Source organism: Nocardiopsis coralliicola, from assembly GCF_054779695.1.
Genome location: NZ_BAAGXT010000050.1, coordinates 1 through 42651, shown reverse-complemented (window position 1 = coordinate 42651; position 42651 = coordinate 1). Strand labels below are relative to the sequence as shown.

Below are 42651 nucleotides of genomic sequence, written 5' to 3'. Positions count from 1 at the left end.
CGGCGGATCGCGGTGCGCGCCGCCGGGCCGGCCGAGGGCGCCCCGCGGGTGCGCTGACCCGGCGCCGCGCCCGCCCCGAAGCCGCGGGGGACGGGGCGGGCGCGCACCGGGTCAGCGGCGCACCGGGGCGGCCCCGGAGCGGTCGGCGAGGAAAGCCTCGGTGGCTCCGGCCGCGAGCTGGGACTGCCAGCTGCCCCAGGCCCAGTCGAAGCCGTGGTCCGCCCAGGGCACCAGCACGGTCGTGTGTTCGGCCCCGGCCTCCTCCAGTTCGCGGGAGAGGAGGCCGGCCTGGTGGGCGGGGACGACGTGGTCGCGGGTGCCCTGGACGATGAGGGTGGGCGGTACGTCGCCGTCGACCTGCGCGGCGGGCGACGTCGCCGCGTACCGCTCGGGCGCGGCGGAGGGCAGCGCGCCGTAGTGCATCGGCGCGATCGCGCGGCCCATCTCCGGCACGCCGCCGCTGCGCACCATGTCGGCGGTATCGGTGGGGCCGTAGAAGGAGACGGCGCTGCGCACCGGCTGCTCGGAGACGTCGCAGGTCGGCGGGTACTCACCGTCGCCGATGGTGTACCCGGCCAGCAGAGCGAGGTTGCCGCCGGCCGAGGCGCCGCCGACCGAGACCGCGGCCGGGTCGACACCGAAATCGGCCGCCTTCTCCCGGACCTTGCCCAGCGCACACTTGACGTCGCCGGCCTGCTTGTCCCAGCTGGGCGGCGGAGAGAGCCGGTAGTCGACGTCGAAGACGGTGTAGCCCCGCTCGGTGAGGTACCGGTGCAGCGGCGCGTTCTCGCCGCGCTGCCCGCCGACCCAGCCGCCGCCGTGGGCCCAGACCACCGCGGCGCCGTTGCCCTCGCCGTCCGCCGGGCGCCACACGTCGGCCTTCAGCGGGGTACCGCCGACGTCGGCGTAAGTGAAGCTGTCGTCCGGAGGCCCGGGGTCGGGACGGATCTGCAGGTGTGCGGAGGGCGAGAGATCGACGCCGTGCTCGGCGGCGGCGCGCTCGGCCGCGGCCCACGGCAGTACGGCGGCGGCGAGCGCGGCGGCCGCGGTCGCACCGGACACCAGCGCGGCCCAGCGGAGCCTGCGGCGCAGCGCGAGGGCGAGCAACGCCCCCGCAGCGAGCGCGGGCACCGCCATCAGCGGCGACAGCCCGGTCACCATCATCGACACGGTCAGCCCCCAGCGGGGCAGGACCGGTGCGACGACGGCGGCGAGCAGCGCGGCGACCGCCGCCGCTGCCAGCAGTACGGCCGCGCGCAGCACCCAGTCGCCGTACCCCCGGCCCCGGGGCGCGTCTCCGGTCGGCGTCTCCACCTCGTCGGTCGTCACGCCCGCCAGGGTAGGGGCCCTGCACCGGCCCGCGGGCTTCAGGGCCGCGGCCGGCGTGTGCCGGGCCGCCTCCACCGCCTCAGTGGCCCCGGCCTGGCCCCGGCGGGGCTGCGAACCGGACGCCGGCCGCGGTTGAGGACGCGGAGCGGCCCTGACCGACCGGCCCGCGACCGCGTTGGGCACACCCGCATGGGAAGGCCGCCGCGCGCGGACAGGCGCACGCCGGGGCGACCGGCGCGAAGGGCCGCGGTGTCTGCAGCGGCCGGGGGCGGGGCCGCGCCCGCCCGGCGGTCGACGACGCCGTCTCGGCGGTGCCGGTCTGCGGCGGCCTGCGGCATGGGGCCGACGCGGCGGCCCGCGGCGATCGCGGCCGGCCGCCGGGGTCGGGACGTATCCGGCTGCGGGACACTCGCCCTCGGGCCGCGGCCGACCTCCCGACCGGGGCCGGGTGCTCTGCACCACCCGCTCAGCACCCGCGGCGGAGCAGCGTCCTGCGGAACCCCCGCGCCCCGCACCTGGACACCGCGGGTCCACCGGTCGCGGTGCCCCCCGCCCCCCTGCCTGCCCGGGAGCCGCGCAGCGCACCGCATCCGTTCCTCTGCCCGTGGTGCGGTGCGCCCACCGGCTCCGCCCAGGCGGCAGTCAGTCCCGCGGGCCGGGCGGCGCCGCCGGGGGCGGGCCCAGCGAACCGGCGAGGTGGACGCCGGTGGGCAGGAGGCGGCTGCGGCGGCGCGGCGCATCGGGGCCGGCGTCGACCATGGCGGTGAGTGCGGAGACGGCGTGCCGGCCCAGTTCGGCCGCTGGGGCGCGGACGGCGGCGACGGCGGGTCCGGGGAGGCCGGTGAAGGCGATGTCGTCGGCGGCTGCGACGCTGAGGTCGCGCGGGATCTGCACGCCGAGCCGGCCGAACTCGAACAGGGCGCCCAGCAGAAGAAGGCTGTTGTAGACGAGGACGGCCGTGCAGCCGGTGCGCAGGATCCCCGCGGCCGCACCGGCGCCCTCCGCGAAAGCCGGGCGGACCGGGCCCAGCACGCGCAGGCGGAGGCCGGACTCGCGCGCGTGGGCGACCAGCTCGTCCCGGCGGCGCCGGTCCATCCAGGAGCCCGGCGGGCCGGCCAGGTAGGCGACGTCGTGGTGGCCGAGCTCGACGAGGCGGTCGTAGACGGCCGCGATCCCGCCCGGCGTGTCCGCGGTGAACGAGGTCAGGCCGGGGACGCTGCGGTTGATCGCCACCACCGGCTTGCGCGCGTGCACGCGCTTGAGCTCGGCCGCGGCGCTCACCGGCGACAGCAGGGCGAATCCGTCCACCTGGCTCTCCAGCTCGGCCAGCGCGGCCGCCTCGCGCGCGGCGTCGCCGCCGGTCACGGCGATGATCACGCGGCGGCCGCTCTCCGCGGCCAGGTCCTGGGCGGCGGTCGCCGTGGCGGCGTAGAAGGGGTTGTCCAGGTCGTGCACGAGCAGGGCGAGGAAGCCGGTGCGGCCGGTGATCAGCGCCCGGGCCGCCGGATTGGCGCGGAAACCGAGCCGGTCGGCGGCCTCCCGCACCCGGGCCAGCGTGGCCCCGGCCACCATGTCGGGGCGCGAGAGCGCCCGCGACACCGTCGATGCCGACACCCCGGCCGCCTGCGCCACGTCCTGCAGGCTCGCCACTGCACACCTCATTCCGGCTGGGTCCCTGGTCACACTGGCGGGCCGGCGCTGGCCCCGCCTCCCCGGTCGAGGCTACGCTGTTGCAATCGATTGCAGTACCGTTTGCAACCGTCATGGCAGCTCGCGGGGTGGAATCTGCACCGGTTCCGCACCGCACTGCACGCGCCGCGGCCTTCCGCACGGGCACTGCACCCCGGCCGGGAGCCAGCGCACTCGCGGGCCCGACCCGCGGCACCGGCCCGGCGCGAACCGGAGCCGGCGCCGAACCGGCCCGCACTAGCGTCCGACCGCCGACCCCAGCCCGCCCGCACTGCTCCGCCCGGACGGTGCCGGACCGCGACCCCCGGGAGTGGAATGCCCCGCCCGTCCCCAACCGCACCGCCGCACCCGCCGCCGGACGCCCGCGCGGCCCGGCGCCCGCGCCGCCGCCCGCCGATGGCGCTCCTGCTGGTCCCCGGCCTGGCGGTCATCCTGCTCGCGTTCGTCGAACCGGTCGCGGCCGCCCTGGCCTGGCCGCCCGACGGCGACCCGGCGGCGGTCGCCCGGGCAACCGGCGACCTGCTCACCGACCCCTACCTGCTCCCGGTCATCGCGCGCACGGTCCGCGTCTCCGTGCTGACCACGCTGGCCTGCCTGCTGCTCGGCTTCCCGGTCGCCTACCTGATCGCGCGGGCGCCGGCCCCCTGGTCCGGCCGGCTGCTGGCGCTCGCGATCTTCCCGCTGCTGCTCAACACCGTCGTGCGCACCTACGGATGGGTGGTGGTGCTGGGCAGCGAGGGCCTGGTCGGCCAGATCGGCGCCGCCCTCGGCCTCGGCCGGGTCCAGCTGCTCTACACCGAGACCGCGATCGTGCTCGGCCTGGTCCAGCTTTTCCTTCCGCTGATGATCCTGTCCTGCTACTCCAGCCTCGCCCAGCAGGACCGCCGGCTGGAGGAGGCCGCGCGCGGCCTGGGCGCCTCGGCCGGACGCGCCTTCCGCACCGTCGTACTGCCGCTCGCGGTGCCCGGGGCGCTGGTCGGCTGCACCCTCGTCTTCGCCGGCGCCGTCACCGCCTTCACCACACCGCAACTGCTGGGCGGCCCGCGGGAGCGGCTGCTGTCGACACTGCTCTACAGCCGGGTCAACGTCACCCTCGACTGGCCCTCGGCCAGCGCCGTCGCCCTCGTCATGACGCTCCTGGTCGTGGCCGTCACAGCGCTGTCCGCCCGACTCCGCACGATCGGGAGCACCACCTGATGATCCTGCGACGACGCCCGTTCCTGTCCCTGCTCACCGCGGCGGCATTCCTGCTCATGCTGGGCCCGGTGGTGATCCTGCTGGGCGTGGCCTTCACCGCCGGGTCCACGCTGTCCTTCCCACCGGAGGGCCTGTCCCTGCGCTGGTTCTCCGCGGCCCTGTCCTACACCCCGTTCCTCGACGCCTTCGGCACCAGCCTCACCGTGGCCGCGGTCTCCACCGTGCTCGCCCTGGGCCTGGGCATCCCGGCCACGCTCGCGCTGCACCGCGGCCGGGTGCCGGGGCGCTCGGTGATCGAGAACCTGTTCTTCGCCCCCATCGTCGTGCCGGAGCTGGTGCTGGGCCTGGCCCTCTTCCAGCAGCTGATGGTGGGCATGCGGGTCACCGCGGTGGGCGCGCTCGTCGTGGGCCACACCGTGCTGCTGCTGCCCTACGCCGTGCGGGTGGTGGGCGCATCCCTTGCGCTGGCCGACCCCCGGTTGGAGGAGGCCGCCCGCGGCCTGGGCGCCGGCCCGGTCCGCGCGTTCTTCACCGTCACCCTGCCGGTGCTGCTCCCGGGCATCCTCTCGGCGACCATCCTCGCCTTCATCACCTCGCTGAACAACGTGCCGCTGTCCCTGCTGCTCACCGGGCCGGGCGTCGCCACGCTGCCGGTCGAGATGCTCAACTACGTCCAGTCGTCGTTCGACCCGGTGGTCGCCGCCGTCAGCGTGCTGCTGCTCGCGCTGAGCGTCGCGGTCGCGTTCACCACCGAGCGCGTCGCCGGCTTCACCCGCGTCTTCGGCCGCTAAGGAGAACCCATGACCCCTGTCGTTGAACTCGACCGCGTCGGGCTCCGCTACGGCGGCCGGCGCGGCGGTACCGACGCCGTCGCCGACCTGGACCTCCAGGTCGAGCGGGGCCGCTTCACCACGCTGCTGGGGCCCAGCGGCTGCGGCAAGACCACCACCCTGCGGATGATCGCCGGGTTCCTCACCCCCACCTCCGGGCGGATCCTGCTGGAGGGCGAGGACGCCACCCGCACACCGCCCGAGCAGCGCAACATCGGCATGGTCTTCCAGTCCTACGCCCTGTTCCCGCACCTCACGCTGCTGGACAACGTCGGCTACGGCCTGCGCATGCGCAGGCGGCCCGCAACGGAGGTGCGCGAGCGCGCCGGCGCGGCGCTGGAGCTCGTCGGCCTGTCCCACCTGGCCGACCGCAAGCCGGGCGCGCTCTCCGGCGGACAGCAGCAGCGGGTGGCGCTGGCCCGCGCCGTGGCCATCCGCCCCTCCGTGCTGCTGCTGGACGAGCCGCTGTCCAACCTGGACGCGCAGCTGCGCGTGCAGATGCGCCGCGAGCTGCTCGACGTGCAGCGGGAGACCGGGCTGACGGCCATCCTGGTCACCCACGACCAGCAGGAGGCACTGGAGCTCTCCGACACCATGGTCATCCTCAACGCCGGCCGGCTGGAGCAGCAGGGCGCACCGCGCGCGGTGTTCCCCGCGCCGGCCACCCGGTTCGTCGCCGACTTCCTCGGCTATGACGCCGTGCCCGCGCTGCCCGGCCGCGGGCCGGCCGCGGTGCGCCCCGAACACGTGCGGCTGCTGCCGGCGGGCGAGCGGGAGCCCGAAGCCGACACCGGCCTCGACGGAACCGTCCGCACGGTCACCTACCAGGGCGCGGGCTGCCTGGTCGAGGTCGGTGTGGACGGGGCCGCAGAGCCGGACGCTGCGGTGCGCGCACTGCACCCCGGCGACGACCTGCGGCCCGGCGACCGCGTCCGGGCCGTCCTTCCGGCGCGCCACCTCGTCGAGCTGGCCGAAGGCAGCGCCGCCGCGCCGGCCGCCCGAGCGGGCGGGGGCGCACGATGACCGGGGCCCGGGCACGCGCGGCGGCCGCCTGCACGGCCGGCGCGGCAGTCCTGCTGGCGGGGGCCTGCGCACCGGTGCGCGAGGACGACCCCGGCACGCTGGTCGTCAGCACCTTCGCCTTCGCCACTGAAGAGTTCATGGAGGTCGTGGGCGAACCCTTCGAGGAAGAGACCGGAATCGAGGTGGTGCTGGACACCGGCACCAACGCCGGACGGCTGACCAAGCTCCGCATCAACGCCGAGACCCCGGACACCGACGTGGTCCTCATCTCCGACTACTACGCGCGGATCGGCACCGACATGGGCCTGTTCGCGCAGATCGACCCGGCCGACGTGCCCGCAATGGCCGGAATCCAGCCCTGGGCCGCCGACCCCGAGGGGTACGGGCCCGCCTACACCTTCCAGCTGCTCGGCCTGATGTACCGGACCGACCTGGTGCAGCGCCCGCCGGAGTCCTGGGACGACCTGTGGGCCCGCCCCGCGGGCGGCTACGCGCTGCCGGACATCTCGGTGTCGGCCGGCCCGATGATGGTGGCCGCGGCCGGCGAGCACTTCGGCACCGGGGTGGACGACGCCGACGCGGCCTTCGACGCGCTCGCCGAGATCGGCCCCGGCGCGATGCAGCTCTACACCGGCTCCACCGAGGTGACCAGCCTGCTGGAGCGCGGCGAGGTCGCCGTAGCCGCGGGCCTGGACAACTTCGCCATGGACTCGGTGGAGGCGGGCCGTCCCGTCGCGTTCGCCGCTCCGGAGGAGGGCCGCGTCATGACCGCCAACACCGTGCAGGTGGTCCGGGGCGCGCCGAACGAGGCGGGCGCGCTGGCCTTCGCCGACTTCCTGCTCCGCCCCGAGGTGCAGGAGGGCATGGCCGCGGCGCTGTTCGACAAGCCCGTCGCGCTGGACGCCGAACCGACCCCGCTGATGGAGGACGTCTCCGGCCAGGCCGCGCACGACCCCGCGGCGGCCGGGTACCGCCAGGGCGATCTCGACCAGATCGCCCGAGAGCGCTCGGCCTGGCTGGACCGCTACACCGAGGAGGTGGCCCGGTGAGCCGGCCCGTGGTGATCGACTGCGACCCCGGAGTCGACGACGCGCTGGCGCTGCTGCTGGCACTCGCCTCGCCGGAGCTGGACGTGCACGGGGTGACCGCGGTGGCGGGCAACACCGGCCTAGAGGCCGTGACCCGCAACGCCGCACACGTGCTCGACCTGGCCGGCGCGCCCGCCGGGCTGCCGCTGCTGGCGGGGCTGGACGGCCCGATCGCCGGCGGCGCGCGCATCCCCGACGAGCCCATGCACGGCGCGGGCGGCCTCGGCGGGCTGGTGCCGGCCGCACCGCCGCGCTCCCCCGCCCCGGGCGACGCGGTCGACTGGATCGCCGAGCAGGCACTCGCCGCACCGGGCACCCTCACCCTGCTCGCCCTGGGGCCGCTGTCCAACGCGGCCGCGCTGCTCGACCGCCACCCGGCGGCGGCCCGGGCGCTGCGCGGCATCACCCTGATGGGCGGCGCCGCCTTCGCCCAGGGCAACACCACCCCCGCGGCCGAGTTCAACTTCCACGCCGACCCGGAGGCGGCGCACGCCGTCTGCACGTCCGGGCTGCCACTGCAGATCGTCGGCCTGGACGTGACCCGTGCGGCCCTCTTTCCCCGGGAGCGCGCCGCGGAGCTGGCCGGGCTCGGCGGCGCGGCCGCCGCGGCGGGCCGGCTGCTGCTCGACTACATCGCCCGCTACGAGGAGCGCTTCGGCGTCGCCGCGGCTCCGGTGCACGACGCCCTCGCCGTCGCAGCACTGGTCCGTCCGGCACTGCTGGAGTGGCACCGCGGGACGGCGCAGGTCGAATGCTCGGGCGCGCTGACGCGCGGGGCGCTCGTCGCCGACGTGCGCACCCCCGGACGCGACCGCGGCACCGCCATCGCCCGCTCCGTCGACGCCGGCGGCTTCGCCGCGCTGCTCGCCGAGCGCATCGCCCGGCACGGCGCGCCCCCGCGGGACTGACGGCCGGCGCCGCATCCGCGGCCCCCTGACGACGAAGGAAGGAAGCACCCGAATGCTCAACGCCGACCTGCTCATCCGAGGAGGCCGCGTCGTGTCCGTGCAGACCGGGGAGGTGTGGCCGGCCGACGTCGCCGTCACCGGCGAGCACATCCGCAGCCTGCTGCCGCCGGGAGCGCCGGTCGACGCCGGCCGGGTGATCGACGCCGCCGGCCTGATCGTGGCGCCCGGCTACGTGGACGCGCACATGCACGTGGAGAGCTCGCTGCTGGCGCCGGCCGAGTTCGCCCGGGTCAGCCTGGCCCGCGGCACGACCACCGTGCTGGCCGACGCGCACGAAATCGTCAACGTCGCCGGGCGCGCCGGCCAGGCGTGGATGATCGAGCAGGGCGCGCGGACCCGGCAGACCATGCGGTGGGCGGTGCCCTCCTGCGTGCCGGCGCTGGACGGCTTCGAAACGGCCGGGGCGCGGCTGGACGACTCCGACATCGCCGCCATGCTGGACTGGGACGGCGTCGACACGCTCGGCGAGGTGATGGACTACCGGGCCGTGGTCGGCGGCGACCAGCGGATGCACGCCGTCATCGCCGCGGCGCGGCGCCGCGGCGTCCGGCTGGACGGGCACTGCCCCGACCTGTCTGGCGCCGACCTCGCCACCTACATGTACGCCGGCATCGACTCCGACCACTGCAAGAACCGCCCCGAGGTCGCGGTGGAGAAGGCCCGCCTGGGCATGCTGCTGATGCTGCAGGAGAAATGCCTGACCCCCGAGGTGGTCGACGCCCTGCTGGACCTGCCGCATCTGCCGGACTTCTGCCTGGTCACCGACGACATCGCGGTGGACGCCCTGGTGCGCACCGGCCACCTGGACCGGGTGGCGTCGGTGGCGCTGGAGCGGGGGCTTCCGCCGCTGGCGGTGCTGCGCGCGCTCACCCTGCACCCGGCCCGCCGGCTGGGCCTGGACGACCGCGGACAGGTCTCCCCCGGCCGCCGCGCCGACCTGGTGCTGCTGCGCTCGCTCAGCGATCCGGCGCCGGAGCTGGTACTGGCCGGCGGCGCCGTGGCGGGGCGGGGCGGCAGCCCGGTGGAGGAGCCGGGCGCGGCGCCCGTGCACCCGTTCGGCGCGACCGTGCGCATCCCCGCGCCCGGCCCGGAAGCGGCGCAGTGGCGGGTGGACCTGCCCGACGGGGAGCACGCGTTCCGCGCGATCCGCGTCAACGGGGTCGACACCTCCACCCGCGCCGACACGGTGGTGCTGCCGGTACGCGGCGGCGCGGTGGGGTGGGTGGGCCGCACCGCGGTGGTCGCGGTGTTCGAACGGCACACCGGCGCCGGCGGCCCCGCGGCCTTCGCCCCGGTGGTCGGGCAGGAGCTGCAGCCCGGCGCCTTCGCCACCACCTACGCGCACGACAGCCACAACCTGACGGTGGTCGCCACGTCGGCCGGCGCGCTCGTGGAGGCGGCCCGGGGGGTGGTCGCGGCCGGCGGAGGCATGCGCCTGGTCCGCGACGGCGGGCCCGGCGCCGGCCTGGACCTGCCGATCGGCGGTGTGATGTCCGAGCGCCCCGCACCGGAGGTGGCCGCGGCGGCGGGGGCGGTCCGCGATGCGATCGCCGCCTGGGGGTGGACCAACCGCAACGCGTTCATGAGCCTGTCCACGCTGACCCTGGCCGTCTCTCCCGAGGTGAAGATCACCGACCGCGGTCTCGTGCGCGTCGTGGAGCGCGCGTGGGAGCCCGCGACCGTCGCCTCCGGCTGACCCCGGCCGCCGGCCGCCGGAAGGGCCGCGCCCGGCGGCGCTCTCAGTACCCGCGGTCGATCCACTCCTGCAGGTGCGGCTTCTCGTCGCCGATGGCGGTCGAGGGGCCGTGGCCGGTGAGGACGCGGGTGTCGCCGGGCAGTACCAGGAGCCGGTCCCGGATGGAGGCGATGATGGCCGGGAAGTCCGAGTAGGACCGCCCGGTCGCCCCGGGGCCGCCCTGGAACAGGGTGTCGCCGCTGAACAGCGCGGTCAGCTCGGGCGCGTGGAAGCAGACCGCGCCGGGCGAGTGGCCGGGCGTGTGCAGGACGCGCAGCGCGGTGCCGGCCGCGGGGACGGACTGGCCGTCGGCGAGGTCGCCGTCGGGCGCGCGCCCCGGGTGCTCCATGTCCCACAGCACGCGGTCGGCCGGATGCAGCAGGATCGGGGCGCCGGTGGCGTCGGCGACGTCCGGGGCCGCGCCGACGTGGTCGCTGTGCCCGTGGGTGCACAGGACCGCGGTGAGCCGCCGATCGCCCAGCGCCGCGAGGACGGCGCCGGCGTCGTGCGCGGGGTCGATGACGACGGCCTCGCGGTCGTCGCCGACGATCCAGACGTTGTTGTCGACCTCCCAGGCCCCGCCGTCCAGGCGGAAGTAGCCGGAGGTGGTGAGGTGCTCGATACGGGGCCCGTTCACAGCCGCACCACCGATCGCAGGACGTTGCCGCCCTTCATCCGCGCGAAGGCCGCCTCGACGTCGCCGATTCCGATCTCCTCGGTGACGAAGGCGTCCAGCGGCAGCCGGCCCTGCAGATAGAGGTCGACGAGCTGGGGGAAATCGCGCGAGGGCAGGCAGTCGCCGTACCAGGAGGACTTCAGTGCACCGCCGCGGCCGAAGACGTCCAGCAGCGGCAGCTCGATGCGCATGTCCGGGGTGGGCACGCCGACCAGGACGACGGTGCCGGCCAGGTCGCGCGCGTAGAACGCCTGCTCGTAGGTCTGCGGCAGGCCGACGGCCTCGATGACAACGTCGGCGCCGAACCCGCCGGTCAGCTCGCGGATCGCGGCGACCGGGTCGGTGGTGGAGGCGTCCACCGCGTGGGTGGCGCCGAGGCCGCGGGCGGTCTCCAGCTTCCGGTGGTCGGTGTCGACGGCGATGATCGTGCCGGCGGCGGCGAGGCGCGCGCCGGCCACCGCGGCGCAGCCCACTCCGCCGCAGCCGATGACGGCGACGGAGTCGCCGCGGGTGACGCCGCCGGTGTTGACGGCGGCGCCGATGCCCGCCATCACCCCGCAGCCGAGCAGCCCGGCGGCGGCCGGGTCGGCCGCCGCGGAGACCTTCGTGCACTGGCCGGCCGCGACCAGTGTCTTCTCGGCGAAGGCGCCGATGCCGAGGGCGGGGGTGAGCTCGGTGCCGTCCGCCAGGGTCATCCGCTGGGCGGCGTTGCGGGTGTCGAAGCAGTACTGCGGCCGGCCGCGGCGGCACGCCCGGCAGCGGCCGCACACCGCGCGCCAGTTGAGGACCACGAAGTCGCCCGGGGCGACCTCGTCGACGCCGGGGCCGACCGCCTCCACGGTACCGGCCGCCTCGTGGCCGAGCAGGAAGGGGAAGGCGTCCTCGATACCGCCGTCGCGGTAGTGCAGGTCGGTATGGCAGACGCCGCAGGTCTGCACCTGCACGACGGCCTCGCCCGGACCGGGGTCGGGGACGACGACGGTGGTGAGTTCGACGGGCTCGCCCTCGGCCCGCGCCACGACTCCCTGGACCCGTTGCGGCATGCACACTCCCTCGGTGGCGGCGTGTCCGGCTCTGCCGGGGCGGTGCGCCCGGCAGACAGGACCACCCTGCACGATCGGCGGCGGGCGGTCCACCACCGCGCGCGCCGACGGGCCCGCCGGCGCGGTGCCGGTCCGTCCGGCTCCGCGCCGCAGCGCCGCGCCGGTACGGCCCGGCGCGCTCGGCCGGCGCGCCCCGCCGCCTCACCCGCAGCCGCGGGACGGAACGGCATCCGGGGGGATATCGGGGCCGCAGGGTCCCGTGATAGGAACCCGTTCACCAGCACCGTTCGGCGCACTGTGCCGAGAATACGGAGGCCGCAGCCGCCCATCATCAGCGTTCCGATTGTGCAACGCCCGGTATGTCGGTATGTTCTGTCGTCGCCCGGGGGCGGCCGCAATCCGGTCAGACCTCCGGGCCCAGCGGGCCGCCCCCCGAGGGCGTGCGCAGCGGCGCACCCCTCCACTTGCACCATTGCCGACGCTGCGGAGGCCCTTCTTTGCAACCCCGTACCTCGTTCGAGGTCCCCCTGCCCGACCACGATGTGATCGAGTCGGTGCGCCAGACGTGCTCCCGCATCCCGGCCGGCTCCACGGAGCTGGCAGACCGGTTCTACGAACACCTGTTCGCGATGGCGCCGGAGCTGCGCACGATGTTCAGCGAGGACATGGCGCCCCAGCGCCAGCGCATGTCCGACGCCCTGCTCAAGGTGCTGCAGAACCTGGACCGGCCGGACCAGGTCGTGCCCTATCTGCGCAAGCTGGGCGCCTACCACGCCGGCCAGCTCAGCCTGGACGCCGAGCACTACCCGCCGGTGGGCCGCGCCCTGCTCCGCGCGGCCAGCGACGTCGCCCCCGAGTGGTCCTCCGCCGACAGCTCCTCGTGGGTGCTGGTCTACGAGTGGATCGCCGCGACCATGATCGCCGGCGCCGAAGAGCGCACCGCGAAGCGGCAGCCGCGCTCCCCCGATCCGGCGCAGCCGCCTCCCCGCGCCCACGCCCCCTCCTCCTCCCGAGAGGCCATCCGGTGAACGACGCCAGCGCGCACACGGCAGCCCCCGCCCCCGAGTCGCCCGGCATCGCGGGCTCCCGGCGGATGGGCGAGCGCCTCGCCCAGTCCCTCTACGGCACCGAGCAGCGGGCCGAGCGCTTCTACCGCGACCAGATGGGCGACCGGCTCAACGCGGCGATGCGCGAGTTCGTGGCCCGCCAGGACATGCTGTTCATCGCAACGGCGGACGCGCGCGGCGACTGCGACTCCTCGTTCCGCGCCGGCCCGCCCGGGTTCGTGCACGTCATCAACGACCGGACGCTGGCCTACCCCGAATACCGCGGCAACGGGGTCCTGGCCAGCGTCGGCAACATCACCGAGAACCCGCGCATCGGCCTGATGTTCCTCGACTTCACCGCGGACCGGATCGGCCTGCACGTCAACGGCCGCGCCCGGCTGGCCGACGACGCCGAGCTGCGCGCCGACGTCGTGGACCTGCCGGTGCCGGAGAACCCGGGGCAGCGGCCGGTGCTGTGGGTCATCGTGGCGGTGGACGAGGCCTACATCCACTGCCGCAAGCACATCCCGCGGCTGCGCCGGGTGGGCGAGGGCGACGACTGGGGCACCGACGACCCGCAGCGCAAGGGCGGCGACTTCTTCGGCGTGCGCGCCGACCGCTCCTGATCCGGCGGAGCCGGCGCACCGCTACTGCGGGATCGGGACGGTCATCATCGGATCGGTGGTGGGCTGCTCGGAACCCCCTTCGGGCTCCACACTGACGGCCACGGCCTCGGCGCCGCCGGTCCCGGTGCGCAGCGGGGCACTGGTCTGCCCCCCGGCCACGTCGAGCAGGCCCGCCGAGCGGACCGTACCCCCGGGGTCGGCCAGCCAGAGCTGGTAGTCCTCGCCGTCCAGCCGGTCCAGCCCGCCGGCGGTGAACACCAGGGAGCCGTGCGCCTCGGAGACGACGACCGTGCCGGTCGTGCCGTCCGCGCCGTCCGCGGTGGCCGTTTCGGCGTCGGGGGCCGACAGGACCGCCGCCACCGCCCGCTGCTCGTCCTGCAGCCGGTTGATCCGGTCCCACTGGGCCAGCGCGGTCGTCCCGAGCGCCAGGATGAGGGCGAGGCAGGCGGCGAGGGCCAGGCCGGAGGCGCCGCGCCACCAGCGTGCCGGGCGCACCGCGTCGGCTCCGGGCGGTGCGGGCGTGACCTGGCGGGTGCGCGCGACCTCGTCCAGGACCGCGCGGCGCAGCCGCTCCGGCGGGGTGCGTGCCGACGCCTCGCCGAGCCGCGCCGCCGTCTCGACCAGTCCGCGCACCTCCTCGGTGCAGGTGTCGCAGGTCGCGAGGTGGCGCTCGAAGCGCCGCATCTCCTCGCCGGAGAGCGCGTCCATCGCGTATGCGCCCGCCAGGGCGTGGACGTCCGGTCGCATCAGGCTCTTCACCAATCCACCCCCAGGCAGTCGCGCAGGCGGATCAGTCCGTCGCGCATGCGGGTCTTCACGGTTCCCAGGGGAGCAGACAGCAGCTTGGCCACTTCCTTGTAGGTGTACCCGCTGTAGTAGGCGAGCTGGACCGCCTGCCGCTGGAGCTCGGTGAGGGTGCCGAGACACCGGCGCACCCGCTCCCCTTCCAGCCGTGCGGTGGCCTCCTCCTCGACCTCGTCGAAAGGGCGCGACCCCATCCCGGCCGACGCGCGCTGCTCCCGGCGGGCGCCGGCCTCCTCCGAGCGCACCCGGTCCACGGCGCGGCGGTGCGCCAGGGTCATCACCCACGCCTTGGCGCTGCCGCGCTGCTGCTCGTAGCGGGAGGCGGTGCGCCAGACATCGACCAGCACCTCCTGGGCCACCTCCTCGGACTGCGCGGGGTCGCGGAGGATGCGCAGCACGAGCCCGTAGACCGACGGGCTCACCTCGTCGTAGACGCGCTCGAAGGCGCCCTCGTCGCCGCGGGCCGTCAACTGCAGCAGGCCGGCGAGGGCCTCCCCGCCGCCCCCGCCGTCCGGCTCCTCGGCGGACCGCGCCCGTTCCTGTCCGTTCATGCGTCTCGTTTCCGGTCCGTTGTCTGCTGGGGCGAGTCTCCCGCGGCCCGCCCGGGAAGCCGGGGGACGCGCTCTCCGCAGCATCCTCCTGCGCCGGCCTGCCGCGCGGGCCCGTTCGGCGCACAGCGCCCGGCGGTCCGGAACCGGACCGCCGGGCGTGCGCTCAGCGGCGCGGTGCGCTGCGCCCGGTCAGGACTGCGGCATCAGGACGCCGTCGATGATGTAGACGGTGGCGTTGGCGGTCTGCACGTTGCCGCAGACCACGCCGGCCTCGTCGTTCACCGTGAAGTCCTCGCCCGAGCCGGACGTGGTGACCTCGTCGCCCTGCAGCGAGGTGAACGTGCCGTCGGCCAGCTCGTCCGGGGCGTGCTTGCCCTCGACGACGTGGTAGGTCAGCACCTCGGTGAGCTGCTCCTTGTCCTCCAGCAGCGCGTTCAGGTCCTCCTCGGGAACCTTGTCGAACGCGGCGTTGGCCGGCGCGAAGACAGTGATGTCCTCGGCGTCGTTGAGCGTGTCGACGAGGTCGGCCTCGGTGACGGCGTCCACCAGCGTGGACAGCTCCGGGTTGTTGGAGGCGGCCGTCGCGACCGGGTCCTCCGCCATCCCGGAGAAGCTGCCGGCGCCGTCGTCGGGAACGTCGGCGCAGGCCGGGCCGAACGGCTCGTCGCCCATCGCTTCCTCGGTGGCCTCCTGGCTCTGCCCGCCCTCGGACGCGGCACCGGTCTCCTCCTCGGCGCCGCCTTCTCCTCCGCCGCCGCCCATGCCGCAGCCGGTAAGGCCGAGGGCGAGCAGTGCAGCCGCGGACAGGGTGGTGATCGCAGTGGGCTTCATGGTGCCGCTCCTTCTCATCGTGGTGCTCTGCATTGGTTCGGTCGCCGGTGCGCAGCCGCCGGGAGGCGGACGGCTCACTCGACCTGGACTTGGACTGTGTGGAGCCCGGAGGCTCCGTTGGGGATCGGTTCGGCGCGCTCGGCGGTCTGCACGGTGCCGGTGCCGTCGGTCGCGCGGACCTTGAGGGTGTGGCGGCCGGCGTCGAGGCCGACCACCGCCGACCACTGCCGCCAGGTGTCGATGCCCGGGACCTCGGCCAGGTCGGCCTCAGTCCAGTCGCCGCCGTCCACGGCGACCTCGACCGCCTGCACGCCGCGGTGCTGGGCCCAGGCGACGCCGGCGACGGTGGTCTCCCCCGCGTCGAGGCGGGCCAGCGGGCCGGGGACGTCGATCCGCGACATGGTCTTGATCGGGGCCTTCACCGCCCAGTCGCGTTCGGCCCAGTACGCCTTGCGGTCGGCGAAGCGGGTGAGCGTGATGCGCTCCAGCCACTTGGTGGAGCCGACGAAGCCGTAGATGCCGGGGGTGACCATGCGGACCGGGAACCCGTGGTCGAACGGGAGCGGCTCGCCGTCCATGGCAATCGCCAGAAGCGCGTCGCGGCCGTCGAGCACCAGCTCGGTGGGGGTGCCGCAGGTCCAGCCGTCCTGGGAGGTGCTGAGGATCTGGTCGGCCCCGGACTGCACGCCGGCCTCGCGGAGCAGGTCGCCCAGCCGGACGCCCAGCCAGCGCGTGTTGCCGGCCAGTTCGCCGCCGACCTGGTTGGAGACGCAGGTCAGCGTAATGTCGGCCTCGACCAGCGGGAGCCGCAGCAGGGCGGCGTAGTCCAGCTCGACGGGGTCGTCGACCATGCCGTCGATGGTGAGGCTCCAGTCGTCGGGGGCGATCCGCGGCACCGACAGCGCCGTGTCGATCCGGTAGAAGTCCCGGTTGGGGGTGGTGAACGGCGCGATACCGCGCACCGGCAGCTGCACGCCGCGGGGCAGCGGCGGAAGCGGGGCGTCCGCGGACGGCAGCCGCAGCGCCGACCGCGCCTGCTCGGCGCTTCCGCCGGAGCCGAGCTTCCAGCCGACGGCGCCGGCGGCCGCTCCGGCAGCGGTGACGGCCGCGCTGGTGGCCAGGAAGCGCCGCCGGTCGACGCCGTCCCGGGCGCCGCCGTCCGAAGGCGCCCCCCTCCCGGATCCGCCCGCTGAGGGCTCCGCGGCCTCCGCCCGCCGGGGAGGTCCGGGCGGGACCACACGGGTGTTGCGCGCGGTCCGGGAGAGGAGCGCCAGCACCCCCGCCGCAGCGAGCGCCGCCGCGGCGACGGGCAGCAGAGACGGCAGGTCTCCGCTGCGCCGCAGCAGGGCAGCGAGGGCACCGATGAGGGCCAGACCGCCGATGGCGGCATAGCCCGCGCGGGGGCGGCGCAGCGCCGGCCCGCCCAGCAGGAGGGCGCCGCCGATCAGCACGGCGGCCATACCGATGAAGAGCGCGGCCTTGTCGTAGACGCCGAAGACCGCGATCGCGGTCTCCTTCAGCCACGGGGGACTGAAGTCCACGACCGCGTCGCCGACGGAGATCACCGGGGAGGCCGCACCGAGGGCGGCCGCGGCGACCTCGCCCGCGCCCCACGCCGCGGCGGCGACGGCCGCCCCGGTTGCGGGGCCGGCCGCGCGGGCGGCGGCTGCACTCAGCGTCCGTGTACTCACATCAGGGATTCGGTGCGGGTCCCCCGCGGGATTGGCGGAATCTTGATCGGACTGCGGACGGCCCCCGCCCGCCCCACCGGATCCGCCTTCACTGCTCGCTCCCATGGCCGTCCTCCTCTGCGTGCCGGATGGTTCAGCCGCAGTCTCCTCCGCGGAGCGGCCCGGTAGGCCGGGGCGCACTGGGGGCGCAGCGGAGCGGGAGAGCGGGGCCTGCTCCCGGAGCGGCCGCTCCGGGAGCCGCAGCGGCAGGTCCGGGCAGCCGCGCCGAGGGCGCTATCACCCCGGGGCCGCTGGCGGAGCCGCGGCGGTGCGGCGAGCGGCGCAGGGCGGCGCGCTCGGCGCCGCGGCCTGCGGTCCGGACGGGAGCCTGCACCGCCTGCCACGCAGGCCGGACCGCGGATCCCCGACGCTCCGCCGCGCCGCGCGGAGCACGGCACGGCGTGTGGCATAGCGCACAGGCATCCGGCCGGACCGGGGGGCGCGAGCGCGTTTACCGCACTGTTAGCATTGGGGCCGTCGCAAGGTTTTCACACCTCTCCATCGGAGGGGTGGGCCGAGCAGACTCTTTCTATTACTCGCAGTTCCCATCATTTTTCACACCGCGCGCGAGCGTCCTTTCCTGGCGCCCGTCTGCCCTGCCGGGCAGCAGCCAGGAATCCGGCCGCGGACTCCGGCGTGAACATTAGTCCCATCATCGGATGACAGCGACGTCTGTGCAGTTCGCGCACTGCCATCCGACCCAGGGGCGCCCACTCTCAGCCGAATACCTCATGCGGGCCCTGCCAGCTTTTTCCCCGCGTGCGCCAGCACGGCCCGAGCCGTGCCCAAGCGCAGCGGAAAAAGGAAACGGCGCCACGGGCTCTCTTCAGCAACCCCAAAAAATGCTTCCGGGGACTCCGGGAAATGCCGCACCTCGATTTCTCGCGCCATTTTCCGGCCGGTCGCAGAAACGTTCCGCAGAAGCACGTGCCACCGGCACGTCGAGTTCTCGGGCCGCCGCAGCGGCCCCGATCCTCGTTGGAGACGCGATGTCCGTCCGCATCCTCGCCCTCACCCTGGGCAGCTTCGCCGTGAACACCGGCGCCTACCTGGCCACCGGGATGCTCTCCGATATCGCGTCCAGTACCGGCGTCTCTACAGCGGCCGCGGGGCAGCTCGTCGCGGTCTACGCGCTCACCTACGCCGCGGCGGCCCCCGTGCTGTCGGCCCTGCTGGACCACCTGGACCGCCGCGCGCTGCTGCTGGCGGCGCTGGCGCTGTGCTGCGCGGGCAACCTGCTCACCGCCGCGGCACCGGGATTCGACCTGCTGCTCGCGGCCCGGGTGGTGGCGGCGGTCGGCGCCAGCCTGTTCACGCCGATCGCGGTGGTGATGGCGGCCGACCTGGTGCCGGTGCACCGGCGCGCCAGCGCGGTCGCGGCCGTCGTCACCGGTTCGACGCTGGCCACTGTCCTGGGCGTGCCGGCCGGCGTGCTGCTGGCCGACAGCGTCGGATTCCGCGGGGCCTATCTCGCGGTCGCAGCGGCCGGCGCCGCCGCTTCACTGGCCATGCTGGCGCTGCCCCGCACGTCGCGGATGCCGCGGATGCCGCTGCGCGGCCGGTTCACCGTGCTCGCCGACCCCGCGGTGCTCGCCGTCCTCGGCGTCGCCCTGCTGGCGTCCCTCAGCGACTTCACCCCCTACACCTTCGTCGTCCCGATGCTCGGCGACCACGGCGGCCTCGACGCTGCCTCCGTGTCGGGCCTCCTGGTCGCCTACGGCCTCGCGGGGCTGGTCGGCAACACCCTGTCCGGCTGGGCCGCCGACCGCTTCGGCACCGGGCGGGCCGCCAGCGCCGCTCTGGCCGCGCTGGTCCTGGGGCTGGCGCTGATGCCGCTCGCCGGCGGGTCGCTGGCGCTGACCGCGGCCGCCGCGGTGCTCTGGGGGCTGGGCGGCTGGGGTGTCCTGCCCCCGCTCCAGGCACGCCTCATCGAACTGGCACCCGCGGCGGCCGGCGCCGTGGTCGCGCTCAACGTGTCGGTCGTCTGGTTCGGCATGGGGCTGGGCGGCGTCCTCGGCGGCACGGTGATCGACACCGCCGGCCTCGGCGGGCTCGCCCCGGCGGGCGCGGGCCTCGCTGTCGCCGCGGGCGCGGTCCTGGCGGTCTCCGCCCGCCAGCGCCGCACCGCGCGCGCCGCCTCCGTCCCGGCCGCCCGCGCCGAGGCGGCGGCTCCGGCGGAAGCGGCCCCGGCACAGGTCTGAACTGCCGCGGCGGGCGGCGGGGGCGGGGCGCTGCTGCGTCCCCCGCCCCCGCCGCTACTGCGCCGGCTGCTCGGCCGGCTCCCGCTGCGGCGGCAGCGCCCTCCCGAGGGCGGCCGCGAACGGCGCGGCGAGAATCGACACGGCGATACCGGTCAGCGCGGGTACCCCCAGGTCGAGCGCTGTCGTGGCGGCAGCGGCCGCGGTTCCGGCGAGGTAGGCGGCGGCGCCGGGGATGCGCAGCACGGGCACCGGCGCCTGCGGGTCGAGCCGCCCGCGCCAGGCCAGGTAGTACTGGCCGATCACCGCCCCGCCGATCGGCGGGATCGCCACTCCGAGGAGCACGAGGAACCCCTCCAGCGACTGGTGCAGCCCGGCGAGCGCGATGCCGGTGCCGAGCACCACGCCGCCGATCACGAACGGGCGCTTGTCGGCGACGCGGAAGAGAGCAGCGCCGGCCACGCCGAAGGAGTAGGCCGCATTGTCGTTGGTGGTCCAGAGGTTGGTGACGAGCAGCAGCACGCCCGCGGACAGCAGCCCCATCTGGAGCAGCGCCGCAGCGAAGTCCGGCTCGCCGAACGCCGCGGCCCCGATACCGCCGAAGCCCAGCATGAGCAGCTGGCACGCGAGGACGGCGACCGCGGAGGCCGCGAACGCGGCCCGGCCGGTGCGGGCGAACCGGGTCCAGTTGCCGGCCTGGGTGCCGCCGCTGACGAACGTGCCGATCATGATCGTCAGCGCGGCTCCGGCGCTGATCCCCGCTCCTCCGCCCTCCGCGGCCAGCATCGGCTGCCAGCCGCCGACTTCGCCGAGCGCGCGCGAGGCCGCCCACACGCACAGCACCAGCATCAGCGGGACCGAGACCCAGCTGAGGATCTCCAGGCCGCGGTACCCGAAATAGGCGCTGACCCCCATGAGCAGTCCGAAGACCACCGTCAGCGGCCAAGTGGAGTCGAGCCCGAGCACGCGGCCGAGCATGTCGCCGAGCACGCCGACGGTGACGCCGTACCAGCCGATCTGGGTCCCGCCGAGCACGATCGAGGCCCATGTCCCGCCGGCCCGGCCGAGGCAGTGCCGCGCCAGCAGGACGGGGGTGAGCCCGGTGCGCGCGCTGATAGTGCCGAGCACGGCGACGTAGGCGGCGAGGATCGCCGCCGACACCGCCGCCCACATCAGGAACTCCCCGTAGGCGAAGTGCACCGCAACCTGCCCGCCGGCGACCATGGTCGGCCCGAAGAACAGGAAGCTCACCAGCATGACCAGCAGCGACGGCATCCCGCGCCGCTTGTGCACCGGCACCGGGTCCAGCGGATAGTCCCGGTCCTCTGCGCCGCCGCGCACCGTCTCCGCCATCAGCGGCCCCCTCACGTTTTCGCAGGCCGCCGCAGCAGCGGCCGGACCGACCGTAGGGACCGCAGGTTTCTTGTCTGCTATGTACGCATTTCGCTCTGGTCACGGCCGTGGCAGCGCCCCTCCTTCCCCCGGGGGCGGCCGCCACCGCCGCCTCTCCCGGGTGCGGATGGGCGCAGGCGCGAGGCGGCCCCGCCCTCCTCGGACCGGCGGCGCCGGCGCCCTCAGCCGCGGGTTCCGGCGGGCTGCTCCGCCGCCGGCGGCGCCGAGAGCAGGGTTGCGGCAGCGGCGCGGGCGTGGCGGGCCGGGGACGGGTCGCCGGTGATCCCGGCCGAGACCATGGCGCCTTCGGCGAGGAGGAAGACCGGTTCGGCGACGGGCGCCCCGGTGGCGCGCACCCACTCGGCGAGCTGGTCGTGGAACGCCTGCTTGTGCGCGCGGACTTCGGCCCGCACCGCCGGGGACGAGGCACCGAGCTCACCGTGGGCGTTGATCCAGGCGCAGCCGCGGAAACCGGGCTCGCCGAACCAGTCGGCGAGCCAGTCGAAGACCGCGCAGACCCGCTCGCGGGGGTCCGGAACCCGCTCGACGCGGGCCGCGAGGCTGGATCGCCACCGCTGGTCGCGGCGCCGGAGCATTCCGACCACGAGGTCTTCCTTCGACGGGAAGTAGGCGTAGATCCGCTTCAGCGGCAGTCCCGATTCCACCCGGACCCGGTCCATCCCCACCGCCTGGATTCCGTGCCCGTAGAAGAGCCGCTCCGCCGCGTCGAGCAGAGCGTCGCGGTCGCGGTGGTTCCGCTCCTCGGTGACCGGGGCAGGCATCGGGCTCCTTGACGTTGAGAACGACCGTTCTCTACCTTAAGGGCCACCATCGGAGAACGCACGTTCCCGCCGCAAGGAGGCGCACCATGCCGGACGACCGGCCGCCGTACCCGCCGTTCACGCAGGAGACGGCGGTGCAGAAGGTCCAGGCCGCAGAGGACGCGTGGAACACCCGCGACCCCGAGCGGGTGGCCGCGGCCTACACCCCCGACTCGGTCTGGCGGAACCGCGACGCGTTCATCAGCGGCAGGGCGGAGATCGCCGCGTTCCTGGCCCGCAAGTGGGAGCGCGAGCTGGACTACGCGCTGCGCAAGAGCCTGTGGGCGTTCCACGGAGACCGCATCGCCGTCCGCTTCCAGTACGAGTGCCGCGACACCGGAGGGCAGTGGTGGCGCAGCTACGGCAACGAGCTCTGGGAGTTCGACGAGCGGGGCCTCATGCGGCGCCGCGAGGCGAGCATCAACGACGTCCCCATCGCCGAAGGCGACCGCCGCATCCGCGGCCCCCGGCCGCACAGCGAGCACGGGGCCGGCATTCCGCTGCAGTAGCGTCCGGCATGTGCCTCCGGCGAGCTCGCGGAGGAGCACCGAAGAGCCTCGACGCCACCACCCGCGGCAGTGGCCCGGCCCGCCGCCGAGCACGCCGCGGTGCACCGGACGAGCCGGCATCGGGCGGAGCCGCCCCGCCGTCCGATCCGGCACAGGGTCCGCGCCGCTCCGGCCGCACCGGCGCTGCCGCGCAGAGGCCGGCGGCAGGGCCCTGGGCCTGCACGGCGGCGCCGGGCCGCTTCCGCATGCCCCGAATCCGGCTGCCGCCGCCGCGCACCGCCGGAACGAGCGCGGCCGGAAGCGCGTCCCACCTCCGGCGGCCGCGCCGGAACCGATCAGGCCGCCGGTGGGGGCGTGATGAACGACAGCGGACCCGCTCAGGGGGCGCTGGACCGCAGGGAGCGGGCGGCGCTGCTGGCCATGCCGACCGACGGCTTCGACCTGCGCGTGCGGGTGCTGGAGCGGCTCCGCGGACGGGGGCTCGCCGAAGTGCACCCCGACGGGGACCTCTGGGTGCTCACCGCCGCGGGGCGCAGGCTCCGCCGGAGCCTGCCCGAGGCCGCCCGCCGGCCGGCCGCAGAGGCCCCGCCCCCCGCGGGCGGCGCGGAGCGCCCGGCGCTCTCCCCCGACCTCGACGGGCTCGACCGGCTCCGCATCACCGCGGCACTCCGCTCGGGCGCCCCCTCCCCCGCCCCCGTCCCGGAACCGCCCGCGGCGCGGCCGCTGCGGCCCCTGCTCAGCGCCCGCACCGCCGTCCGCCTGACCGCTCTGCTCGTACTCTCCGGGCTGCTGCTGATGGCCGCGGCGCCGCCGATCGGAGTGCTGGTCCTGGCCGGCTCGGCCGTCCCGGTCGGAGTGTCCGCCGCCGTCCGCTTCCGCCGCCTCCGGCGCGGCACCGGCGGCCGGCCGGAGCCGGGCCCGCACGGGCGGAGCGCGGACGGCTCAGCAGAGCTGCACCGCTACCGCGGCCGCATCATCGGACCCGCCGGCCTCGGACCCGCCGAGGCCGACCTCCTCCGCCGCTGCATCCACGCCGTCGACGCCGTCCTCGGATCCTCCCTGCACCGCGACGGCCTCCTGCTGGACGCCGCCCGCAACCGGGCCGTCCTCGAAGACCTGGAGTGGTCGGTTGCGCAGAGCCTGCAGCGGCACGCCCGGATCAGAGCCGAGATCGCCGCGCTCACCGACGGCGGCCGCCGGCCCGACCCCGGGGCCGACCGGGCCCGGGCCGAGCTCGAAGCCGACGCCGGACGCGTGCGCGCCCGCGTCGAGCGCATCGGCGGCTACGCCCGCGCCGTGCTCGCCGCCGAAGGCCCCGGCGCCGGGGACCACCGCACCGCCCGCCTGGACGGCCTCGCCCACGACCTCGCCGCTTCCGGCGCGGCCCACCGCCACGACCAGGAAGCCCTGAACGACCTCGCCGAGGCCCAGCGGTCCGCCCTGTCCCTCGAAGCCGACGCCGGCCCCGCACATGAGTGACCCGCCCGGACGGCAGCGCCGCCCCTCCCGCTGACCGCGTCTCGGCGGCGAGCTCCTACACCGGGCTGCGGTCAGGCCTGCGCCGTGCGGCCGACCAGGGATCGACCGGCACGGTGCCGGTCGCGCGGCCGGTGTGCGGATCGAGCAGGCGGCCGTAGATCTTGGTGCTGCGCAGCACCACGCGCCGGTCGGCGACACGGATACCGGGAAAGCCGCCGGTGACCCGGCCGCACAGCTCGTCCAGCTCTGACAGCTGGTGCAGGCTCGCGATCAGGACGATGTTGGCCGCGCCCACCACCCGCGCACACAGGCGCGTCTCCCGCCAGGCGCCGATCTCGGTGACGGCCCGTTCGGCCGCGGTGTCGCCGGCCTCCAGCAGCAGGAACACGCCGAGCGGCAGGTCGAACAGCGGCCGGGCCACGTCGCAGCGCCAGATCAGCTCGCCCGACGCGGCCAGCGCCGCGACCCGGCGGCGCGCCGTATGCTCGGGCACACCCGCCGCCCGCGCCACTTCGCGCATGGACGCCCGGCCGCGCGCGTTGAGGTGGCGGAAGAGGGCGGCGTCACCGGGGCCCAGCGGCCGCACCCGGGCGGGCGGCTGGCCGGGCGCAGGCGCGACCGCGCGCGACTCGCCGTCCGACAGGATCCCCTGCCGCCAGTGCACCCCGCCGTGCAGCGCACCGAAGACGCTGTGCCGCACCTGCAGTGCACCCGGCACCGCGGAGAGCTCGTCCGCGAGCACGTCCGTCAGCGCCGCCAGGCCGTCGGCGAGGACCACGGCGAAGAGCTGGAAGTCGCCGGTGGTCAGCCCGACGGTGATGATGTCGGGCCGCCGGGCCAGCTCCGCCGCGATACGCGCGGCGTCCCCTGGAGCGCAGCGCACCTCCAGCACCGCCCCCAGCGAGCGGTGCTGCCCGATCGCCGCGCTCACCCAGGCGAGGCCGCACTCCTCCAGCCGCCGCCACCGCCGCGCCGCCGTCACCGGCGCCACGCCGAGCGCGGCGCCCAGCTCGTCCCAGGTGGCGCGGGGGTTCACCTGGAGCGCATCCACCAGTTCGAGGTCGGCCTCATGGACCCGGTGTGTCATGAACGGGAACTATATCCCCGATACCCGTCGGAAAACTTCACCGGGTGATTCCCCGAGTCAATTCCCGTCGCATCCGGGTGTTCTGCGGCTCCGTCCCTAGGGTTACCGGCCAGGCCCTGCCGACGCCGTCCAAGGAGTGCCCCCCGTGTCCGATTCCCCGCGGACCTCCGCCGCCCCCGCCCGCCCGGGCGAAGAGGACCAGGTCTACAAGAAGGTCGGGCGGCGCCTGCTGCCGTTCCTCCTGCTCTGCTACACGTTCGCCTACCTCGACCGGGTGAACATCGGCTTCGCGAAGCTGCACATGCAGGAGGAGATCGCGCTCACCGAGGCCGCCTTCGGCCTCGGCGCCGGCCTGTTCTTCCTCGCCTACGCCGTCTTCGAAGTGCCCAGCAACCTGCTGATGGAGAAGATCGGCGCCAAGCGCACCATCACCCGCATCATGGTGCTGTGGGGCCTGGCCTCGGCGTCCATGGCCTTCGTGCAGAGCGAGGCCATGTTCTATGCGCTCCGCATCCTGCTGGGCGTCTTCGAGGCCGGCTTCGCGCCGGGCATCATCCTCTACCTCACCTACTGGTACTCCGCTCGCCGGATGGCCGCCGCCATGGGCATCTACATGCTCGCCGGGCCGATCGGCTCCATCTTCGGCTCCGGAGTGTCCGCGCTGATCATCACCGGCACCGACGGCGTCGCCGGCCTGTCCGGCTGGCAGTGGATGTTCCTCGTCGAGGGCCTGCCCTGCGTGGTGCTGGGCTACCTGTTCTGGCGGATGATGGCCGACCGCCCGCAGGACGCCCACTGGCTCTCCGCCCGGGAGAAGGAGGTCATCGCGGCCGCAGTGGCCCGCAACCGGTCGGCCGGCACGCACAGCTTCGCCGCGGCGCTGAAGAACGGCCAGATCTACATCATGTCGGCGGCCTACTTCGGCATCATGTGCGGCATCTACGCCATCAGCTTCTGGCTGCCCACCATCCTCCAGGAGAACGGCGTGGAGGGGACGCTGGCCATCGGCTTCCTCACCGCCGTGCCCTACCTCTTCGCGATCGCGGCGATGGTGGTGCTGGGCCGCACATCCGACCGCTACCAGGACCGGCGCTGGCACACCATCGTGCCGACTGCGGTGGGCTGCGCGGCCCTGCTCGCCTCATCATTGACCGGCCACGTGTTCGCCGCCTCCTTCAGCGCGATGATCGTGGCGACGGCGGCGGTATGGGCGGCCTACACCGTGTTCTGGGCGGTGCCGGCCGAGCACTTCGCCGGGACGGCGGCGGCCGGCGGGATCGCATTCATCAACACCATCGGCATCCTGGGCGGTTTCGTCAGCCCCTACCTGATCGGACTGGTCAAGGACACCACCGGCAGCACCCAGCTGGGGCTGACGGCGATGGTGGCGCTGCTGGCGCTGTCCACGGCGGCGCTCTTCCTCATCCGCCACCCCGGCCGGACCGGCGCCGGCACCTGACCGCCGCCGCTGCCGGAGCCCCCGGCGGCGGCACCGCCCGGCCGCTCCGCACTTCCACCGCACCCGCCGCGCCTTTCGGGAGGACGCTCCGCCATGGCACCGAGGATCCTGGTCGCCGGATTCCTGCACGAGACCAACACGTTCGCCCGCACCCCGGCCGACTACGCCAACTTCGTGAACGGCGAGGGCTTCCCGCGAATGCACCGCGGCGCGGAGGTGCTCGACCTGGCCGGAGTCAACGTGCCCGTCGGCGGGTTCGTCCAGGCGGCCCGGGAGCGCGGCGCGGACCTGCTGCCGGTCGTCTGGTGCGCGGCGTCGCCGTCCGCTCCGGTCACCGGCCCGGCGTTCGAGCGCATCTGCGGCGACATCGTCGGCGCCTGCCGCGAACTGCGCCCCGACGCCGTCTACCTCGACCTGCACGGCGCCATGGTGACCGCCGCACACGAGGACGGCGACGGCGAGATCCTCGCCCGGGTGCGGGCCGCGGTCGGCCCGGACGTCCCGGTCTCGGTCAGCCTCGACCTGCATGCCAACATGACCGACGCAATGTTCGCGCACGCCGACGCCATGACCGCCTACCGCACCTACCCGCACGTCGACATGGCCGAGACCGGCCGGCGCGCCGCCGACCTGCTCTTCCGGCTGCTCGGCGGGGAGCGGCTGGTGCTGCACCGGGCCCGCATCCCGTTCCTCGTGCCGATCAATTCCGGCAGCACCCTGCTGGAGCCTGCCGGGGAGGTCTACCGCCGGGTCGCCGCGGTGCCGGACAGCGAAGCCGCACTCACCTTCGCGGCCGGCTTCCCTGCCGCCGACGTACCCGGCTGCGGCCCGGAGGTGTTCGGCTACGGGCCCGGCGACTCCGCGGTCGCAGCGGCGGTGGCGGAGCTGCGGGACCTGGTCCTGGCGCGCGAGGAGGCGTTCGCGCTCGACGTGCTCGGCGCCTCCGCCGCGCTGGACGCCGCCGCGGCCGCCGCAGCGGGGCCGGTGGTCGTCGCCGACACCCAGGACAACCCGGGCGCCGGCGGCGACGCGACGACGACGGGGCTGCTGCGGCTGCTCCTCGAACGCGACCTCCCCGGGTCGGCCCTCGCCGCGATGTGGGATCCGGCGATCGCGCACCGCGCCGCCGAGGCCGGCGCCGGCGCGGTGCTGGACGTCGAGTTCCCCGGGTCGGGCGTACCCGGCGACGCCCCGCTCGCCGGCCGCTTCGAGGTCGCCGCGGTCACCGACGGCCGCGTGGTGTTCGACGGGCCGATGATGCACGGAAACGTCCTCGACGTCGGCCCGTCCTGCCTGCTGCGCTCGGGCAACGTCGCCGTGGTGGTCAACGCCCGCAAGGCGCAGATCATGGACCGCAACCAGGTCCGCGCGGCGGGCCTGGCACCGGAGGACGCGTCGGTCCTGGTGCTGAAGAGCTCGGTGCACTTCCGCGGCGACTTCCAGCCGATCGCTGCGGCCGTCCTCGTCGCCACCGCGCCCGGCCCCATGGCGGCCGACCCCGCCGCCCTGCCCTGGACCCGCCTCCCCGCCGGGCTGCGCACCTCCCCGGGCGGCCGCCCCTTCGCGGGGTAGCCGCCCGGCCCGGCCCCGCACCCGTGCCGCGGGCGCGGGGCCGGTCGGCGTCACACGAACACCGACAGCCCCAGGATGAGGGGCAGCGAGATCAGCGACGCCAGGGTCATCGGGATGGCGTGCGTCTTCACGGTGCCGCGGGTGGTGAAGCCGAGCAGCGACTGGAACATCCAGAAGAAGTTGCTGCTCACGTGCGGCAGGAACAGGGCACCCGAGCCGGCGGCCAGGGCCACCAGCACCAGCGGGACGTCGAGGGTGGCGGCGATGGGGGCGAGGATGCCGGCGGCGGTGATGCCCGCCACCGAGATCGACCCGAGGGCCACGTGCAGGACCGCCGCGACGAGCCAGACCAGCAGCAGCGGCGGGAGGAACCCCGCCGAGAACGCCCCGCCCAGGACCTCGGCCATGCCGGACTTCTCGATCACCATGCCCAGCGAGCCGCTGATGCCGCTCAGGACCAGGATGGGCCCGGCCTGGCCGAGGGCCGTGCCCACGGCGCCGCCGATCTCCTCGGTCGAGCGCACCCGGGCGGCGAGCGCGTAGGCCAGCGCCGCCCCCAGCAGGAGCGCCACGACGGGGTCGGTGAGGAACACGACCGCGGGGGCGTCCACCGACAGGTTCTCCGCGACAGCGCTGCCGGCCACCAGCACCAGGGCCAGCAGCACCGGGGAGACGGACACGGGCAGCGGCCACTCCCGCCGGGCGGCCGCCGCCGGCGCGGAGGCGTGGGCGGTCGCCGTCTGCGGGCTCCCCGAACCGGCCTCCGGCGCATCCGTCCGGCCGCCGCCGGCATCGGCGGGGTCCGCGCCGGTGCCGCGGGGCTCGCCGGCATCGGCCTCCTCCAGCTCGTCGAGCGCGGGCCGCCACTTCACCACGCGCAGCAGCGCGGCGAAGGCCAGCATCGTCAGCAGCGCGGTGGGCACCCCGACGGCGATCCCGAAGACGAACATCTGCCCCAGGGGGACCCCGAGGATGGCGGCGATCGCGACAGCGGCGACCCCGGGGACCACGAAGACCAGGCCCACCTCGATACCGGCGGTGAGCGCACCGCCCATCAGGGCGCGGCCGTCGCGGCCCAAGCGCGGGCTGAGCCGCCGCGCCAGCGGCGCGGAGAGCACCAGCGCCACGTCGGAGTAGATCGAGGTGAACAGGGTGCTGAGCGCACCGGCGAACACGTAGGGGACACTCCGCCTGCTGAACACCCGAAGGATGGCCTGCACCAGGCGCTCCATGGTGTCGGTGACGGTCAGCAGCGCGCCGAGGATGACCCCGAACGCGATGAGGATGCCGATCTCGCCCATCACGTCGGCGAACCCCGCGGCGACCGCCTCCGTGGTCCCCTCCGGCCCGGTCGCGGTGGTCAGCCCAAGGAACAGGGTGCCGAAGAGCAGTGCGAACACCGGTGGGATCTTGAGCCACGTGATGGCGAGGACGATGCCGAGGATGGCGGCGGCCGTCGTGGCGAACAGCGCGATCTGGTCAGGCACGGAACAGCTCCACGTCGTGGTCGGGGGGCACCGCGCCGCGCCGCCGGCAGCGGTGATGTGGAGCACATCCTGACGACCCGGAATGATTCCTGTCCAAGACGCATATGCAGCCGAACCGATAGCCTCCGCCTATCGGCTGCGGCGGCCGCTCCCCGCCGCCGCGCTGCGAGGGAGGGCACCAGTGGACGTCCGGCAGCTCCGCGCCTTCCTCGCCGTCGTCGACTACGGCGGCGTCCGCCGCGCCGCCGACCACCTCTTCGTCGCCCAGCCGTCGCTGACGCAGACGATCCGGCGCCTCGAAGCGGAGCTGGGCACCGAGCTCTTCATCCGCAAGGGCCGGGGCCTGGTCCTGAGCCCCTCGGGCGAGGCGCTCGTAGACCCCGCGCGCGCCGTCGTGCGCGCCCGCGACGTGGCGCGGGAGACCGTCGCCGCGGTCGACGGCCTCCGCGGCGGGCGGCTGCGCATCGTGTCCATGCCCTCGCAGGCGATCAGCCCGCTGACCGGGCTCATCGCCGCGTTCGCCGCCCGCTACCCGCTGGTCGACGTGGCGGTCGCCGCCGCGGACCGGCCCGACGACGTCCGCGATGCGCTGCACCGGGGCGTCGCCGAGATCGGCGTGCTCGCCTCGCCCCGGATGGCCCGGGACGCCGCCGGACTGCACCGGGTCCCGCTGGAATCGCAGTCGTTCGTGCTGATGGCCCGGGACGACGCTGCGCTGCCCCCGGGCGCCGGCCCGCTGGCCCTGGGCGAACTCCGCGGACTGCGCCTGATCGCCGGCCAGCCGGGCACCGGCATGCGCCGGGTGGCCGACGCGATCGTGGCGGCGGCGGAGGACTGCCGGATCGCGGTGGAGGTCGAGCACCGCGAAGGGCTGCTTCCGCTGGTCCTGAGCGGCGTCGGCGCCGCCGTGGTGGCCGACTCCTGGCGCCCGCTCGCCGACGCCGTCGGCCTGCGCGTCCGGCGGCTGTCAGTGGAGGACCGGCTCGACGTGGCACTCGTCTGGCCGCACCAGCAACTCAGCCCGGCGGCCGCCGCCTTCGCCGACAGCGCCGGCCCCGGCGGCACCGCCCCTCAGCGCGGCAGCGCCCGGTAGCGCGGACCCCGTCAGCGCTGCGCGGGCGCCGCGCCCGCACCGCCGGTCCTGTCAGCGCCACCACCCCCCTGCTCGGCGCGGAGGAAGCCGCCGCTCTGCGAAAAGGCCCGGTGCCGGCCGCAGCCGCCGTCCCCGGCGGCGCGCCGCCGCAGCGGCCCCGGCGCCGCCGGGCGGTCAGCTCCGGGGCGCCGCCAGCGAGAACCGCGGGGCGGGCGGGGCGGCGCCCTGGGCGAGGTCCGCGGTCCAGGCGCCGACGAGGGGCGCATACTTGGCGCCGTGGCCGGAGCAGGGCGAGGCGATGACGAGCGGGCCGGAGCGGTCGAGAAGGAACTCGTCGTCGGCAGTGGAGGTGTAGAGGCAGGTGGCCTCGTTGAACGGGACCGGTTCCAGGCCGGGCAGCCAGCGCCGGACGTAACCGGTGACGCGGTCGCGGGCCCGCGGGTCGACCGTGCCGGAGCGGTCCCGGGGCGTGGTCGGGCGGGCCAGCGGGTCGCGGTACTCGGCGATCTTGCGGGCGTCGCCCGGCCCGCCGTCGCGGCCGCCGGCCAGGCTGTAGACCGCCGCACCGCCGTGGTGGATCACCGAAGGGGCGTCCGCCGCCAGTCCGGAGCGCGGGAAGTGGAAGACCTGCTGCTGGGTGACGGTCAGCGCGGGCAGCGGCAGCAGTCCGCCCAGCAGTCCCGGCAGCCAGGCGCCCGCCGCGACCACGGCCCGGCGTGCCCGCACGGTACCGCGCGCCGTGTGCAGGACAGCCGCATCCGGTTCGACGGTGATGCGCTCGACGGGCGTGTGCGCGTGCACCTGGGCGCCGTGCGCACCGGCCCGGTCGGTGAAGGCCTCGACCGCCGCGCCGGCGTCGACGGTGCCGGCCTCGGCGTGGAACAGGACGCCGCCGTCGAAGCGGAATCCGGGCCAGCGCTGCTCGGCAGCCGCGGGGCTGAGCCGCTCGAAAGGCACCCCCTCGCCCTGCAGCGCTGCCGCGGTCGCCGCGAGCTCCGCCGCGCCGCCGTGGTCGATACCGCCGGTCAGGCGGAGCAGCGGCCGCCCGGCGTCGTCCTCCAGCTCGCGCCAGAGCTCCATCGCCCGGCCGGTCGCGCGCACGTGGAACGGGTCGGTGTAGGCGCGCCGCACGATGCGCGCACTGCCGTGCGAGCTCCCCTCGCGGTGCCCGGCCGCACTGCGCTCCAGCAGCAGCGGCTCCCGCCCGCGGCGGGCCAGCTCCCACGCCGCAGCGGCACCCGTCAGCCCGCCGCCGACGACCGCGGCCTCCACCTCTCCCGGCAGTTCCGCCACGGCGCTCCTCCCGCTCTCGCCCGCATCCGGCGCGCACGGCGCCGCTCCGGAGGCCATTCTCCCGACCGCCCGCCGCCGTGCGCCACGCGCCCCGGGCGCACCCGCCCGAGCTCCGCCCCTCAGAACTCCTCGTAGACCGCGGGGTCCTGGTCCTTGAGCCGCCCGTCGGCGCGCGCGAGGGAGGCGATCGCGGCCATCTGGCTGTCGTCGAGCGCGAAGTCGAACAGGTCCAGGTTCTGCCGCTGCCGCTCCGGCGAGGCCGCCTTGGGGATGGGCACCGCGCCGAGCTGGTGGTGCCAGCGCAGGACCACCTGCCCGGGCGTGCGCCCGGTCTGCTCGGCGATGCGGGTGAGCGCCGGCTCCTCCAGAACCGCGCTGCCGCGGCCCAGCGGGCTCCAGGACTGCGTGCAGATCCCGTGCTCCGCGTCCCACGCGCGCTGCTCGTCCTGCGGGAAGTAGGGGTGCAGCTCGACCTGGTTGACGACGGGCGCCACGCCGGTGGCCTCGGTGATCCGCTCCAGGTGCTCGGGCAGGAAGTTGCACACCCCGATCGAGGCGATGAGGCCGTCGCGCTGCGCGTCCACCAGCGCCTGCCACGCCTCGGTGTACAGGCCCTGCGCAGGGTTGGGCCAGTGGATGAGGTACAGGTCGATGAAGTCCAGGCCGGCGCGGAAGACGGACTCCTCCACGGTGCGGCGCGCCTTGTCGTAGGACTGGAAGCGCCCGGGGAGCTTGGAGGTGACCCGCACGTCGGCGCGCGGCACCCCGGAGCGGCGCAGGCCCTCCCCCACGGCGCCCTCGTTGCCGTAGTTGAACGCCGAGTCCAGCAGCCGGTAGCCGGTGCGCAGCGCCGACGCGATCGCGTCGGCGCCGGAGGCTCCGTTCAGCCGGTAGGTGCCGAAGCCGACGGCGGGCAGCGGCGTGCCGTCGGCGAGCGTGGTGGTCGGGATGGTGGCGGGCATGGCGCTCGGCCTCCGGTCGTCGGTGCGGCATCGGTGTCGCGGCGGGGGTGCATCCGCCCGCCGCAGGCGCTGCGCGGCCGGGTGCATCCGGTGACCGACCCTAGTCCGGCGCCCGGGCGCGGCAAAGGACGCGGCGGGGGCGCGCGGCGGCCCGCGCCGCCGACCAGCGGGAGCGCTCCCAGCGCCGCAACTGCGGGCCCACTGCTGCGCCGCCTGAGCGCCGCGCCATGATGAGGGCACTGCCAGCTCCGCAGCGCCGCCCGGCGGGCCGCGGGACAGCGCCGGCCGGGGGGACTTCCGGCCCGCATCGGGCGATCCTTCGCCTCTAACCGCAGTTCGCGCGGGCGGGTGTGGTGGAGGCGGGGGGAGACCGGGCAGCGGAGGGGAGCGGACTGCGGAGGATGGACGTCGACCAGGTGGCCGATGAGCAGCTCAGCGGCGCGTGGCGCGCGGCCGAGGACGCCGCGCGGCGCGCCCCGTCGGTATGCGGCACACGGCCGTGGACGGTTGCGGTGCGCGGGTCCCGCATGCGGGTGGGTACCGACGACGCCCGGCGTCTGGCCGGCGCCGCCCCCGGCGGCCGCGAACTGGTACTGAGCTGCGGCGCCGCGGTGTTCAACGCCCGTCTGGCGCTCCGGGCGAGCGGCGTGGTCCACCGCGTCGCGCTACTCCCGGACCCGTCCAGCCCGGGCCTGCTGGCCGAGATCGCCGCCGGCCCCCCGGAGCGCGGCACCGCCGGTGCAGCGCCCGGCGACGGCGACCTGCGCCTGTTCCGCGCACTGCCGCTGCGGCGCACCCACCGCGGCCCGTTCCTGACCGACATCGACGACGTGGCAGCCGTGCGCGCACTCATCGCGGCGGCCGCCGGCGAAGGCGCCCGCCTGGAGCCGGTGACCGGTCCGGGCCGGATCCGCGCTCTGGCCGGCCTGGTGTCGGCGGCCGAGCTGCTGCAGCGCGAAGACGATCAGCGCTGCGCTGAGCTGGCATCCTGGGTGCGCGGCCCCAGCGACCTGCGTCCGGACGGGGTGAACGCGGCCGACTTCCCGGCCGAGGGCGGCGCCGGCGCCGCCGCGGCGGGCTTCCCGGGGCGCGACTACGGCGCCTCCGGGCGCACCGGGATCCTGCCGGTGCGCGGCGACGCAACCGGGACGGTCGCCCTGCTGAGCACGCCCGGCGACGACCGCGCCGACTGGCTGGCAGCCGGCCACGCACTGCAGCGCGTCCTGCTCACCGCCGCGGCCGAAGGGATCGCCGCGGCCTTCCACACCCAGCCGCTCGAGGAACCGCACCTCCGCCGCTTCATCGCGGAGGGCTTCTGCGACGGGGCCCACCCCCAGATGCTCCTGCGCCTGGGCCGCCTGCTCCCCTACGGCACCCAGCCCGCCGCACCCTAGACCGTGCCGGCGGCCTGCCGCCCGGCCGCCGGCACGCCGAGCAAGCGGAATCTCCCCCGCGGCGCCGTGCCGCCCGGCGAGGTGCCCGCATCCCCGGCCGGACGGACCGGCACCAGCGCTCCCGTGCACAGCCGACCCCCCTCCGGGAAACCCGGCCCTGGTGCACTGCGGCTGCCGCTGCCCGGCAGCCGCGTGCGGCTCGGGCCGATGTTCACGCGCGGGCCCCGGCCCCTCACCGTGCGGCGCCCGGCCGGCCCCCGCCCAGGACCGTCCCGGCAGCCTGCTCCCCGGTGGGCGGCGCACTGCCGGGACGTCTGGGGGCACAACGTCCCGGGCAGCCACCCGCACCGGGACCCTGTGCCGGTGGATGCGGTGGGCCGCCGCGACGCGGGCGCCCGCCGCGCGATCGGATCGGCGGTCCAGGACGCACGGCAGCGCGCGCAGCGGCCGGCCCGGCGGACTGCGGGGGGCGGCTCCCGGTCAGGGCCGATCGCCCCCGGGAGGGCGGCGCACGGCATCTGCTTCGGCGCAATTGCGTTTGGGACCGGTTATGCCCGGAGATCCGCTCGGCCCGACACAGCGCGTAGCGGTTCCGATCGGCCGGGCGGGGCCAGGTCAGCGGAGGGGACTGCGGAGAAGGTCCACGGATTCCCGCATTCGCCCCTCACCCCGCGTCTGTGTCCTCTAGACTCCCGGTGAGAATCCGCCCCGGTTCTGCACGGTCGGTTTTGCACGGCCTGGCTTGCACGACGATGCCTGCGATCGGGGAGACCAGAACATGGCCGCACGACGGATCCCGGACGCCCCCTCCGCGTCCGAGCCGCCCTCCGCCGCGACCCGGCTCGACCTCCTCTCCAACGCGCTCTCCGCCTCGGGCACACTGCAGGGGGTCGGCGAGCTGCTCACCCACACCGCCGGCGCCGCCGCCGGAGTGGCCGGCGCCCGGCACGGCGTCGTCGGTGTCACCGCCGCGCTCGACGGAGTCGAGCGCTACGTCGCCGACGACGGTTCCGCGCACCTCGCTGCCGCCCTCGGCCATGGCCCGGGAGCCCTCTCCCTGCTGGCGGCCGGCAGCGGCCCCTGTTCCGTGCCCGTCCCGGCCGAGGACCCGGCGTGGCGCGCCGCAGGCCCGCTCCCCGACCTGGTCGCGGTGCCGCTCGAAGTGCGCGGCGAGTATCTGGGCGCGCTGTTCGCCCTCGGGCTGCGCGGCGCGGCACCGCAGAGCGGAACCACTCCGCTGTCGGCGCTGGCCGCCAGCTGCGCCGTGGCGCTGGACAACGCACGGCACCGGGCCGAAGCAGAGCGCCGCCGCCGCTGCCAGCAGGCGTGCGACGAACTGTCCGCATTCACCGGCGCCGGACCGGCCGAACTCCTGGAGCGCACGGCCGCCGGGGCGCGCCGGCTGTGCGGCGCGCAGGTCGCCGCCATCGCCGTACCCGCCCCGGGCGGCGACGAGCTCGTCGTCGCCTGCACCGACGACGGCGGAGCCGCCGCACCCGCCGACGGCACCCCTACTCCCGCCATCCGCACTGCGCTCAGCGCCGTCGCCGGGCGGCGGACGCCCCTGGACGCCGGGCCGGCCGGGCGGGTGCACCGGTCCGGCGAGCAGGTGGAGCTGGCCGAAGCGGCAACCGAGCCGCTCCTGCGCGGACTGGACCTGGGCTCAGCGATGCTGCTCCCGCTGTCCGGGCGCCGCCCCGACCGCGGCGTCCTGCTGCTGGGCCTTCCGGCCGGCGCAGGGTGCCCGGCGGGCGCCGCGGAATCCCTCGCGGTCTTCACCAAGCACGCGGCCCTGGTCCTGGAGGCCGCCGAGACACGCGCCGACGCCGGCCGCGTCAGCGTCCTGCGCGACCGCGAGCGCATCGCCGAGGAGCTGCACGACGCCGCGATACGCCCGATGTCCTCCGTCGCGATGTCGCTGTCGGGCACCGTGCACCGCATCGCCGACCCGGACCCGGCGCGCCGCGTACAGCGCGCCGTGGACGACCTCGACGCGACGATCCGCCGCACCCGGGACGCGGTCTTCGCGTTCAACGGCGCCGACGCGGGGCAGCGGTCGCTGCGCGGCGGAGTACTCGACGTCATCGACTCCGCCACCTCCGACGCGACCGACGGTGCGCCCCGGGTGACCGTCGGCCTGCGGTTCGACGGCCCGCTGGACGCCGTGCCGGACCCCGTCGTCGGCGACGTACTCGCGGTACTGCGGGACGCCCTGTCGGGCGCCGCCCGGCACGCCTCCCGCGCCGAGGTCAGCGTCGCCGTCACCACCGAGGAAGGCAGCGCGGCCCAGGGCGCTGCGGAGCGCCGCCGCCGCCGCGGCGGCGGACACACCCTGCAGCACCGGATCCCGGCCGCTCCGCAGCAGCGCCGATGGCTGACCGTGGAGGTCGTCGACGACTGGGCCCGCCCGGCGGGCCTGGTGCCGCTGCCGCTGGAGCGCTCCGCAGCCCGCCTCGACGGCGCCTGCACCGCCACCCCCACCGCCGGCGGTGGAACCCGCCTCGTCTGGCGCGTCCCCCTCCCCGCCTGACCCTCCCCCGGCTGCTCCCCGCACGCCCCTGCAGAGACCGCGCGCCTCAGCGGGCGATGGCGACCGGGATCTGTGCGTGGTGCAGCAGCGAGCGGCCGACCGAGCCGAGGAGGAGACCGGTGAAGCCGCCGCGGCCGCGGGAGCCGACGACGAGGAGGTCGGTGCCGCGGCTGGCCTGCAGCAGGGCGTTCGCCGCCTGGTCCTCGACCACCGAGATTTCGACCGGGACGCTCTCCGTGGCGGCCGTGCGGGCCCCGTCCACTGCGGCCTGGGCCCGCTCCAGCGCGGCCGCGGCGAACGCATCGCGGTCGAAAGCCGGCTCGTCGGCGGCAACGGGCGGCACGGTGAACGGCACCGGCAGCTGCCAGGCGTACACCGCCGCGACGGCCGCGCCGGACGCCGCGGCCTCGGCCAGCGCAAACCGCAGCGCCGCTGCCGCGTGCTCGGAACCGTCCACGCCGACGGTGATCCGACCGGCACGCGGAGTGTCGAACGCGGCACCCGGCGGCACGACGACCACCGGTACCGCGGCGTGTGCGGCGACCCGGTCGCCGACCGAGCCGAGGAAGAGCGAGCCCACACCGCCCAGGCCGCGCGAACCGACGACCGCCATCGCGGCGCCCTCAGCGGCGCCGATCAGCGCCGGCGCCGGATCCTGCAGTGAGTACTCCGAGCGCATCCGCACCCCCGGATGCCGCTCGGCGACCCGCTCGGCCGCCGCGGTGAGCAGCACCGACACCCGGTCGGTGATCTCTTGCGACGGGTTGATCCGGACCGCGGCCGCGAACGGCATCGCGACCTCCGGCATGCTCAGGGCGTGCACCGCCGCCAGCCGCATCCCCCTGCGCTGCGCCGCGTCCGCCGCCCAGTCCAGCGCCGCCCTGCTCGTCTCCGACCCGTCGATCCCCACCACGATCTCCGGCCCGTCCGCCGCCCCGCCGTACTCGCCCATCGCACCGTCCTCTCGTCTCCCACCAGTGTCACCGCGCAGCCGCCGCTCCACCTCGGCCAGAGGGCCGTGTCGCGCCGTCCGGATGGCCTCCGGGGGAGCGCGGCCCGCCAACCGTGCGCCCTGAACCGGGGCAAGGAGGCACCAAGCGCGGCGGCGGCTCCGCCCGCAGCGGCGGTGCACTCACCAGTCCGGCCCGGGGCAGCCGCGGCCGCGCCCCGCCGGATCGAAGCGGAGGCGGCCGCCGGTGGACGCGGCGACCTGGGCGGACAGCTCCGCCCAGCCCGCCGCGGTCAGCCCGCCGGAGTCGAGGATGTGCCGCCGGCTGCCCGGCGCGCTCCCCCACACGCGCAGTGACGGGACCGGGTCGTGGCGGTCGGTGCAGAAGGCGATATGAGTGACGTCGTCCCACCGGACCCGCGTCCGCACCCGCCACTCCGGGCCTCGAAAGGTCCGCCACTCGATCTTCACCACCAGCACGGCCGGGTCGGCTTCGATCCGGACTCCGTTCCCTTCGACGGTGCCGCTGCGCCCGCGCTGCAGCCGGCGCCGCGGCTGCTCCGTACGCGCGGCGCGCCCGGGATCCCCCGTCCGGTCGGCCGCGTCCGGGCGGCGCCGGTCTGGCGGCGGCCGCCGCAGCCGCAGCCACCTGCGGAAGCGCTCTCTGAGCTTCACTCCGATCACCTCGGCCGGAGGCTACGCCGCACCGGCCCGGCGCACGCGGAAAGTCCGCATCCGGCCGCGAGCCGTGCGGCAGGGCCGGACCTGCCGGTTCACTGCGCTCCGCGGGCGGCGTCGAGGACCTTGCGCGCGTCGCGCTCGAACGTCCGCCGGCAGGCCGCCATGAGCAGGCCGCCGGCGGCCATCGGCCCGATCAGCCACCAGAACCCCGCGACGAGCGACCCGGTGGCATCGGAAGCGGCGCCCACCGCGAGCGGGCCGGCAGCGCCGCCCGCGGTGAGCAGGAAGTTGAGGAAGGCGAAGCCGATCCCGCGGGACTCGGCGCCCACCACGTCGGCGACCGACGCGGTGATACACGGGATGGCGATCGAACTCAGGGTGGAGGCGAGGGCCAGCGCAGCCGCCAGCACCGGCAGGGTGTCCGCGGTGACCGCCAGGCCGAGGCCGATCGAGCCGGCCACCACACCGAGCCCGCCGACGAGGACCCGGCCGCCGCGGAGCGCACCGTGCACCCGCCGCCCCAGCCAGGATCCGATCAGGGTGCCCAGCACGACGCCGAAGACCGAGGTGGCACCGGAGACCGTGCCGGCCAGCCCCACCCCGGCGCCGAAGTCGCGGCTGATCAGCGACGGCAGCCAGAAGTGGATCCCGGTGATCCCGGCGGTGAGCAGCATGAGCCCGACGGACAGCAGGACCAGCGTGGGGGTGCGCAGCACGTCGGCCGCCTGCTGCGCGAACGGCGGTGCGGCCGGCGCCGGCGCTGCCGGGTCGGCGGCGTCAGGGCCGGCAGCCCTCTGGCCGCGCGCCGCGGCACCGGTCACGGGGCCGCTCCTGCCGCTGGCCGCTCCGCCGCCTCCGGGTCCCGCTCCGAGCTCGTCCTCCGCTTCGGCGCGGGCGATGACGGCGTCGATGTGGCCGCGGCGCGGCTCGCGCAGCCGCAGCACGAGCAGCGCGCCGATGAGCCCCGGCACAGCCATCACGGCGAACGCCAGCCGCCAGCCGGCGATCTCGCCGAGGAGCCCGGCGAGGATCAGCCCGATCCCGCCGAGGTAGGTGGTCATCCGGACCAGGCCGTAGACCTTCGGCCGGTTGGCCGGCGGGTAGTAGTCGGCGAGCAGGCTGCTGGCCGCCGGGTTGTCGATCTGCTCGGCGGCGGCCAGCAGCACGCGCATCGCGTACAGCATCGCGAAGCCGACGGCCAGCCCCGAGCCGAGCGTGGCCAGCGCCCAGACGAAGACCACGACGGCGATGATCCGGGTGCGGCTGCGGCGGTCGGCCAGATATCCGGCCGGGATGGCGAGCAGCGCCGACGCGATCGCCGCGGCGGTCGGGATACTGCCGGCGGCGGCGTCGCTGACCGCCCATTCCGCCTGGATCAGCGGGAGGAGACCGCCCAGCAGGGCGTGTTCGACCCGGTCGATGAGGCCGACGGAGAACAGCACCAGCAGCGGCGCCCACCCGTAGGGCGCGGGGTCGGCGGCGCGCACACCGCCGGCCGGCGGATCGCCCCACCTCCGCCGGGCCGGCCGCGTCTGGTTCGCCGTCTCCCGCTGCGGCCCGGCCATGGCACCTCCGGCAATCCCGTTCCCAGATCTGGATGGCGTGCGGCAGGGCCCGCGGGACCGGGGCAGCGCCGGTGCTGCCGGGGCGCGGGGCGCAGGGGCCTATTCGCGGGCGGCGTCGAGCACCCTGCGCGCGTCGCGGTCGAAGGTCCACCAGCAGGCCAGCATCGCCAGACCGCCGATCACCTTGGGCACGGTGAGGATGTAGAAGGCGACGTGCAGCGACCCGGTGGCGTCGGAGGCGTACCCGACGGCCATCGGGCCGACCGCGGCGCCGATCGTGAGCAGGAAGTTGAGGAAGGCGAAGCCCAGACCGCGCGTATCGGCGCCCACCACGTCGGCAACCGAAGCCATGACGCAGGGGATCGCCAGCGCACTGAGCACCGAGGTGAGTGTGAGCAGGACGGTGAACAGCACCGTCGATTCCGTCATCAGGGCGCCAACCAGCAGCAGCGACCCCGAGACCACGCCGGACCCCGCCACGACGACCCGCCCGCCGCGGATGGCGCCGTGCGCCCGCCGGCCGAGCCAGGAGCCGATGAGCGTACCGATGATGACGCCGACCACGGAGGACAGGCCGGCGATGGAGCCGGCGGCGCCGGTTCCCACGTCGTAGGAGCGGGCGATCAGCGACGGCATCCAGAAGGTGGTCCCGGCGAGGCCGGCGGTGAGCATCATCAGCCCGAGGGAGAGCAGCACCAGTGTCGGATTGCGCAGGACGGCGGAGAGCTGGCGGCCGAACCGCGGCGTCTCGGTGACCCCGGCCGGCGTCCCGGCCTCCGCCGGCGCCCCGTCGGCTCCCGCCTGCGCCGGACCGGCCTCCTCGGAAGCCTCCGCCGCCTGCTCGCGGGCAGCGATGGCGTCGAGGACACCGCGCGGCGGCTCGCGCAGCCGCCACACGACCAGCGCGGTGATCAGGCCGGGGATCGCCATGACGACGAAGGCGCCGCGCCAGCCCAGCGCTTCGCCGAGCACCCCGCCCAGCAGGGTGCCGATCCCGCCGAGGTAGGTGGTCATCCGCACCAGGCCGTACACCTTGGGGCGGCTGACCTGCGGATAGTAGTCGGCGAGCAGGCTGGAGGAAGCGGGGTTGTCGATCTGCTCGGCGGCGGCCAGCAGCACGCGCATCGCGTAGAACATCGCGAAGCCGACGGCCAGCCCAGAACCGAGTGCGGCCAGCGCCCAGCAGAAGACGACGACGGTGATGATGCGGGTGCGGCTGCGGCGGTCGGCGAGGAAGCCGGCGGGCAGCGCGACCAGTGCGGAGGCGACGGCGGCCGCCGTGGGGATGCTGCCGGCGAGCGTGTCGCTGATCCCCCACTCCGCCTGGATGAGCGGAAGCACGCCGGACAGCATCTGGTGCTCGATCCGGTCGACCAGTCCGACGAGGAACAGCACGGCGAGGGGCGCCCATCCGAACGGTGCCGGGTCCGCTGCCCGGATTCCCGCGGCCGGCGGCGCGCCCCACCGTGGGCGCGAGGGGGTCGTCGCGGCCATTGCGCTCCATTCCTAGAAACTTCTTCTAGTAATGGGATGCAGGGTGCCATGCGTCACAGCGCGGCGCTAGAGGAGCAGCGGCGGTTCTCTGCGCGGTCGGCCGGGGGCGCAGCCTCGCGCCGGGAGCCTGCGCGCCCGCGGAGCGGTTCAGCGGAAGCTGTCGATGTATCCGCCCCAGCCCATCCCCTCCCAGCTGATGGTCAGGGTGAGCCCGTCCACCTCCACCGTGCCCTTCTGGCGCATCTCGGCGCCGACCGCCTGCAGGGCCGCGTCATCGCAGTCGAGTTCGATGGTGGCGGGGCCGCCGTCCGAGGCGGTGATGCTCCCCGGGCAGGACATCTCCCCCCGGGTCTGGACCTCGCTGCCGTCGATGGTGAGCACCTCGATCGGGTTCTCCTCTGATGCCGCTTCCCATTCGCCGTCCACCCCGCCGCAGCCGGCGAGCAGCAGTGCGACCCCCACCGCGGTCCCCGCCCAGCGCACCGCATTCGCAACCCTCATCGGCCCTCCCCATCGTCCGCGTGCCGCACCGGCACGGCACAGTCCTCCGAAGCGAAAGGAATCTATCGGCATTCGCGGACGATTCCGCGCTCTTCGCCGCCACTGCCCTCCCGAAGTGGTGTCTCCACCCACTCCCCGGTGGCATCGCGGCACCTGACGACTGGCCCCGAACCGGACTGGACCGTCTATCCGCGGGGCGCGTCGGGGTGGGCCGCCTCGACCTGGGCGAGGGGGTCCATGCGGCGGAGGAGGTCCAGCGCGGCCTCGGTGACGGTGTCCGCTTCCGCCGCGCTCGGGCAGACGGCCACCTCGCGGGCCGCCTCTCCGATCACCACGGTCAGCACCGAGACGGTGAGGCGGGCGACCGCACCGCCTCCGGCCTCGAGGAGGACGGTGTTCTGCCGGACCCAGTCGGCGCCGCGGCTGCGGCGCAGCGGCGCGAAACCGGGCGGGCCGTCCATGGCGGCGAACAGCCGGACCAGGTCCCGGCGCTCCCAGGACTTGCGCAGGTAGGCGCGGGCGCCGGCGGAGAACTGCTCGAAGCGGTCGGCCTCGCCTGCGGCGCGGGCGTCCGCCACTGCGGCGGAGGACGCCTGCTCCAGGTCTTCCTGGTGCAGCTCCCACAGGGCGAGGTAGAGCTCGGTCTTTCCGCCGAAGTGGTGGTAGAGGCTGCCGACGCTCTGCCCCGATCCCTCCACGATGTCGGCCACCGTCGCCTCGGCGAACCCCTTCGCGGCGAACACCGACCGGCCGGCGTCCAGGAACGCCCGGCGCGTCTCGGCGGTGCGGCTCCACACCCAGGCCCCGCTGCCGCGCGTCCGCTCGCCGGCCCTGCGCACCATCGCCCGCTCCTCCTCGGTTCGGCACCCTCCGTGGGGTTCAAGGATGCCACCGCGCACCGCGGCCCGCCCGGATCAGGCCGGAGCGGGCCGAGCGGGCGCGGGCGCGCGGTCAGGGCCGCGCGGCCGGTTCCGCGGCGTCGGCCTCCCCCTCGCCGCCGCCGGCGCCCTCGGCCGCTG

At 75.6% G+C, this 42651-nt stretch carries 36 protein-coding genes; 16 read left to right on the top strand and 20 right to left on the bottom strand.

The window, feature by feature from the left end; translation table 11 throughout:
• Positions 1–111: 111 nt before the first annotated feature.
• Together ACYVGT_RS24430 and ACYVGT_RS24425 are read right to left on the bottom strand one after the other, a co-directional pair.
• Complete coding sequence (locus ACYVGT_RS24430) at positions 112–1329, bottom strand: alpha/beta hydrolase fold domain-containing protein (protein WP_460862749.1); 1218 nt, start codon at positions 1327–1329, stop codon at positions 112–114.
• 642 nt (positions 1330–1971) lie between these two features.
• On the bottom strand, positions 1972–2979 hold the full coding sequence (locus tag ACYVGT_RS24425) for a LacI family DNA-binding transcriptional regulator (protein WP_460862748.1): 1008 nt from the start codon (positions 2977–2979) through the stop codon (positions 1972–1974).
• Positions 2980–3414: 435 nt separating this feature from the next.
• Here ACYVGT_RS24425 and ACYVGT_RS24420 point away from each other — a divergent pair, with 435 nt between their 5' ends.
• Genes ACYVGT_RS24420 through ACYVGT_RS24395 form a run of 6 tightly spaced genes read left to right on the top strand, consistent with a single transcriptional unit; the run spans position 3415 to position 9820 of the window.
• Positions 3415–4215: an ABC transporter permease gene (locus ACYVGT_RS24420; RefSeq protein WP_460862747.1), complete on the top strand. Its 801-nt coding sequence runs from the start codon at positions 3415–3417 to the stop codon at positions 4213–4215.
• The gene (locus ACYVGT_RS24415) at positions 4215–5006 is read left to right on the top strand and encodes an ABC transporter permease (protein WP_460862746.1); all 792 of its coding nucleotides are present in this window, start codon (positions 4215–4217) and stop codon (positions 5004–5006) included. Before ACYVGT_RS24420 ends, ACYVGT_RS24415 begins: the two co-directional genes overlap by 1 nt.
• 9 nt (positions 5007–5015) lie before the next feature.
• A complete protein-coding gene (locus ACYVGT_RS24410; RefSeq protein ID WP_460862745.1) occupies positions 5016–6068 on the top strand; it encodes an ABC transporter ATP-binding protein in 1053 nt (350 codons plus the stop codon).
• The gene (locus ACYVGT_RS24405) at positions 6065–7117 is read left to right on the top strand and encodes an ABC transporter substrate-binding protein (protein WP_460862744.1); all 1053 of its coding nucleotides are present in this window, start codon (positions 6065–6067) and stop codon (positions 7115–7117) included. The genes ACYVGT_RS24410 and ACYVGT_RS24405 overlap by 4 nt, the downstream gene beginning before the upstream one ends.
• Positions 7114–8064, top strand: a complete 951-nt coding sequence (locus ACYVGT_RS24400) for a nucleoside hydrolase (protein WP_460862743.1) — start codon at positions 7114–7116, stop codon at positions 8062–8064. The genes ACYVGT_RS24405 and ACYVGT_RS24400 overlap by 4 nt, the downstream gene beginning before the upstream one ends.
• A gap of 52 nt (positions 8065–8116) precedes the next feature.
• Positions 8117–9820 carry an adenine deaminase C-terminal domain-containing protein gene (locus ACYVGT_RS24395; protein WP_460862742.1) on the top strand — a complete coding sequence of 568 codons (1704 nt, stop codon included), beginning with the start codon at positions 8117–8119 and terminating at the stop codon, positions 9818–9820.
• Between the two features lie 43 nt (positions 9821–9863).
• Here the strand turns inward: ACYVGT_RS24395 and ACYVGT_RS24390 are convergent, their stop codons facing one another.
• Positions 9864–10496 carry an MBL fold metallo-hydrolase gene (locus ACYVGT_RS24390; protein WP_460862741.1) on the bottom strand — a complete coding sequence of 211 codons (633 nt, stop codon included), beginning with the start codon at positions 10494–10496 and terminating at the stop codon, positions 9864–9866.
• Positions 10493–11578: an S-(hydroxymethyl)mycothiol dehydrogenase gene (locus tag ACYVGT_RS24385; RefSeq protein WP_460862740.1), complete on the bottom strand. Its 1086-nt coding sequence runs from the start codon at positions 11576–11578 to the stop codon at positions 10493–10495. The genes ACYVGT_RS24390 and ACYVGT_RS24385 overlap by 4 nt, the downstream gene beginning before the upstream one ends.
• A 497-nt stretch (positions 11579–12075) precedes the next feature.
• On the opposite strand from ACYVGT_RS24385, the gene ACYVGT_RS24380 reads away from it, so the two are divergent.
• Both ACYVGT_RS24380 and ACYVGT_RS24375 read left to right on the top strand, forming a co-directional pair.
• Positions 12076–12606, top strand: coding sequence for a globin domain-containing protein (locus ACYVGT_RS24380; protein WP_460862739.1), 531 nt, complete (start codon positions 12076–12078; stop codon positions 12604–12606).
• A gap of 65 nt (positions 12607–12671) precedes the next feature.
• Positions 12672–13250 carry a pyridoxamine 5'-phosphate oxidase family protein gene (locus ACYVGT_RS24375; protein ID WP_460862750.1) on the top strand — a complete coding sequence of 193 codons (579 nt, stop codon included), beginning with the start codon at positions 12672–12674 and terminating at the stop codon, positions 13248–13250.
• Between the two features lie 21 nt (positions 13251–13271).
• On the opposite strand, the gene ACYVGT_RS24370 is transcribed toward ACYVGT_RS24375, so the two are convergent.
• The 4 genes from ACYVGT_RS24370 to ACYVGT_RS24355 form a co-directional block, all read right to left on the bottom strand.
• Entirely contained in the window at positions 13272–13997 is a 726-nt protein-coding gene (locus tag ACYVGT_RS24370) for an anti-sigma factor (RefSeq protein WP_460862738.1), read from the bottom strand.
• A gap of 8 nt (positions 13998–14005) precedes the next feature.
• Complete coding sequence (sigK, locus tag ACYVGT_RS24365) at positions 14006–14605, bottom strand: ECF RNA polymerase sigma factor SigK (protein ID WP_460862737.1); 600 nt, start codon at positions 14603–14605, stop codon at positions 14006–14008.
• 189 nt (positions 14606–14794) lie between these two features.
• The gene (locus ACYVGT_RS24360) at positions 14795–15436 is read right to left on the bottom strand and encodes a fasciclin domain-containing protein (protein ID WP_460862736.1); all 642 of its coding nucleotides are present in this window, start codon (positions 15434–15436) and stop codon (positions 14795–14797) included.
• 74 nt (positions 15437–15510) lie between these two features.
• The gene (locus tag ACYVGT_RS24355) at positions 15511–17127 is read right to left on the bottom strand and encodes a molybdopterin-dependent oxidoreductase (RefSeq protein WP_460862735.1); all 1617 of its coding nucleotides are present in this window, start codon (positions 17125–17127) and stop codon (positions 15511–15513) included.
• 1028 nt (positions 17128–18155) lie between these two features.
• Here ACYVGT_RS24355 and ACYVGT_RS24350 point away from each other — a divergent pair.
• Positions 18156–19367: an MFS transporter gene (locus tag ACYVGT_RS24350; protein ID WP_460862734.1), complete on the top strand. Its 1212-nt coding sequence runs from the start codon at positions 18156–18158 to the stop codon at positions 19365–19367.
• A 54-nt stretch (positions 19368–19421) separates the two neighbouring features.
• On the opposite strand, the gene codB is transcribed toward ACYVGT_RS24350, so the two are convergent.
• Positions 19422–20717, bottom strand: coding sequence for a cytosine permease (codB, locus tag ACYVGT_RS24345; RefSeq protein ID WP_460862733.1), 1296 nt, complete (start codon positions 20715–20717; stop codon positions 19422–19424).
• 221 nt (positions 20718–20938) lie between these two features.
• Positions 20939–21538 carry a TetR/AcrR family transcriptional regulator gene (locus ACYVGT_RS24340; protein ID WP_460862732.1) on the bottom strand — a complete coding sequence of 200 codons (600 nt, stop codon included), beginning with the start codon at positions 21536–21538 and terminating at the stop codon, positions 20939–20941.
• Between the two features lie 86 nt (positions 21539–21624).
• On the opposite strand from ACYVGT_RS24340, the gene ACYVGT_RS24335 reads away from it, so the two are divergent.
• Together ACYVGT_RS24335 and ACYVGT_RS24330 are read left to right on the top strand one after the other, a co-directional pair.
• Complete coding sequence (locus ACYVGT_RS24335) at positions 21625–22086, top strand: nuclear transport factor 2 family protein (RefSeq protein ID WP_460862731.1); 462 nt, start codon at positions 21625–21627, stop codon at positions 22084–22086.
• A gap of 357 nt (positions 22087–22443) precedes the next feature.
• Entirely contained in the window at positions 22444–23565 is a 1122-nt protein-coding gene (locus ACYVGT_RS24330) for a hypothetical protein (RefSeq protein ID WP_460862730.1), read from the top strand.
• Positions 23566–23620: 55 nt separating this feature from the next.
• On the opposite strand, the gene ACYVGT_RS24325 is transcribed toward ACYVGT_RS24330, so the two are convergent.
• On the bottom strand, positions 23621–24652 hold the full coding sequence (locus ACYVGT_RS24325; RefSeq protein ID WP_460862729.1) for an AsnC family transcriptional regulator: 1032 nt from the start codon (positions 24650–24652) through the stop codon (positions 23621–23623).
• 145 nt (positions 24653–24797) lie between these two features.
• On the opposite strand from ACYVGT_RS24325, the gene ACYVGT_RS24320 reads away from it, so the two are divergent.
• Together ACYVGT_RS24320 and ACYVGT_RS24315 are read left to right on the top strand one after the other, a co-directional pair.
• Positions 24798–26111: an MFS transporter gene (locus ACYVGT_RS24320; protein ID WP_460862728.1), complete on the top strand. Its 1314-nt coding sequence runs from the start codon at positions 24798–24800 to the stop codon at positions 26109–26111.
• A gap of 93 nt (positions 26112–26204) precedes the next feature.
• Positions 26205–27683 carry a M81 family metallopeptidase gene (locus ACYVGT_RS24315; protein ID WP_460862727.1) on the top strand — a complete coding sequence of 493 codons (1479 nt, stop codon included), beginning with the start codon at positions 26205–26207 and terminating at the stop codon, positions 27681–27683.
• Positions 27684–27733: 50 nt separating this feature from the next.
• Here the strand turns inward: ACYVGT_RS24315 and ACYVGT_RS24310 are convergent, their stop codons facing one another.
• Positions 27734–29170 carry a GntP family permease gene (locus ACYVGT_RS24310; protein ID WP_460862726.1) on the bottom strand — a complete coding sequence of 479 codons (1437 nt, stop codon included), beginning with the start codon at positions 29168–29170 and terminating at the stop codon, positions 27734–27736.
• A gap of 181 nt (positions 29171–29351) precedes the next feature.
• Between ACYVGT_RS24310 and ACYVGT_RS24305 the strand changes: the two genes are divergently transcribed.
• Complete coding sequence (locus ACYVGT_RS24305) at positions 29352–30263, top strand: LysR family transcriptional regulator (protein ID WP_460862725.1); 912 nt, start codon at positions 29352–29354, stop codon at positions 30261–30263.
• A gap of 174 nt (positions 30264–30437) precedes the next feature.
• Here ACYVGT_RS24305 and ACYVGT_RS24300 read toward each other — a convergent pair whose 3' ends face one another.
• Together ACYVGT_RS24300 and ACYVGT_RS24295 are read right to left on the bottom strand one after the other, a co-directional pair.
• Positions 30438–31556, bottom strand: coding sequence for an FAD-dependent oxidoreductase (locus tag ACYVGT_RS24300; protein ID WP_460862724.1), 1119 nt, complete (start codon positions 31554–31556; stop codon positions 30438–30440).
• Between the two features lie 119 nt (positions 31557–31675).
• Positions 31676–32518, bottom strand: a complete 843-nt coding sequence (locus ACYVGT_RS24295) for an aldo/keto reductase (RefSeq protein ID WP_460862721.1) — start codon at positions 32516–32518, stop codon at positions 31676–31678.
• Positions 32519–32919: 401 nt separating this feature from the next.
• On the opposite strand from ACYVGT_RS24295, the gene ACYVGT_RS24290 reads away from it, so the two are divergent.
• Together ACYVGT_RS24290 and ACYVGT_RS24285 are read left to right on the top strand one after the other, a co-directional pair.
• A complete protein-coding gene (locus ACYVGT_RS24290; RefSeq protein ID WP_460862718.1) occupies positions 32920–33912 on the top strand; it encodes an Acg family FMN-binding oxidoreductase in 993 nt (330 codons plus the stop codon).
• Positions 33913–34690: 778 nt separating this feature from the next.
• Positions 34691–36442 carry a sensor histidine kinase gene (locus ACYVGT_RS24285; protein WP_460862715.1) on the top strand — a complete coding sequence of 584 codons (1752 nt, stop codon included), beginning with the start codon at positions 34691–34693 and terminating at the stop codon, positions 36440–36442.
• 46 nt (positions 36443–36488) lie between these two features.
• Here ACYVGT_RS24285 and ACYVGT_RS24280 read toward each other — a convergent pair whose 3' ends face one another.
• From ACYVGT_RS24280 to ACYVGT_RS24255, 6 genes are all read right to left on the bottom strand, one after another.
• A complete protein-coding gene (locus tag ACYVGT_RS24280) occupies positions 36489–37394 on the bottom strand; it encodes a universal stress protein (RefSeq protein ID WP_460862713.1) in 906 nt (301 codons plus the stop codon).
• Positions 37395–37574: 180 nt separating this feature from the next.
• Positions 37575–38066 (bottom strand): hypothetical protein, encoded by a 492-nt coding sequence (locus tag ACYVGT_RS24275; protein WP_460862712.1) that lies wholly within the window; start codon positions 38064–38066, stop codon positions 37575–37577.
• A gap of 98 nt (positions 38067–38164) precedes the next feature.
• Positions 38165–39637 carry an MFS transporter gene (locus tag ACYVGT_RS24270; RefSeq protein WP_460862710.1) on the bottom strand — a complete coding sequence of 491 codons (1473 nt, stop codon included), beginning with the start codon at positions 39635–39637 and terminating at the stop codon, positions 38165–38167.
• A gap of 99 nt (positions 39638–39736) precedes the next feature.
• Positions 39737–41131 carry an MFS transporter gene (locus ACYVGT_RS24265; protein WP_460862709.1) on the bottom strand — a complete coding sequence of 465 codons (1395 nt, stop codon included), beginning with the start codon at positions 41129–41131 and terminating at the stop codon, positions 39737–39739.
• A gap of 147 nt (positions 41132–41278) precedes the next feature.
• Entirely contained in the window at positions 41279–41632 is a 354-nt protein-coding gene (locus ACYVGT_RS24260) for a hypothetical protein (RefSeq protein WP_460862707.1), read from the bottom strand.
• A gap of 185 nt (positions 41633–41817) precedes the next feature.
• A complete protein-coding gene (locus ACYVGT_RS24255) occupies positions 41818–42474 on the bottom strand; it encodes a TetR/AcrR family transcriptional regulator (protein WP_460862706.1) in 657 nt (218 codons plus the stop codon).
• Positions 42475–42651: the final 177 nt, after the last annotated feature.

Bases quoted from the DNA above. Each gene is read 5' to 3' on its own strand.
- ACYVGT_RS24420 (WP_460862747.1), top strand. From the start codon at position 3,415: ATGGCGCTCCTGCTGGTCCCCGGCCTGGCGGTCATCCTGCTCGCGTTC.
- ACYVGT_RS24415 (WP_460862746.1), top strand. From the start codon at position 4,215: ATGATCCTGCGACGACGCCCGTTCCTGTCCCTGCTCACCGCGGCGGCA.
- ACYVGT_RS24410 (WP_460862745.1), top strand. From the start codon at position 5,016: ATGACCCCTGTCGTTGAACTCGACCGCGTCGGGCTCCGCTACGGCGGC.
- ACYVGT_RS24405 (WP_460862744.1), top strand. From the start codon at position 6,065: ATGACCGGGGCCCGGGCACGCGCGGCGGCCGCCTGCACGGCCGGCGCG.
- ACYVGT_RS24395 (WP_460862742.1), top strand. From the start codon at position 8,117: ATGCTCAACGCCGACCTGCTCATCCGAGGAGGCCGCGTCGTGTCCGTG.
- ACYVGT_RS24385 (WP_460862740.1), bottom strand. From the start codon at position 11,578: ATGCCGCAACGGGTCCAGGGAGTCGTGGCGCGGGCCGAGGGCGAGCCC.
- ACYVGT_RS24375 (WP_460862750.1), top strand. From the start codon at position 12,672: ATGGGCGAGCGCCTCGCCCAGTCCCTCTACGGCACCGAGCAGCGGGCC.
- ACYVGT_RS24370 (WP_460862738.1), bottom strand. From the start codon at position 13,997: ATGCGACCGGACGTCCACGCCCTGGCGGGCGCATACGCGATGGACGCG.
- sigK (WP_460862737.1), bottom strand. From the start codon at position 14,605: ATGAACGGACAGGAACGGGCGCGGTCCGCCGAGGAGCCGGACGGCGGG.
- ACYVGT_RS24360 (WP_460862736.1), bottom strand. From the start codon at position 15,436: ATGAAGCCCACTGCGATCACCACCCTGTCCGCGGCTGCACTGCTCGCC.
- ACYVGT_RS24350 (WP_460862734.1), top strand. From the start codon at position 18,156: ATGTCCGTCCGCATCCTCGCCCTCACCCTGGGCAGCTTCGCCGTGAAC.
- codB (WP_460862733.1), bottom strand. From the start codon at position 20,717: ATGGCGGAGACGGTGCGCGGCGGCGCAGAGGACCGGGACTATCCGCTG.
- ACYVGT_RS24340 (WP_460862732.1), bottom strand. From the start codon at position 21,538: ATGCCTGCCCCGGTCACCGAGGAGCGGAACCACCGCGACCGCGACGCT.
- ACYVGT_RS24335 (WP_460862731.1), top strand. From the start codon at position 21,625: ATGCCGGACGACCGGCCGCCGTACCCGCCGTTCACGCAGGAGACGGCG.
- ACYVGT_RS24330 (WP_460862730.1), top strand. From the start codon at position 22,444: ATGAACGACAGCGGACCCGCTCAGGGGGCGCTGGACCGCAGGGAGCGG.
- ACYVGT_RS24325 (WP_460862729.1), bottom strand. From the start codon at position 24,652: ATGACACACCGGGTCCATGAGGCCGACCTCGAACTGGTGGATGCGCTC.
- ACYVGT_RS24315 (WP_460862727.1), top strand. From the start codon at position 26,205: ATGGCACCGAGGATCCTGGTCGCCGGATTCCTGCACGAGACCAACACG.
- ACYVGT_RS24295 (WP_460862721.1), bottom strand. From the start codon at position 32,518: ATGCCCGCCACCATCCCGACCACCACGCTCGCCGACGGCACGCCGCTG.
- ACYVGT_RS24290 (WP_460862718.1), top strand. From the start codon at position 32,920: ATGGACGTCGACCAGGTGGCCGATGAGCAGCTCAGCGGCGCGTGGCGC.
- ACYVGT_RS24285 (WP_460862715.1), top strand. From the start codon at position 34,691: ATGGCCGCACGACGGATCCCGGACGCCCCCTCCGCGTCCGAGCCGCCC.
- ACYVGT_RS24280 (WP_460862713.1), bottom strand. From the start codon at position 37,394: ATGGGCGAGTACGGCGGGGCGGCGGACGGGCCGGAGATCGTGGTGGGG.
- ACYVGT_RS24270 (WP_460862710.1), bottom strand. From the start codon at position 39,637: ATGGCCGGGCCGCAGCGGGAGACGGCGAACCAGACGCGGCCGGCCCGG.
- ACYVGT_RS24265 (WP_460862709.1), bottom strand. From the start codon at position 41,131: ATGGCCGCGACGACCCCCTCGCGCCCACGGTGGGGCGCGCCGCCGGCC.
- ACYVGT_RS24260 (WP_460862707.1), bottom strand. From the start codon at position 41,632: ATGAGGGTTGCGAATGCGGTGCGCTGGGCGGGGACCGCGGTGGGGGTC.
- ACYVGT_RS24255 (WP_460862706.1), bottom strand. From the start codon at position 42,474: ATGGTGCGCAGGGCCGGCGAGCGGACGCGCGGCAGCGGGGCCTGGGTG.